Below are 57,671 nucleotides of genomic sequence, written 5' to 3' on the forward strand. Positions count from 1 at the left end.
ATCGATACTTGTAGCTGCATCTGTTGCGTTTGTAATTATTGGTTCTAAATTATTTGCGATTACAACATTCCCTTCATTTAAAGTTGCTTTCGGTGGATTACCTGTAAAGATTACCGGTTACTTATTCGGTCCAATCATCGGTGCGATTACTGGTGTTATTGCTGACTTATTATCATTTGCAATGTTGCCTACTTATTATCATCCTGCATACACCTTAATTATGGCGATGTCAGGTTTTGTTCCTGGAGTGGTGTATTTCTTCATGGTTCGAAAAGAAAGATCAATTAATACTCATTACTTTGCAACTTTAATAGTTTTAATAGTGTTGACAACAAGTGTTTTCATGGGAATTCAATTTATACCTGAAGCTACATTAGAAGCTTCTAAGTCTCCAATTAAAACAAGATGAATACTTCAATTGTTAGCTTGTGGAGGAATGGTTGTTCTTATGATTGTTCATACAGTATTAAGATTTATAAAAAAACCTAAATTATTTAAAATGGTTGCTCCAATTATTATGTTTGCAGCAATCCTTGAAGTTCACAACTCATTAATGACACCATTAGCAGATAGCCAATCATTAGGAGTTTCATATGGAGTTTCATATGTAGGTCACTTAATGACTTCACCAATCAAGATACTTTCAAACGTTGCAATTATTACTTTAACTTATAAAATTGTTGGACCGTTAATTGAAAAGAAAATGCAAAACAGTTATGGAAACGAAGGAGAAGATATGAAAAAAACAATTTATGTATGTGGTCCTACTGTATACAATAATCCACACATTGGAAACATGCGTCCAATAATTACATTTGATGTATATATTCGTTCTTTAAAAGCACAAGGTGCAAAAGTTAATTTTATTCACAACATTACAGATATTGATGACAAGATCATTAAAAAAGCTCTGGAGGAAGGTGTAACTGAGAAAGAAATTTCGAAACGTTATACAAAGGTTTATCAAACCCTACTAGAAAAAGCAAATGTACAAAAACCAACTGTGATGCCTAATGTCACTGACAATATAAAAGGAATGATTAGCTTCATTGAAGAAATGGTTGCTAATGGTTCAGCATATGAAGTTAATGGAAATGTTTACTTTGATGTAACAAGTCAAGAAAGTTATGGAGGAATTGCTAACAGAAAACTTGACGAAATGAGATTCGAAGAAGGGGAAGGTAAAAAACACCCTGGAGATTTCGCTTTATGAAAGAAAACAACTGAAGGTGTTCTATTTAATTCACCATGAGGTAAAGGACGTCCTGGTTGACATACTGAATGTGCTTACTTCGTTAGAAAATTTGGTAATGGAACTCTAAATATTCACGGAGGAGGAATAGATTTAATATTCCCACACCATGAAAATGAAAATGCTCAATTTGAATCACTTGTAGGTGCACCAATTGCTACTGAATGAAAACATACTGGACACATCAATGTTGATGGTTCAAAAATGTCTAAATCACTTGGTAATGTGAAAGATGCACTTGAATTCTTCGAAGAAACTAATCCAGCTGTTTTAAGATTATTATTCTTAACAACTTCACCAACTGCACCAATCAATTTAACAAAAGATTTAATGGATAATGTTGAGAAGAAATACAATCAATTAATTAAAGGGTTTAAACAGGCTCAAATCAAAGGTAAACTAGAAATTAAAGAAGAAACTATTTCAGAATATATTTCAGAATGAGATTTTGCAAAAGGTATGGAGAAGCTATTCGCAAACCTAAAAGGGTTCAATAGTGGAGATCAAAAAGCAGGTCAAGAATTAATGGCTAACATGCAATTACTTGGTTTAACTACAAAAGAGGATATAATCTCTAAGAAAACAAAAGTAACTTACGAAAAATGAGAAGCCGCACGTAACGCGAAAGAATATGAAGAGGCTGATAAATACAGAGAAGTATTAATTGAAGAAGGAATTATTTAAGTGTAATAAACACTAGTCAATGTGTGTATTCAACACTTGCGAAAGGAACAATATGGGAAAATTAATTTGCGGTAAAAACTCAGTGCTTGATGCACTAGAAAATAAACTACCGCTAAGTAAGGTTTATCTTCTTAAACCTACTGAAAAGAAGATTGATAATGGGATTAAAGTTCAAATCACTTCAAAAAGAGAAATGGATAAATTAACTAAAGAGAATCACCAAGGATTTATAGCGGAACTAAAAGAGTTTAATTACTACACTTTAGACGATCTATTAAGAGATAATCCTGAAAAATTCTTAATTTTAGATAGAATTCAAGATCCACATAATTTTGGAGCAATTTTAAGATCTGCAAACGCATTTGGAATCAAACACATCGTTATTGCTAAGGATAGACAAGTAGAAGTAACACCAACTGTACTGAAAGTATCATCTGGAGGATATGTGGGTGTGAAAATAATTCGTGTTGATTCAATGCAAACTGCAATCAAAAGAATTAAGGATGCGAACATTTGAATTTACGCAACAGCGCTGGAAAAAGGAACTCCTGTTAATAAAGTTACATTTAACACACCTATGGCATTAGTTGTAGGTAACGAAGGTAAAGGTGTTTCAAAACCAATTCTGAAACAATCAGATCAAAACGTTTATATACCAATGAGTGGTACAGTTCAATCCTTAAACGTTTCAGTTGCTACAGGTATCTTATTATCTAACTTATAAAGTTGGAGGCGATATGCTAACACAAAGTATTTCGGATATCAAAAAACTAAATAATACTAAAATTATAAAAACAATGCTTTTCGAATATGAAGAAGCGTTTGATTTAGTAATAGCTAATAATAGCTGATGTTTTTCATCAACCCCTTTGGAAAAAGAGGATGTGAAAAACATTTTTTTATCCAGACTTCCTGGATTTGTAAATGAATTTAAAAGTGAATATAAATTAAAACTAAAAACATTTCTTTGCATAAGGTTGAAACACACGATTTTCAATGAGTCTAGAAAATACAATACACATAAGTATAAAATCCTTAATCAAAGTACACAGTTGGAGGATAGAAAGTACAACATCCAATGTTTTACAATGCCCGATACTAGTCTTGATCTTGATTTTAGTGTTTTGACTCCTTTTGAATTTTCTGTATACCTTTCATTGTTTGAAGCAAGAAAATGTATTAGCTTTGTAGCTAGGGAATATAAGGTTTCTAGATACACTATTGAAAGAACATTAATGGAAATCAAAAGAAAAATGAAAATACAACTACAATAAAATAAAACAAATAAAACAACTTAAATTACTAATTATTGGTATAATTACCCCATGAATAGAAAAAAAGTTATACTAGCATGTGAAGTTTGTCGTTCACGTAATTATTCGACACCGAAGTCAATTACTGAAAGATTAACAAAAAATAAATTTTGCAAAAATTGTAATGCAAAAACTCTACATAAAGAGGAAAAATAAATGAGCAAGAAAAAGCCTGTAAAAGAGCCTAAGCAAAAAAAGATTAAGAAACCAAGAGAGGTTTCAAGATCAGTTGCCGCTAAAGACAACGTTAAAGGTTTTTTTAAGGAATTAAAAAGAGTTAGGTGACCTAGTGGTAGTGTTGCTTGAAAAACCTTTTGAGTTACGCTTATATTTATTGCAATCGCATCAATAGTATTATTTTTAATTACACTAGGGTTCACAACACTGTGAGACAAATGAGGAGTTGGTTTATAAATGCAAAACGAAATGAAATGATATATGGTTACAACAATTAGAGGAAAAGAAGAAAAAGTTGTTGAATCATTAAAAAATAGGGTAGTTTCTGAATCACTTGAAGAAGTAATTTCAGAATTTAAAGTGGCAATGGTTCCACACATCACACCATCAGGTAAATTCAAAGAAAGAAACATGTTCCCAGGATACATTTTTGTAAAAATGGTTATGACTAATGAAGCATGATTCATCGTACGTAATACTCAGTATGTTACAGGACTTGTTGGATCATCAGGTCAAAGAACAAAACCTACACCAGTTTCTAACTTAGAAATTAGACGTATTGATAAAGCTGTTAAACAAGCTTTCGAAGATTACAAAGCTGGAAAACTTACAGCTCCAAAATTTGAAAACGGAACAATCGTTGAAGTTATCGAAGGTGCAACAAAAGGACTTAAAGGACCTATTGTTAGCTATGATGAAGAAAGAGCTGTTGTGGTTGTTGAATTAAATCTATTTGATAGAGCAACACCTACTGAACTTTCTATTGAACACATTAAAATGCTTGATGCTGAATAATTTAAAAAATGAGTTTAACTCATTTTTTTCTATGCTATTTTAGTATTACACAATCATTCAAATCATATTTATGTCCATATAATATTTAAGAGAATATTAAAGGGAGAAAATATGAAAAATAAAAAAGTGTTATTAAGTATTTCGACAGCACTATTAACTGCAACAGCGCCAATAGTTGCAGTTGTATCATGTGGTGATAAAACTACAAGTAAAAAGCCTATTAAAAAGGATTCGAATAAAGGTATTAAAGGTGCTGTTAAACCGAAAGGAAAACAAGTATCTGAAGAAGATAAGTTGATCAAAAAATATATAGAGACACAAAATGCTGAAGTGCAACATTATAAAAAAGGAGAATTCCTTAAAGGTTCAGGGACATTTTCTACAAGTAGTAAATTAGATAAGAAAAGTATTAAAGGAAAAGGAAAGAAAAAAGATAGGACCTTTTTTGTTGTTGTTGGGATGATGTTCCAAGAAAACCAAAAGCAGTTCAAAAACTTGGATAACAAAAGTTTAATTGAAAACATTGAAGAGATTGCGAGAATTAAAGTTGGCAATGCTAAACGTAAGGATGTTGTTTTTGAATTTGTTAAAGTTCAAGGAAAATGACATTTTGCGCCTAGTTATATAAAGAAAATGGCTCCAAAATTAACTTTCCAAAATGATGCATATTGAGCTTTTGATTTATCTAAAATTGATAAAAAGTATTCTGATTTATTAAATTATACAAAAACAATTTTAGGGAAAGCACAACCTGCACCAGCAACTAAAACACATAAAATATATTAAAAATATTGTTTTTTAAAACTAACTTTTTTATTTATAGAATAGAAAAAGTTTTTAGTAAAGGTATCGACCTTTATTTTTTTTGCATAAATTACATTTTTTTAGATATAATAATTAAGCAACCTATACACTAAGCAATATGGAGGGGTAGCAAAGTGGCCAAATGCATCCGGCTGTAACCCGGCTCCGAAAGGTTCGGGGGTTCGAATCCCTCCCCCTCCACCATATTGCCCCTTGGCCAAGCGGTAAGGCATCGGTTTTTGGTATCGACATGCGCAGGTTCGAATCCTGCAGGGGCAACCATATCATCCTATTAAGGATGTTTTTTTTATGCCTTTTTTAACATTCAATAAGCAATAGTTATATTTTTTTAATATTCATATATTTTTAATATAAAAGGGTGTGTGTTATAAATAAATATATAAAAAAGATATTTTTTAATAATATCTATGTAATTGTATATTTTCAAAATCTTTAATTAATTGTTTGTGTTTTCATAAAGTTGAGATTATTTAAAAAGAATAAGGAGGTGAATATGTCAATTAAAAAAGCAAGAAAAATGGGCTTTTGAGCAGCTATATCTATGCTGATAGGTTCTGTTGTTGGGATTGGAATCTTTTTTAAGAATGGTTCAATATCAAGAATCACAGATCAAAATGGAGCCACATGATTAGCGGCGTGGATAGTTGGTGGTATTTTAGCATTGGGATTAGCCATTTCTTTTTCTGAAATAGGTACTACTAAAATGGAATCCAAAACTGAAGGAATTGCTAAATGAGCTACATTTGTTGGTGGTAAAAAAATGGGTTATTTCTCACAATTTACATATTCATTTTTCTACACGGGATTCTTTACATTTGTTTTAGGTTTCTTCGCTTCCGAAGCTACATTCCAAGGAATGGTTATAGCTGGTTGAATGAAAAGTGATGCTATACCCATTTGAGGTCATGCTTTATTTGGTTTATTCATAACTGCTTTCCTGATCTTTGTAAATGTTACATCTGTTAAAGCATCTGGTATTTTTCAACAAATAACAGTTGTTCTAAAATTCATACCATTAATTGCAGCAATTATTATTGGAGTTGGTATGGCGACATCTCATCATTATTCTGATGTAAGAAATCCTTTACATGGTTCGAATGGATTTACACATGGACAATTCAACCCTGTATTAATAATTGCGGCTCTACCTGCTGTGTTATTTGCATATGATGGATTTTTAAATGTTGCAACTATGCAAAAGAAAGTCAAGAACGGAGAGAAACAAATTCCTAAAATTCTTTTTATAGGTATGTTGATTGTTATTATTGTTAACTCATTAATATCTCTCGCTTCTATATTGCATACTGCACCTTCGGTTGATATTATTTTAAAAGATGTTTTTGGCAATCCAGTTGCGCAAAAAACTTTAGGGATAATTGTTTATATGTTTATTGCTATATCTGCTTGAGGAGTTGTTAATGGATACTCTGCAGGATACTGAGCTGCTATTGAACAGGGGATTGAAACTAATTTATTCTTCGGGATGAGATGAATGAAAGAAAAACTGGGTATATTTAAAACTACTCTTATATATGCAGCGGGAATAATAACTTTCTGAGCATCGATATTATTAATTCCTTCAATAATATTAAATACTGATTCTCTTATTGATAGTTTATCTAACTGACCTACATTCTTTATATTTGGATTATTAGCAACGATTATTCTTATTTATACAATTAAGCGTAAACATTTGAATACAACTAAAATGCATCCAATCGTTTTCTGAACCGCTTCAGTGATAGCGGTTGCGGGGATATTTGGTTCATTGATATTCTCATTAATATATTCAACAATATATATAGACTTAATTAAAAACCCTAACCAGACTTCTTCATATGGATTATTTGAACCAGGAGAAGGGGTTAAAAATTACATAGGTTCAATTATGTTCTTTGTTCAATTGGCAATATTTATAACTTTCCCAATTTTCAATAAATTACTTAAGAAAAGATTTGAAAAAACAAAAACAATAGAAACAACACCCAAAACAAACCTAAAAAAATAGAGCATTTGAGCTCTTTTTTATTTTTATTTGGTATAATAAATAAGCACTTAGTATAGTGCGATCCAATAGTGAGCGGAAGACATGCGAAATGCACTAGTCGTTATACCGCGCAGAGGACTAAAAATTTATAAAAATGAAAAGAGGTAGCTCGTGGCTAAAGAAATCACACGTATCGCTAAGCTAGAATTTAACGCAGGTCAAGCAAAACCTGGACCAGAACTAGCTGGGCTTGGAATTGTAATGCCTGAATTTACAAGAGCATTTAACGATGAAACTAAAGATAGAAATGGTGAACCTGTTCCTGTAGTAATTACAGTTTACTCAGACAGATCATTCAGATTCGAAACAAAAACAGCTCCTGCATCTTACAAAATTAAGCAAGCAGCAGGAATTAAATCTGGAGCAGCAAACGCTAAAACAGATATCGTTGGAACAATCACAATGGACCAATTAAAAGAAATCGCAGAATACAAACTTGTTGACTTAAACACAAACAAAATTGAATCTGCTATGAAACAAATTGCAGGAACAGCTAAAAACATGGGTGTTGTTGTTGAAGGACTTGTTGATCTTAAAGAAGCTCAAGCAGCAGCTAAAGAAGCAGCAAAAGATATCGCAACTGCAAACGCTAAAGAAGCAGCTCTAGAAGAAGCAGCAGCAACAGCTGTTGAAACTAAAGGACAAGCTATTGAAGTTAACGCAATCGCTCAATCAGCTGAAGAAGAAGGAGATAAATAATGGCTAAAATCTCAAAAAACGTAAAAGCGTCAAACGCTAAAGTAGATTCAACACAAATGTTAGATCTAGCATCAGCAATTAAACTTGCTAAAGAAGCATCATACGCAAAATTTGATGAATCAGTAGAACTTGTTTTCAACTTAAACCTTGACACAAGAAAAGCTGACCAACAACTTAGAGGAGCAGTTTCTCTTCCAAACGGAACAGGGAAATCAATCAGAGTTCTTGCAGCATCAGATGATGTTAAACAATTAGAAGCAGCTAAAGAAGCTGGAGCAGATATCGCAGTTGATCCACAAGAATTAACAGATATCCTTAAAAAAGGTGAATTTAACTTCGACGTTATCGTTGCAACACCAAAAATGATGATGACACTAGGTAAATTCGGTAAAGTTCTTGGACCAAAAGGTCTTATGCCTAACCCAAAAACTGGAACAGTTACTCCTAACTTAGGAAAAGCAGTTGCAGATTTAAAAGCTGGTAAAGCTAACTATAGAACAGACAAACAAGGAAATGTTCACACAATGATTGGTAAAAAATCATTCGAAGACGCAAAACTTGTTGAAAATGCTGAAACAGTTCTTGAATTAATCAAGAAACTAAAACCATCAGTAGTTAAAGGTGCATACATTCAAAACATTGTTGTTAAAACTTCAATGGGTGCATCAGTTAAAGTTAAAATCGACTAATTGATAAAAATTTTAAAGAATAAAATGCTTGCGGGCATTTTTTTCTTTATAATCTATTAGTTATGGAATTAAAAAAATATATAAGAGAAATTCAAAACTTCCCAAAAGAAGGAATTGGATTTAAAGATATCTCACCTCTTTTAGCAAATGGTGAAGTATTCAATGAAGTAATTAAAATGATGGCAGAAGAAGCAAAGGACGTTGATGTTATCGTTGGAGCAGATGCAAGAGGATTTTTATTTGGAGCACCAGTTGCTGCATTATTGAAAAAACCATTCATTATGGTTCGTAAACCAGGTAAATTACCTAGTGAAGTAATCAAGAGAAAATACGATCTTGAATACGGAACAAACGAACTACAAATGCACAAAGACGCAATTAAACCAGGTCAAACTGTTGCCATTGTAGATGACTTATTAGCTACAGGTGGTACAACTAAAGCTATTATTGAATTAGTTGAAGAACTAGGTGGAGAAGTTAAAAAACTTGTTTTCTTAATTAACTTATTATTTGTAAAACATGAACCTTCACTTTCAGAATACGAAACAGTATCATTAATAAAATACGATTAATTTCGTATTTTTTTATTGTTTTTAATGGTTAGATTTTCCTTTCAAACCCCCTTTATACTTGATTTTTTCGATAAATAATATATAATTTATATAATTGATTACAAAAAAGTAAAAGGATAAAAAACATTTAAAGATTAGAGGCGCTTGAAGCATTAGTAAATTACAGAGGGATACCAATGAAGTAATTGAAAGGGCCAAAGCAGAACGATAAGAAAAGTTATGCCTTCTTATTGTGCAATGTAGGGGAATACTTTACATTGTCTCGCTAACGCGATGGTGCTATGACAATAACTATTGATGAAGAATAAGGATAGTTGTTTAATAAACACGAAGCCTTATTCTTTTATTTGTGCCTAGGCCTTTTTAAGAAATTGAAATCATAAAGAAAGAGGAGAAGATGTCACAAGCAAAAGAATACAAGAACCACAAAAGTGTAGAAAAAAAATACACATGAGATTTAGAAGCGATTTTAGAAGGAAAAACATATGAGTTTTGATTTAAAAAAGCTATCACTGAATACAAGGCGGCTATCAAGATAAAAGATTCTAAATACGATAGCGAAAGAAAGTATTTAAACTCACTTAAAAAAGATGATGAAATGACATTAACTTTAAACAAGGTTTCAAACTATATTTCAAATAATTCAAACCAAGATATTGCAGATCCAAAATTCAAGCAAATGCAAGAAGAGTTACAATTTGAATTCTTTAAACTTCAAAAAGAATTTGGTTCTGAAATAAATAGGATGTTTAAACACGAAGCAAAATTACGTGAATGAGCAGAAAAGAAATCTTTTGCAAATTACAAAAAAGCAATCATCGGAACACTCGACCAACTTAAACACAAATTATCAGATGAAATTGAAAACTTCTTAACACAATCTTCAAGAGCAAACATTGATGCTTCTTCAACATTCGAAATCATTACTGATTCAGAATTAGATTATGGTTATGCAACAACATCAAAAGGAAGAAAGATAAAGATAACTTCTGCTAATAGATCTAAGTTAATGAAACACTCAGATGAAGCTGTTCGTAAATCAACAATGATTAATTATCGTAATGGTTACTTAAAACACAAGCAATCATTATCAAACTTACTTTTCCAACACTTTAAAGAAACAGCTGTTATGGCAAAAGTTAGAAATTATGATTCAGCTGTTCAAGCGGAGATTGCTAGCGATAAAGCTGATGAAGAATTATTAAACACTCTTTACTCTTCAGTTCAAGAAAATAAAGTTGTATTTAAAAAATATGCAACTGCTAAGAAAAGATTCTTTAAATCAAAATTCAACAAAACATTTAAAGTATGAGATGCATCAGTTCCATTGGTTAAAGTTAAATCAGAATACACAGTAGAAGAAGGTCAAGCACTGATTTTAGAAGCTTTAAAACCTATGGGTAAAGAATATACAGATGTTCTTAGGAAAGCGTTTAACGATAGATGAATTGATTATATGACTATTAAGAATAAACGTTCAGGAGCTTATTCAATTGGTGGTTCTCATGGACTAGAAGCTAAATACATTTTAATGAACTGAGATGGAGAATTAAGATCAGTAGAAACTCTAGCTCACGAATTAGGACATTCAATGCATTCTTACTATTCAGATAAGACACAACCTATTTCATTATCAGGTTATCCAATATTCTTAGCTGAAATAGCATCAATCTTCAATGAACTAATGCTTACAGACCACTTATTAAAAACAACAAATGATGATAAGTTAAAATTTGATTTATTAGAATCTGCAATTTCAGGTTTTGATGGAACAATCATGAGACAAACAATGTGATCTAACTATGAATATGATTTATTAAAAGCAATTGAAGAAGGTAAACCAGTTTCTTCATATGAAGCACTTTCAAATATTTATTTTGAAAACTCAAAGAAATACACTAATAAGAAAAATCCTAAATATAAAGAGGATGAACAATGAGGAGCAATCATGGTTCCACATTATTACTATGGATTCTACGTATATAAATATGCAATAGGATACACAGTAGCAACCGTATTCTTCCAAAGATACAAAAAAGATGGTGCAGAAGCACTACAAAACTATATTGATAAATTCCTTTCAGCAGGTGGAAGAGATTGACCAATTGAAATATTAAAAGATGCTGGTATCGATTTATACGATAAAAACATCTATAAAGAAGCGTTTAATTCACTTGAAACATTCATTGATGAATACGTAAAAATAGGTAATAAACTTTTCAAGAAATAATTACTTAATTAAAAGGAGATAAAATGACAAGAAAAACAAAACAAATTTCATTAGGAGTAATGGCAGCAGCATTAACAATCGCTATTCCGGTTGTTACTGCAGTTTCATGTGGGAAAAATAATCGTGATTTTGCAACATATTACAGATTCAAAAGAACTGAAATAAATAAATATGGTACACTTGCTCCACTTCCTCAAAGAACATTTGACTCTCAATTTATCTCTGGTAACGCCGTTACAGATGATGGGAGTTCATCAGGTAGAACATTACCCCTTTTAAGAACAAAAGCGACAGGTTTAAATAAGGCTAAAGTTAATTCAGATTTAAAGAATGTAGACCCTAAAAAACAAATCACATGAGAAACTTCTCAAAAAGAAGAAGTTGAATTCCAAGGTGCTGAATCTATCAAAGGTTCTATTGATGGTACAAATTGAACTGAAATTAAACCAACAGACATCGTTAATGGTGCAACAAAAGTAGAATACAAATTTTACAAATTCAAAATTAGAGATACTAAATGAACAACATACAAAAACAAAGCGTCACAATATACATTAAACGCAAAGGATTACTTCTATGGAATGATGCGTTCTTTGGCGGCTTCTAAACCAGTTAGAGAAAATGGTACTTTGAATGGTAAGAAAATTCCTGGACTTCCTCAATTTAGTTCTCTTTCTGGACTAGATGCAAATGACAAGAGTTTAAATAACACCAATGGATATCTATTAGATCTTTTTGGTGTTGATGTAGAAAAAACAATTGCAGATGGAGAAAAACTTACAAAAGATGATCGTGAGTTTACAGTTTCTCTTACAAAACCGTCTGGTATGATTCTTGATTCATTATTCGCAAACAACTCTTACTTTTCTCCAGTTCCTTCAACTAAAATTGATGAAATGGCTAAAGGTAGTTCAAAACCAGAAGTTAAATATGGGATTACAACATATGGAAAAGATGGTTCACAACTTTCAGGTGTTAAAGATATACTAAGTGTTTCACCATACTTCTATACAAGTTATAGTTTCTTGAATGGTTATACAATTGTTAAAAATAATCATTATTGAGATAAAAACTTCGTTAATGATAAAACAAGAATTACAAAATATACTTACCATGTTACACCAGAAGGAGCTGACCCACAAGCGGAAGCTCTAGCTAGAAAAACTGGTTACGAAAATGGTTTAGAATCAATTTTCGATGCTAAAGCTTGAAAGAACCCGGATATTCAATTACAAATTAGAGCTAATGCTGATAAATACGGTGCTACTTTATCGAAAGTGTTTAAAGTTGGATTACAAAACAAACTACTATGAAACCCAACATTGCCTAAAAGTCTTGCTGGTGCATATAATGCCAAAGGTATGGAAGCTATGTACGGTAAAGGAATGACTACTAGAGATAAGGTTCTTAAAAACCCTTCTGCATTAAATGAATTCTATAACGGTAATGGTATGAAATTAAGAAAAGCAATGGACGCTGCTTATAACTGATATGCAGGTTCAGTTGCTGCTTCAGGTACAACACAAAAATTAGCGTTATTATCTCCATTAGCCCCAGAACAAAAAACTACTGAGGGTGGAAAAACTGTTTGAGAATTACTAGAAAAAAATAATGCCAACCCAAGACCAGCTACAGATAAAGTTGATGATTCAATTTGAGCAAAACCAACAATTGCTCCTTCATATATTGAAATGAAAAATCAATACAACAGTCATGGTGATTCAGAATTTGAATCAGCTAAGTCACCAGCGTTTGACATAGCTAAAAAAATCTTAAATGAAGTTGCAAGTAATATTGGAGCAACATCAAGTGACCCAGCTTACATTCCTCTACAAACATGAGGTGCTGCGGATAAGGGTAAAGATTCATCTGAAATGGTTAAACAATGATCAACAATGATTAAAGTGTTTAATGAAGCATCTGGCGGAGCGATTAAGTTTAAGAGGGTTGTTCCTCCTACATGATCAACACACTTGAATGCATTCCAACACAATGAAGCTGAATTCCAATATGCTGCATGATCTCCGGATTACCCAGCTGCTTCTTCTTCATTACAAGGGATAGTTGGTATAGAGAGAACTGGTATTATAGTGGGTCAAATGCTTGATGCTGCTAAACAACCGGAACTTAAACAACTGATGGGAAAATACAAAATTGATGAAAACGTTGTAAAAACAATTACAACAGAAGACATTTATAAGATGTCTCAAAACCAAACTTCAGACTTTAGTGCTGATAAAAAGGAATTGATGAATGCTGCTCAAGCTATGACCTCAAAAGGATATTTAGAGAAAGCAACAGATAATAAGTTTATGACTGAAGTAGTTGCTTACTTACAGGATCATGCGGTATATTACCGTCCAATCATTAGTAAGTACACATCACTAATTCCAAACAGGGAAACTGGTGGAGCTACAATTGTTGTGGTTAAAAAATGACTACACAAAAGAACATTAAAAAACGGTACTGAATTCTTACAAGACTACAGTGTCGATTTAGATTAAGGAGGAGTAAATAAATGATTAAATATATTTTTAAAAGACTAGCGTTGCTACTGCTTTCGCTATTTATAGTTATCACGATAACATTCTTCCTTATGGATTTAATGCCTGGTTATCCAAAAGCTCTTGAAGATGCTTCTATGAAAGATGGTGCGCCGGATATTAAAGTGCTTGCTGATGGATACGGATTGAACGATCCTATTATGGTTAGATATGGAAGGTACATGTCAGGTATTTTCCACTTACAATTTGGTGATGTTTATAATCAAGCGTATAAAGGGTCAACAATTCCTAACATATTCTTCAAACCGCTTAAATATTCAATGTTAGTTACAGTTCCTGCATTCGTAATTTCAACAATTGTCGGAGTTACACTAGGATTTATAGCAGGTTATAAACGTGGTAAATGACAAGATACACTAATAAATGTTTTTGTTATGTTATTTGTTGCTGTTCCTTCATTCATCTGAGCCATTTTCTTAATGTTGATTGGTACAAGAGTTGGATTACCTGTCGCTTTTGAAGAAGCGCTAGGTTCATCATTTGAAGCACTTTCATTAGTTCTTCCAATCATCACTCTAACATTGGGTGGTATGGCAACTTTAACTTACTACACACGTAACGAAGTTGTTGAAATACTTAAGTCAGACTTTATTGCAATCGCAAGAGCAAAAGGTCTTTCAGAAAAACAAATAATTAGAAGACACGTTTTCCGTAATGTTTCAATTCCATTGGTATCAATAATCTTACCTATGTTCGTTACATTGCTAACAGGTTCATTAATTATTGAGCGTTTCTTTGCGGTTCCAGGTACATCAAGTATTATTGTTCTGGCCGTTCAAAACAAAGAAACATACATTATCTTATTCTCAATATTATTCTATTCATCACTAACAATGCTCGTTCAGTTATTGGTTGATGTTCTATATGTATTTATTGATCCAAGAATCAAGATTGCTCAATCACAAAAAATGTCAATCTTTAAACGTATTAAACTTGCAAAAGGTAGAAAACAAGCTTTCAACAAAGCAAATGCCAAAGCAGAAGCTAATGTAGAAGGAGGTAAATAATGACTTCAACAGAATTCAATAAAGAATACAACCTCCAAGATATTAATGCAAAATGATTTGTAATCGAAGAAGTAAAAGAAAAGGATGATGTTCAAGTTGTTGGTAAAGCCAGCACAATGACAAAAGATATTTTCAAAAGATTCTTCTCTAATAAATGAAACTGATTATTCTTAGCAATAATTCTAGTAATTCTATTGCTGACAATAATTGTTCCTCTAACTTCAAGGTATACGGAATTAGATCCTATTTCAGGAACTAGGGGTAATGATATTCGTTTATTAAAACCAACGTGAGCAGGTGAGCAAACAAAAGACTTCATGATTTCAATCCCAGAATGAAATAACCCAGATTGAGTTCCTAAGTCAGGAAATGTCGCTGGACATTGAAATTGACCTCACGGAACACCTAACTTACCATTTGACCCAGCTAATGTTGGACATGATGGTGTACATGTTGTTAAATCAACAGGTCAAGTTAGAATTACTGTTTTAAATACTATGGTTAACTCACACAACTTAATCTTAGGTACAGATGAAGTTGGTAGAGATGTATGAACTAGATTATGAATTGGTACTGCATGATCATTAAAACTAGCGCTATTAGTTGCCGTTACTGAAACAATTATCGGTGTTGGTGTTGGTGTTTGAATTGGTTTCCACGTAGGGAAAGCAACAGATACAATTGTTATGCGTATTATTGAAATATTTAAATCTACACCAGTATTGTTATGAATGATTTTATTCGCAACAATACTTGGAACTGGGTTCTGATCAATTGCATTGGTATTAATACTGGTCGGTTGAACAGGTCCAATTTGAGCTGCTAGACTATTTACACTTAAAGTTAAAGATAGAGACTTTATTCTTGCAGCTGAAGTAACAGGTGTTTCAAAATTCGGAAGAATTTACAGACACATACTACCTAACATTATGGGTAGACTTATGGTTTCATTTGTTCTTAGGGTTCCAGCAGTTATATTCTTCGAAGCAACATTGATTTTCTTAGGAATGTCAGTTGGTGCAGAAGGTGCTGCTACACTAGGTAACTTAATTCAAACAGGACGTTCACATATTCTTGAACAAGTATATTACGTATTAGGTCCTGTAATGGTTATATTATTACTAACAATCTCACTACAAAACTTAGCAAATGGTTTAAGAGATGCATTTGATCCAAAAATTTCAGGATAGAAAGGAAACAACATGGAAAATATTATTTCGGTAAGAAACTTAGAAGTTTCATTTAAACACCCTACAAATAAAAAAGAATTAATGCGTATTATTCGTGGTGTTGATTTCGATATCCCGAGAGGTTCAATTGTTGGATTTATTGGTGAATCTGGATCAGGTAAATCTGTTACAGCTAAAACACTGCTAAAAATGAATTCAAACTCAACAACAGTTGCTTCTTCAATTAATATTGATGGAGTTAATGTTCTTGAAGGAGAAAACCCAAAATCAACAGTTATCGATGAACAAATACGTACTGCAGAAACAGATCTTAAAAAAGCAAAAAAAGATGAAAAGAAAAAAGAACTTAAAAAATCATTAAGAAAACTAAAAAATGAGAAGATTTCTCAAACAACAAATGCTGATAGTTTTAAAATGACTGATAATAAGAAGATATGAAGAGATATTCGTGGTAAAAAAGTCGCTTATATACCTCAAGATTCAATGACTTCATTAAATCCAACAAAAACAATTGGAAAACAAATTATGGAATCACTTGAACTTCATAGTGATTTAAAATCAACAAAAGAACGTAAAGATAGAGCTATTGAACTATTAGAACGTTTTGGTGTTAAAGGTGCTAGAGAAAGAATTGATTCATACCCTCATGAATTTTCAGGAGGTATGAGACAAAGGGTAATTATTGCGATGACTGTTGCATGTATGCCTGATGTTATCATTGCTGATGAACCAACAACTGCTTTAGACCCAACTGTTCAAGCATCAGTTCTAGAATTATTTGAAGAAGTAAGACGTGAATTTAACATTTCAATTATCTTTATTTCTCATGATATCGCTGTAATTGCAACTCTTTGTGATTACATCTATGTATTCTATGCTGGTAGAGTTGTTGAAAAGGGTAAAACAGAGGAATTATTCTCTGATCCTAGACATCCATATACTTGATCGTTAATGGCTGCTATGCCAGATCCTGATCATGATAGTGATAGATTATTCACAATTCCAGGAACACCTCCAAACTTTACAAACTTACCTGAAGGGGACCCATTCTCAGTAAGGAATCCTTACGCCCTTAAGATCGATTTCTTAAAGGAACCACCTTTATTTAGAGTTAAGGATGATCATTTTGCTGCAACTTGATTATTACACCCTTCTTCACCAAGTGTTAACCCACCAGAAGAGGTTACAATAATCATGGAAAGAGCAAGAACAACATTGAAAGAATTGAAAGGTCAAAAACATGTCAAATAGAGAAGTAGTAAGAGTATCACAACTAAATAAAGCATTCATGTCTAAAAATGGTGTTGTTAAAGCTATTGACAACGTTTCTTTCACAATCAAAAAAGGGGAAATTGTTGGTTTAATTGGTGAATCTGGATCAGGTAAAACAACAATTGGTAGATCTTTATTAAGACTTCACATTCCTGACTCAGGTTCAATTGAAATCTCTGGAAAAGAATATGCTACTAAAAAAATAAGTAAAAAAGATGAAAGATCATTGAGAAATAATGCTCAAATGATTTTCCAAGATCCTTATTCTTCATTGAATGGACAAAAAAATATCCTTCATATCATTTCAGAACCATTAAAAGTTAATGGGACTGATAAAAAAATGGTTAACGAATATTTAGAAGACCGTTCAGAAATGTTGGTATTCTTTAGTTCAACATTAAATTCATACTTTTATGAAACAAAATGAGCTCACAAAGAGCTTAAATACACAGTTCAAATCGAAGCTTACAAAAAAATCATTAAAGAATTAGAAGAAATGCAATGTAACAAGAATGATGTTAAACTTTCATTGTTTAATATTGCAATTGGTATTTACTACAAAACTTTATCTGCGGCACATACCGAAATTATAAATTCTTCAGCTGAGAACCTACACGGCTTCTTTAGAAAATGAAGAGAATTAAGAGATGTAATTAAAAATGAAGCTGTTAGTCCTTGAGATGAGATAGCGCTTCTTAAAGCTAAGAAAGAATACAAGTTAGCTAAAGAAAATATTAAAGCATCAAAAGCAACTAGAGAACTTGAATTAAAAATTCAAGAATTAAAAGAAGAACTTCAAGAACTGGAAAATGAAGAAGCATTAGAAGCAAATGTTTCTTCAGTTGCATTTTCTGAATTAATTGAGCAACACAAATTAGAAATGAAAGAAGCAAAAATTAATATGCCTCTTGCAAGTACTTATGGAACTCAAAACTTCTTAAATGCATCTATTGCAAAAGATAAGAAAATCATCGAACAACTTTCTAAAACTTTAAATAATGATAAGAAATTTATATTAATGGATTCTGATGGATTGAATAGATCAATTCTTCATACTGTGACAGCTCTTTATAAAGATATTTTTGATAAATATAAAGAAGAAGCTAAGGACCCATCTATCGCAAAGAAAAAATACTCTGATATTCAAGAAGAGATTTTTGCGGTAGAGTGAGATGAAAAAACACCATACTTTAAATTCCTGAAAGAAGCAACAATCAACAATGATAAAAAAATCATCGAGATTGAAAATGATAGAAAAGCAATTTCAGATCGTATTGAAAGATATGAAGAAGAATTAAAAGAATTAATCAATAAAGATAAATTGAGAAATAAAGAAGAGTTAACTCAAAAATTAAAAGAAGCTGAGAAAAAACTTGCAACAGCAACAGCAGATAACAAAAAAGAACGTATTGAATTCCAAGAAAACTATGTTAAGGAATTTGCTGAGTTAAAAGCTGAAAAAGATTCTAAATTAGCGATTCTTGAAGCTGAATTAGAAGATGTTAAAGAAAAAGCAACAAAAGCTTATGCTGAAAGATTTGATTTCATTGAAGAATTTGAAACTGATTTCTTAATTTCAGAAGATGAGACTATGAAAAATGAGTCAGAGCTTAAGAAACTTGTTGATAACTCTACAAAAGACAAGAAGGATAAAAATTCTTCGTTAGTTCAAGAACATAAGAGACTTGATAAATACCAAGGAATCGTTCAAGAACTATTTGGTATGAAGAAATCATTTAATTTAAAAAGAAGACTTAAAAAATTATTAGTAAGACTGGAAGTTTTCGCTACTTTACAACATGCAGGTTTACAACCGGCACATGCATTTAGATATCCTCATGAATTTTCAGGAGGTATGAGACAAAGGGTTGGTATTGCTAGGGCAATCATCAATAAACCTGATTTCATCATTGCTGATGAACCTATTGCAGCTCTTGACTTATCAATTCAAGCGCAGGTTGTTAATATGTTGTTAGAACAAAAAGAAAGATTAGGGCTTGCAATGTTATTCATCGCCCATGACCTTTCAATGGTTAGATTTAATTCAGATCGTATATTAATTATGCACCTTGGTAAATTGGTTGAATATGGAGAAACAGAAGAAATCTTCAATAATCCAAAACATCCATACACTATAAACTTAATTAAAACAATGCCTTCATTAAACAACCTTGCTCAAGGATTCAAGGATTCAACATTCATACCTGAATACTTAGAAGAGTATTCAATGTCAAATAGACCATTCTATGTTCAAGTTGATGATAAAGATCACTTTGTTTTAGCTGATAAAAAACAAGCTAAAAAATGAGTTGGTTCAATCATAGAGAAGACATGTATTGATGAACCTACACTGGAAGAAGTTGAAAAAGAGGAAAAGGAAGCAGCCAAAAAAGCAGCAGCAAAAAAAGCAGCGGCCAAAAAAGCAGCAGCAAAAAAAGCAACAGCAAAAAAAGCAGCAACTAAAAAGGAAACTGAAAAAATTAAAGTGGTCGTTCCTCCAAAAAGACGTCAAAAATACCAGCAAAAAGAAACAAGAAGATCTAGAAAAGTTTCGAAACTAAGAAAACTGCATAAGTAGGAAATATGGAACAAAATAATAAAAAACAAAACTTGTTTCAAAAGATATTTAATAATAAAAAAATTCGTAAACAAATAACTATTGGTTTAATATTATCGTTATTAATTTCTTCGATAATAATTATTGGATATGCAATTCATTCTAAACCAGAATCAATTTGAGCTGCATTGTGTGCTGTTCAAATCGGTGTTGCGTTATTATGGTTAGTTGGAAGATTGGGTGGGTTCTCTACTTCGCGTTATGCAAGTAGAAACACTGCAAGGCAATCTCTAAATAGGAAAGCCATAAAACAAGAAACCAAAGATAAATATTTACTTAAAAGAGTTGATTCCCCACTAGCATTAGAAGAGGAAGAAACTAAAAAAAGTAAAGCTGGAATATGATTAATGTTAATCATAGGGGCGATATATCTAATTGTTGCATTGATAGTTAGTTTTGCATAAAAATGAGCAGTAGCTCATTTTTTTAATATTGTTTTTATTGTCAATTTCTTTGTTATTTACAACTTTTTAGTATAATTTAAAAGTATTATATTATTTTAATACTCACAATTTATAAATAAAAGGAGAAAATTATGTGAAATTCAGCAGTTTTTGTTGCCGAATTACTTGGAACATTATTCCTAGTACTTGGCGCACTAAGCGTTGTGATAACATCAAAATCTTCAGCTATCAAAGACCTTAAAGGTAAATCAATTTTTGTAGCTGCTGGTATTGGTATTGCACTAATGCTTGCAATCTACGTAACTCTTGGTTACGAAGCTAACGCTCATGTAGCAGCTACAGGTTGAGTAAACCCAGCAGCCACACTTGCAGTTTGTTTAGCTACAAACTCATGAGACCTAGCATTATCAGGACTTGTAGGACAATTAACAGGAGCACTTATCGGAGGATTTGTATTTGTAATTATTGCATTTATGGTTAAAGACCTTAAAACAGTTATTACTGAAACACTTGCATTCCCAGAAGGTGAAAATGATATTCTTTCAATGGCTACAATGGAATTCGTAGGTTCATCACTATTCGTTGGTGGTATTGCTACTGTAGCATCATTCGGTGTTGCAGCTAACCTTACTCCAGCTATCGTTGGACTATTCATTACATTAGTATTATTAACAATCGGTTCAAAATACGCTTTAGTATTAAACCCAGCAGCATTCTTAATGCCTATGATTGCAGGACTTGTTCTTTCAAGACCTTCAAACGGTAAAGCAGTAGCAATTAATGTTACAGTTGGAATCGCTTCATGTCTAGCAGCCGCAGCTATGGTTGGTGGAATCGCTTACACATCAAAATTATTCCAATAATGGTTAAATAAAAAATATCCTTAACGGGTATTTTTTTTATTTCGATTTTTAGTAAAATAAAAAATCAGAACTAACTGATTTTTAAAGATTAATTATTTAAATAAATCTGCTCCAGCTTGTGCTACTGCATGATCGTTTTCAACAGTTGAACCTGAAACTCCAATTGCTCCAATAACATTTCCGTTTTTAACGATTGGAATACCACCTGGGAATGTTATTAAACCATTGTTAGAGTGTTCAATGTTGTATAGTGAACCACCTGGTTGTGATAATTTTCCAATTTCTCCTGTATTCATATCGAAGAATTTAGCTGTTTTAGCTTTTTTCATTGAAATATCTTTTGACCCTAATCAAGCTCCGTCCATTCTTGCGAATGCTACTAAGTTTGCTCCGAAATCAACAACTGAGATATTCATTTTAACGTTTAGTTCTTCTGCTTTTTTAAGAGATGCATTAACTGCTTCTCTTGCTTCTTTTAATGTAATGTTCATTTTGTCTCCTAATTTTTTAAGCCCTCTATATTTTAGTTTTTTTAGAAGGTAATAAAATTATATAACTTTTGTTAACTAATTTTCACAATGATACTTTTTTATAACAATTAACCTTTATTAACTAATTTATGTTATATACAATGCGCGTGTCTAATTATTTATATAAGAGCAATTTTAATTTCAAAAGTAATTTATTGATATATAATATTTATGAATAAGACAAGATGTCGTTATGTATTATTGAAAAAGCGAGTCCCTGATAGTGAGAGTGGGAACAATATTGTAATAGTCATTACTACTTATTTATTAAATATAATAGCAAAACAAAAGAGTCTTTCAAGGGTGGTACGTTAGCCCCTTGAATAGACTTTTTTTGTTTTAAAAGGAGATAACATGAAAGTTAACAAAAATCTAAACCATACAGCATCACACTTACTTGCTGCAGCAGTTCTTAAACTATACCCAAATACAAAACTTGGATTCGGTCCAGCAATCGAAGAAGGGTTCTACTATGACTTTGAATTTGAAAAACCATTACAAGACTCAGATTTAGCAAAAATTGAAAAACAAATGAAAAAAATGCTTGCTGGTGGATACAAAGTTATGCAAACAGAAGCAGTTGATTTATCTGATCAACCATATAAACAAGAATTAATCGATGAATTCACTTCACAAGGTAAAGACATCACTTATTATGGAATGATAAACCCTACAAACCAACAATCACTATTCACTGACCTATGTGCTGGTGGACACGTTGAAAAAGTATCGGAAGTTAAACATTTCAAACTTCTTTCATTAGCTGGTGCTTACTGAAGAGGTAATTCAGATAACATTCAATTAACAAGAATTTACGGAACAGCTTGAGAGTCAAAAGAAGAACTTGCTGAATACCTAAAAATAAGAGCTGAAAGAGCTGAAAGAGATCACCGTAAAATAGGTAAAGAAATGAATATATTCATGTTTAGTGAATTAGCAGGTAAGGGTTTCCCTATTTATTTACCAGATGGTCAAATTCTTAAAAATACAATCCAAGAATACGTAAGAAAAACCGAAAAAAGATATGGTTTCACAGAAGTTCAAACTCCAGCATTTGGTTCAAAAGAACTGTATATTCAATCTGGACACTGAGCTCACTATAAAGATGATATGTACGAACCAGTTTCAGTTGATGGTGAAGAATTAGTTATGAGACCTATGACTTGTCCTCATCACTTCATTATCCTTAATTCACAAAGACGTTCATACAGAGATTTCCCAATGCGTATTTCTGAACAATCACGTCTTTATAGATATGAAAAATCAGGTGCTTTAACAGGACTTGAAAGAGTTAGATCAATGGAATTAACAGAGGGTCACATTTTCTGTAGAGAAGATCAAATAATTGATGAATTTAAAAATGCTTACAACTTAATTCAAGAAGGACTTCAAAAATTCAATATTGAAATAGATTATGTTTCACTTTCACTAAGAGATAAAGAAGATAAAGAGAAATATCATGGTGATGAAGATATGTGAAACAAAGCTGAAGATGGTTTAAGAACTGTTCTTGAAGATCTTGGAATTGAATATAAAGAAATGACAGGTGAAGCAGCATTCTACGGACCTAAGATTGATATTCAAATTAGAACAGCACTTGGGCATGAAGTTACACTTTCAACATTACAATTAGACTTCTTACTTCCAGAAAAATTTGATGCTCATTATTGAGATGAAAATGAACAAAAAGTTAGACCAGTTCTTATTCACCGTGGATTCCTTTCAACATATGAAAGATTCATTGCTACATTATTAGAACAAACAAAAGGTGTATTGCCATTCTGACTTGCTCCAAAACAAGTAACAATACTTCCTGTTTCAATGGAACACCACCTAGATTATGCATTCGAAGTTAAAAAACAACTAGAAGCAGAAGGTGTTAGAGTTCATATTGATGATTCAAAAGAAAGACTTGGTAAGAAAATGCGTAATGCGCAAACTTCAAAAGTTAAATTCCAATTTGTTATTGGTGATGATGAAGTTGCTAACAAAAATATTAATGTTAGAGCATATGGTTCAAAAGAACAAACTACAATGACAATTGAAGAATTCTTAGCATTAGAAAAATAAAACACCATACGGTGTTTTTTTTAATTGCTATATTAATGCAAAGTTTACAGCTCCAATCAAACCACTCATGTTGGTATGTTTTGCTGGTTTTATTTTTATTGGTTCTTGTGCCCCACGAGTATCAACTAACTCTTGGGTAACTCTTTTGATTTCACTTATGAAGAATTTTGAACGTGAAATACCTCCCGAGATAATGAAAATATCAATATCTAATGTGTAATAAAGATTGAAAATATTTATTGCGTTTTGTTTAACAGCTAAATCAATAACTTCCTTGCACCTTTTATCCGCATTGTATAATTCTAAAATATCCTTTGCTGTTCTTGATTCATTAAATTTATTTTTGAATGCAGTTTCAATGCTTCTAGAACTTGAAGCTAAAGAAACGTTTCTCTTGTCATCCACTATTTGATATCCAAATTCTCCTGCCATCCCTTTATTGCCGGTTCTAATCTTTCCTGCGAGCGATATTGCACCTCCAATTCCAGTTCCGATTGAAATCAAGGCCATATCCAAATGTGAATTAGTTTCATCTATTTCACTCATTAAAGCTGCATTTGCATCATTCAGTAACTTAATAGTAATATCCTTGTTTGCAACCAATGATCTCAACTCATTTGCAAAATTAAAATTCGAATAATCTTTAATGCCAGTTAAACCTGAAACATATTCATTGTTTATGATTGCCCCTGGAGAAGATGCTGAAATTATATTAGGTTTTAATTTATCAGCAATCTTAGCTATTTTAATCATTAACTCATCCTTATTGATATTTCGTGTGCTTATACTTTGAATTTCTCCAAATTCTTTTGTATTTGCATCATATAGACAGTATTGAACTCCTGTTCCACCTATATCTAAACTCAAAATTTTCATATTACCTCTTTCTACTTGTATATACATATGATATCATTTGTAAATGTAAATTAAGGAGATTTTTACTTAATTTGTGTAAAATTTTTATATTGGGTATTACTTGTTAAGACAAGTTGTATATATACTTGCTATAATTAAAAATATAAATTACGATATTAGGAGAAAAAATGAAGATACTTGCAATAGATTTAGGTGGAACAACAGCAAAGGTTGCTCTTGTGGAAAATGATGAAATATCAAGAAGATGAACAATACCAACAGATGTAGAAAACATATTTCAAAATATTAAAGATAACTTAGGGGATCTTAATATTGAAGAAGTAGATAGAATAGGATTATCTATGCCGGGATTTATCAATCACGAAACAGGTGTTGTTAAGATTTCAGGTAATTTAAAACTAAAAGATTTCGATACTAAAAAAGAATTTCAAAAAATATTTGGTAAAGAAGTGTATGTATTGAATGATGCGAATGCTGCAGCTATGGGTGAATACTGAAAAGGCGCAGGGTCAGAGTTTGCTTCGATTGTTTTCTATACAATTGGAACAGGTATTGGTGGAGGTTTAATCATTAATAACAAATTGGTATATGGTAATGGTGGTTATGCTGGTGAATTTGGTCATGCGGGAATAATGCAAACAAAATTTAAGTGTAGTTGTGGTTTGAAAAATTGCGTTGAACCAGTGTCATCTGCAACAGGCATTGAAAAAATACTTTCTAAACATTTTGGTAAAAAAACAACTATTAAAGAAATAGCTCATAAAATTGAAACGAAAGATCCTGAAATAACGAATCTTTTAAAAGAAGCGTTGATGCCACTTGCAAGTCATATGGCGGTTATGCAAACTGCAATAAATCCTGATGCAATTATTATTGGTGGTGGACCTTCAGCTCTAGGTCAACCTTTAATTGATATTATTTCAGGTAATTTAAAAGATATGCAATTGCCATTTATCCAAGAAGCTACAAAATTATTGGTTGCTACAACAAAAAACGACGCAGGTATATATGGGGCAACTATTTGAGCTAAAAACGAAGGGCGTTAAAGAACTCTTTATTTCATTTGTATTACCAACTGATTATTTAAATTAGTGTATAGACAAGTATTTTGTTAAAATATATGTATGACTATAAGACAATACATTCAAAAATACATATTACTTAAGATCGTTTCAGGAGAATGAGCACCAGATGCAATCCTTCCTTCTGAAAATCAATTAGCTAAAAAGTTCTCTTGTTCTAGAATTATCGCTAGACAAGCTTTAACTACTTTTGTTGCTGCTGGTATATTACAACCTCAAAAAGGTAGGGGTTACGTTGTTCTTGCTTCAGGTATTCAAAACTTTCTAGAATCAAATTCAAAAAGATTCAATTCAATAAAAGAAGATGTTAGATGACTAACAGAACAAGAAAGTAACGATCACTATGATTTCATCCAAAAAACATATATCCAAAAAACAAACTTCCTAGAAGATTTTAAACTTGAAGATATGGGTGTAAAAATAAAAGAATACTATGACGAAAAAGGTTTAGTTTGTGTTCAAATTACTTATCTTAAAAAAGACCTTATCAATAAAATTGGTAAAGAGAAAATTAATGAATCACTTACAAAGGCTATGATTGAACACGCAATTATACCAACTGAAAAAAGAAAAGAATACTTTGCAGCTGACGATTGTTTACTAGATAAATATAAAGAAGCATTAGGATGACATTCTGCAACAATAACTTCAATCTGTCAATTATTCATGGAAAAAGAATTGATTGAAGTGAGTGCTAAATTAGTTAGAAGAGATTCTTTCTACATTAGAACCAAAAAAGAAATTATTTTATAATTACGAAAGGCTTAACATGTTACACATAGTTTTATACCAACCGGAAATTTCACCTAACACAGGAAACATAATTAGAACTTGTTCTGCAACGGGAGCTAAATTACATATAATTAGACCTATCGCTTTTGAGTTAAAACCTAAGTTTTTAAAAAGACCTGCCGCAGGTAGATTATTATCAGATATCGAACATGAGGTTCATGAATCTTATGAAGAGTTTGCTAAGAAATACGGAGAAGAAACAATTTACTACGTAACAAGATATGGACAACAATATCATTCAACACCAGACTATGCTAAACATGAAGGAGATATATTCTTAATGTTTGGTAGAGAATCTACCGGAATCCCAAAAGAAATAATGAGGGATAAATTAGATATGTGTGTTCGTATTCCAATGACACCACATGAAAGGTCATTAAACTTAGCTAATACAGTTATGTTGATGTCTTATGAAGTGTTGAGACAAAGAGGTTTCGAAGGTCTTTCAAAATTCGAAGTTCAAAAAGGTAAAGATTGAATTCTTAAATAGGAGAAATAATGAATAAAATACCATTACAATTAGAAATGCATTCAGGCATGATAGAACAGAATCATTTCTTTAGAAGTGGAACATCAGACTATGTTTTCGGTGCCTTATTTATAGTTCTTGCACTTGCAATCCTTGCATTTTATCCAAGAGCAAAAGCTAATGCTAAAAAGTACAAAAAAAGACAAATGGAAGAGTATAAGAAGATGAACCCAAAAGCACCTTCTGATTACGAACATAGTGGAATGTTTTTACCTCCATGAGAAAGAACAAAATTATTTGCTCCGCTATTCTTTTGTGCAGTTTTCATAATTATTGGATTTGCCTTTTTAGTAGGTCAACCACTTAAACTTTGAGTAGATTAGTACCTTTGGGTGCTTTTTTTATTGATTTTTTTAAAATATGTGAAATTACTTGTATATACATACAAAACAATATGTATAATATTATAGTCAATGATTCGAATCATGACATTTTAATATAAAAATCGAAAGGAAAAAAATGACTTTTTCACTTACTAAAAAATCTTCTCCAAAAGAGAAGAAAGCAAAAGTAAATAATGGTAAAGGCGGAATGAAGAAGTTTCTATCTAAGATATCAGGTGCATTTATGCTACCTATATCAGTGATGGCTATCGCAGGACTATTCTTAGGTGTTGGTGCTGCTATTGCTTCTCATGCTGGAACTAATCATGGTCTAGAAGTATTTGGGCAATTTGTTCAAAAACTTGGAGACCCTGTATTCTCAGCAATGCCTATTCTATTCGCAGCCGCAATCGCAGTTGCATTTACAGAAGAAGCGGGTGTGGCTGTTTTCGCTGCAATCGTAGGTTACATGACATTCTCAATGTTACAAACTCCATTTATCACAGAAGTTGCTCATGAAAGTGGTGCTACTTACCCTAAAGGGCATGCTGATGCTGGTAAAGCAATTATGATTCACGATGGATGAAAAGTATTATTCGGTGGAGCTGGTAGATCAGCTTCTGCAATGGATAAACTTGTTGGATCAAACCTTGGAGTTTCATCACTACAAACTTCAGTATTCGGAGGAATTCTTGTTGGTGCTCTAACAGCTTGAGCTTACAATAAATTCCACACAATTAAACTTCCAAACATTATCTCATTCTTTGGAGGTAAAAGATTTGTACCACTAGTAGTAATTCTATTAATGATTCCTCTAGTGTTCACATTCTTACTATTCTGACCATGAGTTGGATATGGACTAGCCAAATTTGGTGAAGTTTCAGGTAAAGCTCCTGTTGGTCTAGATTCATTTGTATTTGGTTTCATAGAACGTTCTCTAATCCCATTTGGATTACACCACGTATTCTATGCACCACTATGATGATCAAAAGCTGGTGGAGATTTCACTCAGTCTCTTGCTGATTGAAACGCTGCTGGTAATCACATGGATGCAACTCAACTAGCTGATTTAACAAAAGCTGTTGGGACAAAAGCTGGTGACTCATCACTATGAATCGCTATGTCAGGTCTAAAATTCAATTCAATTGATTTCGTTGATGCAAAAGGTACAGCACATAACTTACCAGTATTTGTATTTATGAAAGATGAACTAGGGTTAAACCTAGGTAGATTCATGCAAGGGAAATTCCCATTCATGATTCTAGCTCTTCCTGCTGCAGCAGCCGCAATGGTTATGGCCGCTCCTAAAGAAAATAGAAAAATGGCTCTTGGAACAATCCTTCCAGCAGCCCTTACATCATTCACAACAGGTGTTACAGAACCTCTAGAATTTACATTCTTATTCTTAGCTCCTGCACTATTCTGAGGATTCCACGCACTTATGGCTGGATTTGCATTTATGTTCATGAACATTCTTGGTGCACACATCGGTATGACATTCTCAGGTGGAATGATAGATATGGTAATTTACGGTATGTTACCAATGGCGAAAGGAACTCACTTCTGATGAGCATTCCTTATTGGTGCAATTTACATTCCTATCTACTTCCTAGTATTCTACTTCTCAATCAAGAAATTTAACCTTGATACACCAGGTAGAGGTAACAATACAAAATTATTCTCAAAAGCTGATTTCAAAAACAAAGGTAACGATGACACACAATCAGATCCTATTGCTGAAGGAATCGTGGCCGCTTACGGTGGTTGAGAAAACATTACAGGTACAGCAAACTGTGCAACACGTCTAAGATTTGATGTTAAAGATGCATCAAAAGTTGACGAAGCTGCATTAAAAGCTGTTGGTGCTGTTGGAATTATGAAAACTTCTGCAACACACGTTCAAGCAATCTTTGGACCACAAGCAGAACAACTTCATAACGCTGTTAAGAAACTTCCAAAAACTACAACTACAGTTAAAGCTGAAGAAGTAAAAGAAACTAAAGAAGCTCCAAAGGCTGAAGAAGTTAAAAAAGTTGAAGAAGTTAAAAAACCAGCTGTTAAAAAAGCTCCAGCTAAAAAAGCAACTGCAACTAAAAAACCAGCTGCTAAAAAAGCTCCAGCTAAAAAAGCAACTGCAACTAAAAAACCAGCTGCCAAAAAACCAGTAACTAAAAAATAATTAAAAAGTACGAGGATAAGATTGAGTGAAAACTCAGTCTTTTTCTTATATAATATTATTAGCAATCAAATGCTATAAAATATAATATATAAATAAGGAGAATTACATGGGACTATTTTCAAGATTCGCTAAGTCAAAAGATTCTGGCGCAATTAACTCACCAGTAAAAGGTAAAGCAAAAACACTTAAATCACTAAAAGATGGTGTATTTTCAGAAAAAATGATGGGAGACGGTGTTGTAGTATCACCAGCAGAAGGTAAATTCTACGCTCCAATTTCAGGAACACTTACAACAGTTTTCCCAACAGGACACGCTTACGGAATTACAGATAAAAATGGAGTTTCAGTTCTTGTTCACATCGGACTTGATACTGTTAACTTAAAAGGTGAAGGATTCACACCAGCTGTTAAACAAGGACAAAAAGTTAAACAAGGGGATCTATTAGTAGAAGTTGATTTAGACTTCGTTGCTAAAAATGCTCCAACAACAGATACAGTTATCGTTGTTACACCAGAAACAAAAGGTGAAACTTCAATCCTTCTAAACAAAGGTGCTGTTACAACAGAATCAAAATTAATTGAAGTTAAGTAATTAATACGAAAAATAGAACATAGGGTCTATTTTTTATTACCATTTTTTTAAACTTTGGAGTATAATTTTAGTGCATATATTTATGCATAGTACTATATATAAACAAACAAAATATATTTAAATAAGGAGACTTTATGTCAGCAATTTCAAACATTCACGCAAGAGAAGTTCTTGATTCACGTGGAAACCCAACAGTTCAAGTTGAAGTTACAACAGAACTAGGAGGATACGGATCAGCAATGGTTCCTTCAGGAGCATCAACAGGTGTTCTAGAAGCTCTAGAACTAAGAGATGGTGCAGCCAAAGGTGCATCAGCAGCTCTTAAAAAAGCATGATTCGGTGGAAAAGGTGTTATGACTGCCGTTAACAACGTTAACAAAACAATCGCACCAAAATTATTAGGTATCGAAGTTACAGAACAAAGACTAATCGATATGACAATGATCAAATTAGATGGAACAAAAAACAAATCAAAATTAGGAGCTAACGCTATCCTAGGAGTATCACTTGCAGTTCTTAAAGCAGCAGCAGATGAACTTGATTTACCTCTATACAAATACATCGGTGGAACAAACGCTAGAAAACTTCCAGTACCAATGTTAAACGTTATCAATGGTGGAGAGCACGCTACAAACACAATTGATTTCCAAGAATTTATGATTATGCCAGTTGGAGCTAAAACTTTCAAAGAAGCTCTACAAATGGCTAACCATACATTCCACACACTAGCTAAACTATTACACGAAGCTGGACACGGAACACAAGTTGGTGACGAAGGTGGATTCGCTCCAAACCTTAAATCACACGAAGAAGCTCTTGACTTCCTAGTTAAAGCTATCGAAACAGCTGGATTTAAAGCAGCTACAAAAGGTAAAGGTGCTATTGCTATCGCTATGGACCCTGCTTCATCAGAACTATACGATGAAAAAACAGGTATCTACACATTCGGTAAACTTAAAGCAGCTATCGAAGCTGGTAAAGAAGGATTTACTTCTGCAGCAGTTAAGAAAACAAAAGTTACATTTACAACAGATGAAATGGTTACTTACCTAGGTAAACTAGTTAAAAAATACCCAATCATCTCAATTGAAGATGGTCTAGCAGAAACTGACTGAGATGGATTCCAAAAATTCACTTCAAAACTAGGTTCAAAAATCCAATCAATGGGTGACGATCTATACGTTACAAATGCCTCAATTCTTAAAAAAGGTATCAAAAACGAATCATCAAACTCAATTCTTATTAAACTAAACCAAATTGGTTCAGTATCAGAAACAATGGATACAATTGAAATGGCTCATAAAGCTGGATTTACATGTGTAGTTTCACACCGTTCAGGTGAAACAGAAGACACAACAATTGCTGACTTAGCAGTTGGTCTAAACACAGGTCAAATCAAAACAGGTTCAATGTCACGTTCAGATAGAATTTCTAAATACAACAGACTACTTGCTATCGAAGAGCAATTAGGTGTTACAGCTGAATTTGATGGAGAAAAAACTTTCCACAACCTAAAAAGAAACGTTTAATTCTTTAATTATTAAACAATAATGCAATAAACAATGAAACCACCTTTTTCCGGGTGGTTTTTTCTATATAATTTAAGTACTATGTTTAAAAGAAAATACAACATTGCTTTAGCTCCTTTAGTGTGAGCAAAATATCGTTCGATGATTAATGCTGAAAACATCGAAGAATTATCATACTTTAAAATAAAAAAGATTTTTAAAAATGAAGACTTAGAAGCAAAGGAATGATATATCCACAGAATTGTTTCACAATGATTTGAAAACCAACAAAATAATTTATCTAGAGAAACAATGGATAAATTAAAAAAGATAATAAAGAAAACTAAAATGAGTTTGAATGAATTGGAAAAACACGAAATTCTTAAAATTGAAGAAAGAATATTTTCTACAGAAAGAACTTTGAAAATTCTAGATACTTATCATGAATTGGATTCTAATGAGGATGTAGTTGCAAGATTTAATGTCTCATACCTCTACACTTTAGAAAAGGAAGAGATTACTTTAAGACTTTCTAAGAAAAAACAATTTTGAACAGAAGAAGAAGTTGTTAGAGAAAGATATTCAGGTTCTCTCCTAATTTCCAATAAAAGATTTATAATTGAATTAAATAAAAAAACAAAAGAAATAAGATTTGAAGATATTGAAGAATATTGACACAAGGATTATGGGTTCCAATTCAAAAAAGAAGACGAAATTTTTGTACTAAGAACACATGATCAAGTTACGCTCAACAATACAATTGATCTTATATTCAGAAAGAAGGCAAAAGATGTTATTAAAAAACGTAAAAATAGTTAATCATAATTCTACAATTGAAAATGCAGATATTGAAATTGAAAATGGATTAATAAAAAATATTGTAGAAAAAGAAGGGAAAGCAGAACAAATTGTTGTTCCAGGTTTCATTAATACTCACGTTCATGGATGTATGGGTGATGATGCAATGGATTCACAAGAAGCTGTAGAAAGAATTTCTGCTAACTTAGTTAAGTTTGGTACAACAACATATCTTTCAACACTTATGACTGCAGAAGTTGAAACAATCATTGAATCATTCAAATTTAACGCTGCTGCAAAAAGTAAGGGTGCAAAAATCGCTGGTTTCCATATTGAAGGTCCATGAATCTCTATGGAGAAAAAAGGAGCTCACAGGCCAGAATGTTTACATGCTCCAACTGTTGAAGAATTAAAAGCATACCAAGATGCTGCACAAGGTGGAATTAAGAAGATTACTTATGCTCCAGAAGTATGTCCTGAAGGATTTACGGAAGAAATGATTAAATTAGGTATCATGCCTACTATTGGTCATACAAATGCTACATTTGAACAAACAATGAAAGCTATTGAAGCTGGTGGACATACATGTACACACTTATGAAATGCAATGTCAGGTGTTGCCAACAGAAATCCTGGTGCTGTAGAAGCAATTATTTACAATGATAAAAATATGCCTGAATTAATTGCTGATCTAGTTCACGTTGATGAAGCAACCGTAAGATTCACTATTAAATCAGTTGGTGTAGATAGAGTTGTTCTTGTTACTGATGCTATTAGACCCGCAGGTCTTCCAGATGGTGAATCAATGTCTGGTGGTATTCCAATCGTCAAAGAGGGTGCCGTTATTAAACTAAAAGGAACAGATACAATTGCTGGTTCTGCATCTACAATGCACTACCAATTCATGAATCTTGTTAACATGGGTTATGAATTAGAGGATATTGTTAAGATGTCATCATATAATGCTGCAGTTAATTTAGGTTGAGAAAAAGAAATAGGACAAATTAAACCAGGACATAAAGCTGATATCGTTGTAATGAATATTGATTCATTTGATATTGAGTCAGTATATGTTGATGGTGAAAATAAATTATAAAAACGCATGGCGTTTTTTTATTTTTCTTTTCTTGTAATTTCTTTAATAAAAATAACTTATAATATAAAAGATTATTGTATATATAAGGAGAAAAAATGAAAATAGAAATAGTAAAAGACCATGCTGCAATGTCAGCAAGGGCTGCTGAAATCATTGCAAACAAAGTAAATGAAAATAAAAATGCAGTTTTAGGTTTAGCAACAGGTGGAACACCTGAAGTAACATATAAATTATTAGTTGAAAAAAACTTAGATTGATCTTCAATCTCAACATTCAACTTAGATGAATATTCAAACATTGAAGGAACACATGAAATGTCTTACAGATTTTACATGAACAAAAATTTATTTGATCACGTAAACATCAATAAAGAAAATACACACGTACCTTCAGGTATGGCAGATGCTTCAATCGAAGGTCCAAGATATGATGAAGCAATTAAAAATGCTGGTGGAATTGACTTACAATTATTAGGACTAGGACAAAACGCTCACATCGGTTTCAATGAACCAGGTTCATTAGAAAATGGTGGAACAGCTGAAGTTGCTCTTACAGAATCAACAATTAATGCAAATGCAAGATACTTCAACTCAGCAGCTGACGTTCCTCAAACAGCGATCTCAATGGGTATCGGTTCAATTATGAAAGCGAAAGAAATTCTTCTTATTGCTTCAGGTGAATCAAAAGCTCAAGCTGTTAAAGACTTAATCGAAGGTAAAGTAACAACTGAAGTTCCTGCTTCATTCTTACAAAAACATGCTAATGCAACTATCTTAATCGATGAAGCTGCAGCTAAGTTATTAAGTAAATAATTACACAAAATGAAAATAAAAAGAAAACACCAAAAAAAGTGGTGTTTTCTTTTTATGTGAAAAATACAATATGTCCCTAAAGAGTGGTGTTTAAAGAGAAATAGCAAAAAAATAAAATAAATTAATGTTGTATATACAAGAAGAAATTGTGTATAATTAATTTGTCTATTTTAAAAAAAGACATATTCGGAGGAAAAATGAAAAAGATGAAATCAATCATTTCTAACATGACTGTTAATGATTGAATACAAGTGGCACTTTGATTTCTTACACTAATCATGTTATTTGTATTCGTTATTGTTGCGGCCGTTGGGAAAGAACACCCTGGTTCTCTAAGTAAAGACTCTAATGCCATTACTGGATTATTATTTGTTATTTCTTTATGCTCAGCATTATTAACAACAGTTTTTGTTAAATTTTTTGAAAAAAGAAAGAAGGGTGATAAATAATGGCAAGTATCGCACTTAATAAAAAGAAAAAGGCTACAAAAACAAAGCCTCAAAAAAGAAAAGGAAAAGTATTACCATATCTACAAAGGATAGGTAAATCACTATTATTCCCAATTGCCATGCTACCATTCGCAGCTATTATGCTACGTGTTGGTGTAGAAGTTAACCCAGCAGCTTCAGAATTCTCAAGAATTGTGAACATGATTATGACTTCAATTGGTAACGCAGTATTCAATAACCTACACATTATATTTGCTGTAGGTATTGCATTCGGATTATCAAAAGACTCTCGTGGTGAAGCAGCCATGGTCGGTCTTGTAATAATGATTCTTTTGATGTCATTAATGGCTTCAAATGGAACATTTGGTAAACATGACTTAGTAAACCTAATTTATGGTAAAGTTGACTTCGGTCAAGATGCACTTAAAGATGCACAAGGTAATGTTACATATGCAAAAGGGTTCCATACTCTATTTGCTACAACAGATGCTAACGGAAAAATTATTAAAGATGCATATGATGCAATTCTTGCAAATAACGTTCTAAATGGTATTTTTGTTGGTATTATCGTTTCTGTTGTTTACAACAAATTTAACGGTATTGAATTACCATCAGTTCTTGGATTCTTCTCAGGTAGAAGATTAATCCCAGTTCTAGGATTTATCTTTGGTATTCTTGCAATCATGGTTTGAGCAATTATCTTCCCATGAGTTGGATTTGTAATTTTCAAATTCTCAGATGTATTAATGGATGGAGCAAAAAATAGATGATCAAATGCCGCTATTATGGGTGTTTACGGATTTATTAACCGTCTATTAATTCCATTTGGACTACACCACATTCCAAATACACTATTCTGATTTACAATGGGATCACACGCAAATGCAGTTGCAGGAGCACCAGCAGTTCACGGAGATATCTTTATCTTCCTAAACGGTGCTGCTAAAGGAAATACAGCCGGAACATTCCAATCAGGATTCTTCCCAATTATGATGTTCGGTCTTCCAGCATTAGCTATTGCCTTCTGATTTAATGCAGATGGTGATGTACAGAAAAAACGTGTTGCTTCACTATTATTCGGTTCAGCAATCGTTTCATTCTTTACAGGAATCACAGAACCAATTGAATTCTCATTCATGTTTATGGCTCCAATGCTATACGGAATGCACGCAGTTCTAACAGGTGTATTCGGATTCATCACAGGACTATTCGGTATCCAATTAGGATTCGGATTCTCAGCTGGTCTAATCGATTACGCATTATCAATTCCTAAATCAATGGAAATAATCAAAGAAAACAAAACAGGTATTGATGCCGTTATGGCCAACCCTGCATGATTATTCCTTATTGGTGGAGTTGCAGCAGCTACTTACTTCTTTGGAGCAACATTACTTATTAAGAAATTTAATGTTTCAGCACCAGGTAGAGGTGAAAATAAAATTGCTGCAGACGATGCAGAAGACATGGGACCTATTGCAGAAGGTGATACAAAATACACTAAAGATGCAAAAGCAATCCTTGAAGGTGTTGGTGGATCAGAAAACATTGAACAACTTGAATGATGTGCAACTCGTTTAAGATTCACACTTAAAGATGCTTCTCTAATCAACGATGCTCAAGTCAAAAAAACTATGGCTATGGGTACAATCAAAATTGGGGGTAATGGTTACCAAGTAATCATCGGTCCTAAAGTTGAAATGATGGGTGAAGAAATTAAAAAACACATGTAATAAATAATATTACTTAAAAAATCACTCTTAGGGGTGGTTTTTTATTTCGAATAATGACAATATATTAAAAAAATAGAAAAATCGCTTAAACAACCTAAAAAGTTGTTATACTAATAAAGACAAATAAATACATTGAGAGTCACTTAGCTTAGCAGCGTAGGTGAGCCAACCCTACAAAGTTTGTAGAAGGTGGATAGCAAGGTCGAAAGACAACATGTAAATTATATTCTTTATAATAACTCCCTCTCTTTGTAATAAGAAAAGGAGTTTTATTATGTTAAAAAAATTATTTACATCAGAATCAGTAGGAGCGGGACACCCAGATAAAATTTGTGACCAAATTTCAGACGCTGTTCTTGATGAATGCTTAAGACAAGATCCAGAATCTAGAGTTGCTTGTGAAGTTATGGCTTCAAACAGACTTATTATTATTGGTGGAGAGATTACAACAAAGGCATATGTTGATATTATTCAAGCTGCATGAGGTGTTCTTTCAAAATTAGGTTATAGCGAGAATGACTTTACAGTTATTTCTAATGTTAATTCACAATCACCTGACATCAATCAAGGTGTTGATAGAGAAGAGGGAGCAATCGGTGCTGGAGATCAAGGGATTATGTTTGGTTATGCCACAAATGAAACACCAGAATTAATGCCACTTCCTATAACTCTTGCTCACGCATTAGTTAGAAAAGCTGAAACAATGCGTTTAAACGATGAATTTAAATGAGCTGGTTCAGACATGAAAGCGCAAGTAACTATTGATTACACTAACCAAAAACCTATAATAGACACTATATTAATGTCTGTACAACACTCTGAAGATTATGATCAAGAGATGTTCCATACATTTATTATTGAAAACATTATGAAAGAAGTTGCAAGACAATATAAATTAAATGAAGACTTTAAAACACTAGTTAATCCAACAGGTAAATTCGTTATTGGTGGTCCAATTGGAGATACTGGATTAACAGGAAGAAAAATAATTGTTGATACATATGGCGGAATGGGTCGTCATGGTGGTGGAGCATTCTCAGGTAAGGATTACACAAAAGTTGACCGTTCTGCTGCTTATGCTGCTAGATGAGTTGCTAAAAACATTGTTGCAGCTAAATTAGCTGATAAAGCTGAAATTCAACTTTCATACGCAATAGGTGTTGAACAACCAGTTTCATTATCATTAGATACATTTGGAACAGAAAAAGTTGATAAAGATAAAATCTTAGAAGCGGTTCAAAAAGTATTTGATTTATCACCAAGAGGAATCATCGAAAGCTTAAAATTAAAAACTCCAATTTATAGCAAAACTTCTGCATTTGGACACTTCGGAAGAACTGATTACGAATTCGAATGAGAAAAAACTAACAAAATTAATGAATTGACAAAGTATTTTAATGGTATAAATATTTAAGTATGAATAAAACTTTAAAATTAACAACATTCTATTTTTGAAACTAATTACAGGGCAACCTGTAACGTTTCATTATAGGTTGTTGTAATTATTAAACTAATCACAAACACAACCTATGAAGGGTTGTGTTTTTATTAAAGATAAAAGAAAGGAGAAATTATGTCTATAAAACAAGGGAAAAAACTTGGCTTTTTCACATCTTTAACAATGCTGATTGGTACCGTAGTTGGTATTGGTATATTCTTCAAGAATCATTCCGTGAAAGCCGCTACTCATGGAGATGGTGTTTCTTGATTGTTAGCTTGAATCATTGGTGGTATCATAGCTGCTGCAACAGCTATTTCGTTTTCAGAAATAGGAACAATGAAATTAAAAACAAAAACAACCGGATTACCTGGTTGATCAGAAAAACTTTTTGGGAAGAAATTTGGGAAGTTTACAGAATTTAATTTCTCATTTTTCTACTGAGGTTCATTAATTTCAGTTTTAGGATTTTTCGGCTCTGAAATGTTAATTGCAATGTTTGGGCAAATGGGAGTTGTAAATTCAATACCAATTTACGGACATGTTTTAATTGGGTTAAGTTTTACAATAACATTCCTTTCTATTAATTTTATTAGTATTAAAGCATCTGGTATTTTCCAACAAATAGCAACTATACTAAAATTCATTCCATTAGTTTTTGCGTTTATCGTGGGTATTGTACTACCAATGACAAACAATATCGGTGGAGAGAATATGTTCCATGCAAATAGATTTACTTTCCAAGGATTGATCGTTGCATTACCGTCTGTATTATTTGCATATGATGCATTTATGAGTGTTACAACTTTAACAAATAAAGTAGAAGATGGAGAAAGAAAAGTTCCTACTATTGTATTGGTTGGAATGATCTTGGTGATAATTTTATATACATTAATTTCAATCTCTTCAATAATTCATAATTCAGGAAGTATACAAGAATTAATTCAAAACGTTTTACCGAAAAGTTCAATCAAACCAATAGGGGTAATAATCTTTGGTTTCATTGTTATTTCAACATGAGGTGTTGTTAATGGTGTTTCAGCTGCTATGGTTTCTGTTTTTGAAGAAAACACTGTTAATGATACTTTCTTCGGTATGAGTAAACTTAAAGAATCTAGGGTTCCAAATAAATTCATTCCAGTTATATTTATTGCTTTAACCATCTCATTCTGAACAATGGTTATTGGGATACCTTCAATTGTAATAAATAAAGATTATTTATTTAATGGATTCTCAAACTTCCCAACATTATTCTTCTTCATAATATACGGAATGATAATTTTAAAATATACTATTAAAAGAAAAGAATTCAATACCAAGAAAATCAATAAATATGTTTACTTTATAGCTGCATGAATTGCAATTATAGGTATTTCAATTGTTGTGGGATATTTATTGGTGGAGCATTTCATTATAAATACAATAATGCATCCAAAAGAATTCTCTTCATGAGCGATTCAAATAACAGAATTCATTATATTCCTTGTAGAGTTATTTATATTCATAACTTTCCCTATGTTTAATTCATTACTTAAAAAGTATGAAAACAGAAAAAAAGTTTCAAAAACAGTGGAACAAGAATAATACAAAAAGGACCTAACGGTCTTTTTTCTTTTATAATATTAGCATATGCAAATAAACTCAACTTACACACCAAATATTTCCTTCAAAGAAACACTAAAAGCCATCTCATTTATTAACGAATCAATTATTGATTACTTTAAAAATAAATACTCAATAACCAAAATAGAATTACCAGCATTTTTCCGTAAAGATTCTGATTTACTTCTACCTATTGATAACATTACTAGAAAAATAAAATTTGATTTTGGTGATTCATATGATATCGCCACTTTCCCACTTCACTATGCAAACTGAAGAAGGCTTATGTTGAAAAAAATAGAAGCTGAAGAAGGTGAAGTAATTCAAACTGAAGGGTTTACAGTTTGACGTGATGAAGAAGTTAATAATGTTAACTCTTTAGTTCGTGATGAATTAACATTTTCAATAGTTTTAAAGGATGAAGTTGATAAGAAAAAAGTTCTTGCTGAAATCACCAAAGAAATTACAGTTCTTTTTGAAAATATAAGTTTAAAATTGGAAGAGTTATTCAAGGTTAAATCAAAAACTCCAAAATATTGACCAACAATAGAAACTCAATTATTGGAAAATGAAATGCCAAGATTAAACGCAGGTCAAAAAGAAAAAGAAATACTTTCAGAATACTCAGGTTTTATATTGAATCAACCAGGTATAAAAACATTGCAAGGTAAAGTACATAGACAAAAACCTCCACAGGTTTATGACCTATATTATCAGAATACAATAATAATGAATGATAGAGTTAACTTTTTACCAATTCACGTTGCTGACGTATCTATTTATGCAAATGGAGTAACATTGAGCGATCAATTAAATATGTTTGCTTTAGAAGAACATTTAGAAAGTAGTTTTTACAAAAGCATTATAGATGGGGAACATAAAGAAGCGATTGAAATCAAATTCCACAAATCACAACTTTACATGGCCTTATTAGGTAAGGGACACATTGGGGAAGTACAAGCAAACGTTGAAACTCTTAAGGTTCGTAAATCAGCATTAAAAGATAAGATACATTTCATGTAAATTGAGTATAATATATTAAATAATAGCAAGACGATAATTTTGGGGGTTATGAGCCAAATAGTCAAAAGGGTTTCTCACCATACGAGTTAAGAGTTCTTTTAGGAGTGGTACGTTGACCTTCTAATGGGACTTTTTTATTTTATAAGGAGGTAAATATGGAGAAAGTAGTTAAAAATTCATTGGGTTACGATTCTGATCTATATGTCTATCAAAACAAAAGTATGTTTAACTATTCAGTTGATACGATTCTATTAGGTAATTTTGTTTCTATGACGGCACAAGTTAAAAGAATTCTAGAAATTGGAACGAATAATGGTGCATTATCAATTTTCATGTCAGCACGTTCAGAAAAAATTAAAATCGATGCTTTGGAAATACAAGAAAAAGCATTGAAGTTAGCTGATAAGAATGTTAAGTTGAATAAGAAAGAAGAACAAATAAATTTAATTCATGGTGATTTCAATGATTTCTATTTAGATCATGCTAAAAACCAAAGAAAAAAATATGATGCGATTGTATGTAATCCACCTTTCTATAAAGTTGACGCTTCTTTAAAAAATAAAGGATCAAAAGAAAAAATGATTGCTACTCACGAACTGAAATTAACGTTGGAAGATGTTATTAAAGGGTCGGCTAAAATCATTAATCAAAAAGGATACTTGGCTATAGTTGAACCAACAGAAAGATTGGTTGATATTGTGACCTTGATGAGAAAATACGGATTCGAACCAAAGAGGATACAAATGATACATCCTAGGGAAGATCAGAAATCAAACCTTGTACTTGTTGAGGGAAGATTTAGAGTAGGGTGAGGAACACACCACTTACCAAACATTTACCTACATACATTAAACAAAGATGAACATGCATATAGGGATGAAGTTAAAAAACTTTATAAACCAATTAAATCAGGAGGCAGAAATGCAAAATAAAAAAACATTTTATATTACAACACCAATATATTACCCATCAGGAAAATTACACATTGGTCACGCTTATACAACTACACTTGCTTGAACAATAAGAAATTACAAAACATTACGTGGTTATGATGCCAAGTTATTAACTGGTGCTGATGAGCATGGACAAAAAATTCAACAAAAAGCACAAGAAGCAAATATCTCTGAATTAGAATACGTAAATGGAATGACTGAGTTATTCAAAAATCTATGAAATGAATTAGGAATTGACTATGATTATTATTCAAGAACAACAAGACCTTCACACGAAGCTTCAGTTCAAAAGATATTCTCTGAATTATTAAGTAATGATGTTATTTATAAAGGTTCATACAAAGGTTTATATTCAGTTCAAGATGAAGAATTCTTTACTGTAACACAAGCAGAAGAAAAAGATGGTGAATATTACCACCCAACATCTGGACATAAACTTGAAGAAGTGGAAGAAGAATCATATTTCTTAAGAATGTCAAAATTTGCGGATTGATTAGATGAAGAATTCAATAAAGTTAATTTCGTTAGACCAGATAAAATCATAAAAGAACTTAGAGAAAACTTCTTGAAAAAAGGTTTAGAAGATTTATCAATAACAAGAACTTCATTTACGTGAGGTGTTCCTGTAACGGAAGATCCAAAACACGTGGTATATGTATGACTAGATGCTCTTACTAACTACATCAATACTTTAGGTTATAAAACAGAAGATGATGCAGATTATCAAAAGTATTGAGTTAATGGTGATGAGAAAGTTCATTTAGTTGGTAAAGAGATTACTCGTTTCCACTGTATTTATTGACCAATTATACTTAAAGCTTTAAATCTACCTCAACCAACAACCATTCTTTCTCATGGATGAATCATTACACCAGAAGGAAAAATGTCTAAATCAAAAGGAAATGTAATTGATCCTATTGAATTAATTGAAGAATTTGGTGCTGAAACATTAAAATATTTCTTTGCATCACAAATATCAATGGGTCAAGATGGTGTATTTGATAAAGAGATGTTGAAAAATACATACAACTCAGCATTAGCAAATAATTATGGTAACTTACTTTCAAGAACAATCGCAATGACACTTCAATCATTTGATAAACCAATTCAATTTACAGAAACAGAAAATGAATTTGATAAAGAAATAATGGAAGAAATTATTTCTTCAAAAGAGAAATATACAAAACATTTTGATGACTTCTCAATTAATAAAGCTTTTGAAGTGGCGACAAAACTTTCAAAAGCCTTAAATGGTTACATCGATAAAACACAACCTTGAACTTTAAAAGAAGATAAAGAAAGATTAGCACAAGTATTGAATATATTATTAAATGGTATTTATGCTGTTACAACTTATCTTTCAGTAGTTATCCCAAATAAAACAGCGTTAGCTATGGAGCAATTACAAGTTAAAAACTTATCATTAGATGAAATAACTAACTTCAAAAAATTCGATAAAATAATGGTTAAAAAAGGTGAAGTTCTATTCCAAAGAATAAAATAATAACAAAATAGCAACAAATGCTATTTTTTTTGATAAAATAATAAAGCAACAAAGTAAACACCTGCCCAGGTGGCGAAATTGGTAGACGCAGGGGACTTAAAATCCCCCGGTAGCAATACTGTGCTGGTTCAAGTCCAGTCCCGGGCACCATACGCGCCCTTAGCTCAGTTGGTAGAGCAAATGGCTTTTAACCATTGGGTCAGAAGTTCGAATCTTCTAGGGCGTACCATATCATCCTTACGGATGTTTTTTTTACCAAAATAAAAGATAAAAGAAATAAGCACCAGAATAATGTGGTGTTTATTTCTTTTAATAAACAACGAAAGGGGTTGTTTGTTTGTAGCGGCTAATACCCATATATAAGCTAAACAATATATAATTTTAATATGACAAACTGAAACATTGAAGATATACCAAAGAAACCAGGAGTTTACCTTTATAAAGATAAACTAGATAAAGTAATTTACGTAGGTAAAGCAAAGAATCTTAAAGTAAGAATTAATCAATACAAAAAAGGTTCTATCAATTCATTTAAAACACACAAAATGATTCAAGAAGCTGAATCATATGATTTGATAATAACTGAAAATGAAAAAGAAGCATTAATCTTAGAAAGAAATTTAATTAAAGAACATGCACCTTATTTCAATATTCAATTTATTGATGACAAAAGATATCCATATATAAAAGTTAAACTTGGAAAAAATCTTAAAATTACTATGGTTAGAAGAATTTTGAAAGATAACGCTTTCTATTTTGGTCCGTTGCCAGTTGGATCTAAGTCAAGACAATTGCTAAAAACATTACAAAGAGAAGCATTGTATGAAAGTGGATTGCCAATTACAGATACATCTAAAGAATTTTGAGAAGAAAAATATAGCAAAGTAAGAAAAATTCTTTCTGCAGATAACAATTTTTATAAAAGAGAATTATCAAATAAGATGTTTGCTGCTGCGGAAAAAGAAATGTTTGAAATTGCTCAAGAATATAAAGAATCTTTAGAAGCTTTAAATATCTTTGATCAAAAACAAGTTGTTCAATTAGATAATGACAAAGATATAGATGTTGTTGGTGTTTCCCAACAAGATGATTTCTTATTTGTTTCAATAATGTTTTATAGAAATGGTTCATTACTTTCTATGACAAACGAAGTTCTCGAAATAATTAATGATCCAGCGGAAACAATACGTCAATTTATTACAAGTTATTACAACAACAACTTAATACCTAAAGAACTTATATTGGATGAAGCTTACAACAATGATTTTTACCATTCATTTAAGCCTATTTACCCTGAAAAAGGTAAATATAAAGAAATGTTAAAAATTGCCGTTATGAATGCCGATAACAACAAAGAACAAAAACTTAGAAAACACAAAAGGCAAGTGGAATTAACTTCTGGAGCAATTGAAAAACTTGGTTATTTATTAAATATCGAAAAACCATGACATATATTAATGATTGACAACTCAAATACAGCTAATCAAAATCCTGTTTCTGCAATTGTTTCTTATAAAAATGGTGTAAAACAAAAGTCAGAATACAAAAGGTACAATTTAGAGACTTTATCAAGAAAAGCTGATGTTGAATATATGAGACAAACAACAACAAGATACTTTTCTAAAAAAGAAAACCCAATTCCAAATCTATTTATCGTTGATGGTGGTAAAGCACAAGTTAATGAAGTAAAAGAAGTGGTTGAAAAACTAGGTGTTGACTTAAAAATTATCGGTCTTGTTAAAAATGATAAACACATCACAAGAAGTTTAATAAACTTACAAGGAGAAGAAGTTCAAATAAATGACTCAACCTTATTAAACTTTTTAAGATCTATGCAAGCAGAAGTGGATAGATTTGCAAAAGTGCAACATAGGAGTAGAGGACTAAAAGGAACACTAGAAGGTTCGTTGGAAACTATACCTGGTGTAGGACCAAAAACACTACAAAGATTATTGAAAGTTTTTGAGACATATGCAAATATTTACAACGCATCTCAAGAAGAGTTGGAAAAAGTTGTTTCATCAACAATAGCTCAAAATATCAAGAAAAAGATGAAATAACTATTTTTTTATACTGAAAGTGCTAATAATGGAGTAGAATTACATAATAGTTAACATAATTTAACTAATTTAAAAAAAGGGGGTCATAATGGCTTTAAAATTAGAATCAGAATATTCACCAGCAGGTGATCAAGGAAAAGCAATTAAACGTTTAGTGGCCGGCCTTAATAATGGTGATGATTCACAAGTTTTACTTGGGGTTACTGGATCTGGTAAAACATTTACAATTGCAAATGTTTTAGCACAAGTTAATAGACCAGCAATAATTCTTTCGCATAACAAAACATTAGCAGCTCAACTTTATTCAGAAGTAAAGACATTCTTCCCTGAAAACAAGGTAGAATATTTTGTTTCACACTTCGATTACTATCGTCCAGAAGCGTATAAACCTGGAACAGATACATATATCGATAAAACATCTAAATCAAACTGAGACTTAGACATGATGAGAATGGCAACTCTTAATTCATTATTAAGTGATAGAGGAACAATCGTTGTTGCTTCTGTCGCTTCTATTTATGGTGCTTTAAATCCTCAAGAATATAAAGAAATGTTTTACGTAATCACAACAGGTGACGTTGTCCCTAGAAAAGATTTACTTAGAAATCTTGTTGCAAGGAATTACAAAAGAAATAATGTTGAATTAAGACCTGGTAACTTTAGAGCAAAGGGTGATGTTATAGAAATTGCTCCAGGATGAACAGATGAATACATTATAAGATTAGATATATTTGGTGATGAAATTGAAGAAATAGCATATGTTGATTCACTTTCAGGAAAAGTTAATAAAGTTGTAAATAGAGTTCTTTTATTTCCAGCTGATTCATATACAACAAGGCAAGAAACTGTTAAAGAGGCTACTGTAAAAATTAGAGCTGAATTAAAAGTTAGACTTAAAGAGTTAGAAGAAGAAAATAAACTATTAGAAGCACAAAGATTATCTGAAAGAGTTCTTCAAGATTTAGAACATTTAGAAGAATTTGGGGTTTGTCCAGGGATTGAAAACTATTCATTATATATGGATGGTCGTGAGTATGGTCAAACACCATATACAATTTTTGATTACATACCAAAAGATACAATTATAGTTATTGATGAATCGCATATGATGATACCTCAAGTTAAAGGTATGTTTAAAGCTGACCGTTCAAGAAAAGCAACATTAATCGATTATGGATTTAGATTGCCATCAGCAATGGAAAACAGACCGTTAAACTTTGAAGAGTTTGAAAGTCTACCTCATCAAAAGATTTATGTTTCAGCAACACCTAATGAATATGAAATAGACAAAGCTGAAGGTGTTGTTGTTGAACAAATCATTAGACCTACAGGATTATTGGATCCAATTATTGAAGTTGTTCCTAAAGAAGGTCAAATTGAAGATATGTATGACAGAATAAAAGGTCAAATTAAAAATAATGAAAGAACATTTGTTCTTACTACAACAATTAGAATGGCTGAAGAATTAACACGTTATTTCCAAGAAAAAGGAATTAAAACAGCATACATCCACAACGAACTGAAAACATTTGAAAGAGCTGAAGTTCTTCGTAAACTTCGTAAAGGTATTTATGAAGTTGTTGTTGGTATTAACTTGCTAAGAGAGGGTATTGATATCCCTGAGGTTTCATTAATACTTGTTATTGATGCTGATATTGAATCATTTATGCGTACTTCAAAATCATTGATTCAAATTGCAGGGCGTGCAGCCAGAAACTCTAATGGTAAAGTAATATTCTATGCTAATAAAATATCGAATTCAATGGAAATTGCAATTGATGAAACAAGAAGACGTCGTCAAATCCAAGATGAATATAATAAAGAACATGGAATCACCCCAACAACTATTATCAAAGAGATTGCAGATCCTCTAAATGATAATGAGATTACAGGAGCTGTTGATCTTTACAACAAAAAAGGAAATAACGAAAAAGCTAAAAAAGAAATCATTAACGATCTTCGTGATCAAATGTTGAAAGCTTCAAAATCATTAGAATTTGAAAAAGCGGCAAGATTAAGAGATTTAATAATAGAAATGCAGGAGGAGTAATATGGATATAAAAACAATAAAAATTAAAGGCGCAAAAGAAAATAACCTAAATAATGTAGATATTGAATTACCAAAAAACAAATTAATCGTTTTTACTGGTGTATCCGGTTCAGGAAAATCATCTCTTGCTTTTAATACAATTTATGAAGAAGGAAGAAGAAGATATGTTGATTCACTATCATCATACGCTAGACAATTCTTGGGTGGTACAAAGAAACCTGATGTTGAATCAATTGAAGGGCTTTCACCAGCCATTTCAATAGAACAAAAAACAACACACAATAATCCAAGATCAACTGTTGGTACTGTAACCGAAATTTATGATTATCTTCGTCTTTTATATGCAAGAATTGGAACACCTTACTGTCCTAGACATAAGAAACCAATTTCAGCACAAAGAACTCAAGACATAATCAATACAATCTTTAAATATAAAGAAGGTTCAAAACTTGTTATTCTTTCTCCGGTTGTTCAAAAAGAAAAAGGAACACATATGAATCTATTAGAATCACTTAGATCTGATGGTTTCATTCGTGTTGAAGTTGATGGGAAAATCATGAGGTTAGATGACGATATTGAATTATCAAAAACTAAACAACACTCAATTTCTATCGTTGTTGACCGTATTACTTTAGATGAAGAAAATCGTTCTAGAGTTTCTGATGCGGTTGAAGTTGCATTAGAACATGCAAAAGGATTAATTGAAATTACAGTTGATGGTGGAGAAAAAATTTCATTTTCAAGAAACTTCTCATGTCCAGAAGGTGATTTCGATATGCCATTGATTGAACCAAGATTATTTTCTTTTAACTCACCAGCAGGTATGTGTGAATCTTGTAAAGGTATTGGTATCAAATTAAAAGTCGATAAAAGATTATTGATTCCAGATAAGAAAAGAGCTATTTCTGAAGGTGGGATTGCTTACTTTGCAAACTTAGTTGGTTCAGAGAACTTAGAATGACAAAAATTCAATATCTTATTAGAGCATTACAATATTAATGCTGATATTCCTATTGAAAACCTTGAAAAAGAAGAAATGAAAATACTTCTTGAAGGTTCTACAGAACCTATTGAATATACAATAACTTCAAAGAATGGTAATGAATACAAAAAGAATGAATACATTGAAGGTGTTGCAACATTAATTGAAAGAAGATATATTGAAACGAAATCAGAACAAATTAGAAAATGATACAAATCATATATGACTGATGTTAAATGTGAAGCATGTAAGGGTTCGCGTTTAAACAAATTTGCTTTATCTATGAAAATAGATGACATGACAATTTATGATTTTACAAAACTACCAATTGATCAATCATTTGATAAGATTACAAATCTTTCATTAAATGAAGAACAACAACAAGTTTCTGAAATGATTGTAAATGAACTTTATGAAAGACTTTCATTCCTATTAAATGTAGGTCTAACATATATTTCTCTTGATAGGAAAGCTGAAACTCTTTCTGGTGGTGAATCTCAACGTATTAGATTAGCAACACAAATTGGTTCTAATTTAACAGGTGTTTTATATGTTCTTGATGAGCCTTCTATTGGTTTACATCAAGTGGATAATGATAAATTAATTAAAACACTAAGAAAAATGGTTGAAATAGGAAACACTTTAATTGTTGTAGAACATGATGAAGAAACAATTAAAGCAGCAGATTATTTAGTGGACATTGGGCCACTTGCAGGCGATCAAGGTGGTAATGTAGTCGCCGTTGGTACTCCTGAAGAAGTTGCTAAAGTTAAAGAATCAATTACTGGACAATTCTTATCTGGTGAACAAAAGATAGAAGTACCTTCTTTTAGGCGTTCAGGTAATGGTCAAGTTATTGAATTAAAAGGTGTTAAAGAAAACAACTTGAAAAATATTGATGTTAAATTCCCACTAGGAAAACTTATTGCAGTAACTGGTGTATCTGGTTCAGGTAAATCAACATTAGTTAATGAAGTTCTTGCGAAAGCAATTGAACAAAAAATTAAAGATCCTTTAATTGTTCCTGGTAAATATAAAAGTATGACTGGAAATGGTAATATTGATAAAGTTATTAAGATTTCTCAATCACCTATCGGTAGAACTCCACGTTCTAACCCAGCAACATATACTTCATTATTTGACGACATTAGAGAATTATATTCAATGGCGCCAGAATCAAAAGCTAGAGGATATACAAAAAGTAGATTCTCATTCAACGTAGATGGTGGGCGTTGTGATAAATGTAAGGGTGATGGTTCTATTAAAATAGAAATGCACTTCTTACCAGATGTTTACATCGAGTGTAATCACTGTGCTGGTCAAAGATTCAACAGAGAAACACTTGAAGTTAAATTCAAAGGTAAAAACATTTCTGATGTTCTTAATATGCGTGTATCTGAAGCTTATAGATTTTTCGAATCATTCGTTAAAATCAGAACTAAACTGGGTGCTTTAATGGATGTTGGACTTAATTACATAACTCTTGGTCAAAACGCAACAACACTTTCTGGTGGAGAAGCGCAAAGAATTAAACTTGCAACATTCTTACAAAAAAGATCAACAGGTAAAACATTATTTATTCTTGATGAACCAACAACAGGTCTACATGCATATGATGTTAGACACTTATTAAAGGTCTTGAATAGAATAACTGATAACGGAGATACTGTATTGATGATTGAACATAACTTAGATGTTATTAAAACAGCTGACTATGTTATCGACCTAGGACCTGGTGGTGGAGTTAATGGTGGTACTATAATCGCCAAAGGAACTCCAGAACAAGTCGCTAGAAACGAAAGATCTGAAACAGGTAAATACCTTAAAAAATTATTAGAAAAAGAAGCTAAGTAGGCTTCTTTTGTTATTATTATTACATGAGTAAAAAACCATTAACAAAAAGAGAATCAAAAAACCCAGTTAAAAATCCTGAAATTATGGAAAAAAGAACAGGTTCTTGAACACAAGCATTAGTGACATTAGTTTTTATATTAATACCAGCTATTGTTATGTGAATATTCCTTTCTAAAGATTTTAATGCAAAACAAGTTTTAACTACTGGAGAATTATGAGCGGTAGCAATTGGATTTGTTAGTTACGCATTATTAATAACGCTATTTTTAATGTGAATACAATTGATATGAATTGATACAATGAACTTCACATTGCCTGTTGCAATGGTGTTGATGTCAATACTACTTTCACAGGATGTCGTGATATGAGGTAGAGCATTGATTGTTATTTCATTAATATTTACAGCTCTGCCAGTAAATATGTTTACGATAAGATACATTGAACGTAGGGTTGATAAAAATAGAAAAGCTAAAAAATAAGTTCAATTTCTTATTTTTTTTATAGTAAAATATATTTATTAGAAATAACAGTGAGGCGCTTGAAGCATCAGTAATTCATGGAGAAGGAATTCAACGAAATGAATGAAAGGGTTAAAGCCGAATGTGTGTATAGTCATATACATATCATGCAATCTTAAGAAATACTTATTTTTGTCCGTAGAATTACGAGGAGCACTTTACTTAATCCGCTATAAAAGCGGGTTAGGTTAAAGTCCTCTTAATAGTGGACTTTTATTTTACTAAATTAAACAAGGAGAGAAAATGGCTACAAAAACAAAAAATAACGCTAAAAAAATAGGTTTCTTATCAGTTATTATCACAGTAATCGGTTCAGCAATTGGTGCGGGTATATTTTTTAAGAATAACTCTATTTTAAATAATACACACGGTAATATGGGGCTTGCTATTTCTTCGTGAGCCGTTGCAGCTATAGGGATACTCGCAATTGGTTTAGCTTTAATCGAAGTGGCATCAACACAAGAAAAAGATAAAGGTATTTTAGGTTGAGCGCAAAAGTTCACAAAAATATCCGTATTCAAATGATCTAAAGGATACATGTTATTGTTATTTTTCCCAATTACATTTGTAACCATTCCTTTATATGCAGTGATGGCATTGCAAGATGCAACCGGATGAACTATGGATTGATGAGCTGTTACATTAATAGCATTTGCTATATTCTTATGAATTTCATTAATTTCATTTTGAAATTTAAAGGCAAGTACAAAACTTCAATGAGTATTTACAATTTTAAAATTCCTTCCTATTATTTTAATACCAATATTGGGATTTGTAAATGTGGAACACAATCACCCCACTGCTGATGCACCAGTGAGAGGTTTAACTGGATTATCTCCTTATTTAGGTGTTGTAGCATCTGTTCCAGCAATCTTCTTTGCATACGATGGATTTTACACCGTATCTTCTATTAAAGAAGAAATGGCAAAACCAAAACTATTACCATTGGCATTGGCAATTGGTGTTGGTGCTATCACTTCGATGTATTTATTAATTACATCAGGTGTATTGGTTGGTTCTCAACATGGTGGAGCAAATGTTTTTGATAATAAAACATTTAAAGTAATAATGAACTCTTGTATATTTATGGCCGTGCTTGGAATTGTTAATGGTTTTGCAATGGGTTCTTACAATGTATATGATGACTACATTGAAGAAGATGATTTTATATTTTCGAATTATTTCAAAAAATGAAAAACCAAAGATATAAAAGTAACTAAAAAATTAACATTAAGAGGATTCACTCCTGGTTTCATAATCTTAGTTCTTTTAACAATTGTGTTCTTTGTAATTTCTGCGGTAGTTGGTTCTTATGCATACAAAACAACTCCTAACTATGAAAGTTATGGTTCTAAAGAGATAGCTTCTTTATATAACTTTGTTGATTTACTAACAAACTGATCTTCACTATTGGTGTTTGGTGTAATTGTGCTTTCAATAGTTGGAGCACTTATAAATAGGAAAACAAATAAGATTAAGGTTGAAAAATCAAAACTATTCATCCCTTCAGCAATCATTGCAATCATCTTCACTGCAATACCGGTTATTTATATGTTGGTTGCATCTATTGTTGATATGACGGGATTCAATGATGCTGACAAAGTATCATCCATAACTACATTTTGTGTACTAATAGGTACATTAACATTGTCATTTATTCCTTGAATAATCGAGGTAATATGTTCCAAAGTTAAAACTAAAAAAGAGTTATCCAAAGCACAAGTTGAATAATCAATAAACCATTTTTACAAAAAATACTCACAATAGAGTATTTTTTGCTGTTTTTTTGATAAAATATTATTGCATTCACTTAACAAGTAAGTGATAATTTAAAAGAAACAAAGCAAAACTAAGGAGACATTATGTCAGTAAAATACGTTACAAGAAGAGCGGAAGATAAAAAATGATGTGTTAAAAACGCTAAAGCTTCAAAAGCAACAAGAGTTTTCTCTACACAAAAAGAAGCAATCCAATATGCAGCTTCATTAAAATCAACAACTTCAATTATGGTTCAATCAAAAGAAGGTAAATTCAGAAAAGTATCTACTTGAGATGGAGTAAAAAAACATAAAGAAGAAGAGAAAAAACCAGCAACTAAAAAACCAGTAGCTAAAAAAGCAACACCAGCTAAAAAAGCAACACCAACTAAAAAAACAGCGACTAAAAAAGCAACACCAGCTAAAAAAGTTGCACCAGTTAAAACAAGACCAGTTAAACCAGTTAATGAAGAAGAGCAAGAAGCACAAATCGCAACAAAAGAAAGAGTTATTCAAGAACTAAAAGCACAAAATGATGCTTTAGATAAACAACTTAAAAAAGATGCTGAAGCAAAAGAAAACGCAAAAGCAGAACAAGCCGCTAAAAAAGAAACTGCTAAAGAAGAAAAAGCAGTTGCTAAAGAAGAAAAAGCAGTTGCCAAAGAAGAAAAAGCTGCTGCTAAAGAAGAAAAAGCAGTTGCTAAAAAAGAAGGAAAAAAATCAAACAAAGTTATGTTAGCTTTAGGTATTTTATTCTTTATCGCAGTTATAGCTGTTGCAGTATTATTCGTAGCTGACTGAAAAGAATGATCATGAGCACTCTTTGATGTTATTAAGAAAAATAATTAAATAATAATATGTCTTGTGGCATATTTTTTATTTTCTAATATAATTTACTTGAGTCTTTTTGGGAACAGTGAAATTCTGTACCGGCGGTAAAGTCCGCGAGCGAAAGCTGAGTTGGTTAAATTCCAACACCGATGGTAAAGTCCAGATGGGAAAAAAGAAATTTTTAACAAAAGACTCACTTTATATAAAAGGAGTTTTTTATGAAACCAACCAATTTTTTTCATTGCTCTAAGGGCAGGGGAATTGTTCATAAGGTTGCATTTACTGGTGTGTTCCTTGGTTTGGTATTGCTTTTGCAGTTCCTTTCTAGGTTTATGCCTTTTGCAGACACTTATATCAAATTAAATCTTTCATTATTATTTATTTTGCCGATTTTTTATTACGCAGGACCATTGTGAGGTATTTTAGTTTTAATTTTAAGATTAACATTAGGGCCAGCAATTTCTGGTTTGGGATACACAATACAAGAATTTACAGGTCATTTCATATTATTCATGTGTTCGATGATTACTATTGGATTGATGTATATATTTTCTGGTTTATTCAGCAAAATGAAGTTGCACAACGTTAAAGTTATTTTGATAGTTACTTCCACATTGTTAACTACATCATTAATCCTTACATTCTTAAATCAAGTACTCTTCACACCTTTATTTTGAAGTGCATTTAAGTTTACTGATGGATTTTCACTAAAACAATCTATAAAACTTTATGATAATCCGATTGTAAAAGCCAAATTCTTTATGATTCCTAATTACTGAGCTGGGACATTTGCTACATATCTAGCTGGTAATTTAGTTAAATATGGAATTATATTTATGTGTTATATCCCAATGTCAAAAGTATTGAGATCACACATTACACGCAATAATAAAACTTGAAATTAGATATAAAAGAAAAATAAGAAAAAAACAAACTAAATAAAATTAGCACTCCAAATAAAGAGTGCTAATTTTTCATATAAAAGTGTATAATTAATAAAATAGAAAAAGAGGTTTAAATGAAATATCCAGTTTTAGCCACTAGAGGGATTGCAAACTTCCCTGGGCACAAAAATACTATAGAAATAGGAAGACCAGAATCATTAATCGCCATTAATGAATCAATGATCAAATATGAAAGTCAAATTATCATAGTTTCTCAAAAGTCAGCTATGTTAGATAAGGTATCAACAATCGATGATATATTCACAATGGGTACACTTGCTACTGTTGAAGTTCAAGAAGCGTACGATGGTGGAGGTAAAAGAATTGAAGTTACCGGACTAAGTAGAGTTAAAATATCAGAAATCACAATTGATGATGCAATTTATGCAGAAGTTAAAATGGTTAAAAGTATTTCTGGTGATGAATTAAGAGAACAAGCATTAGTGAGAAAAGTTTCTTCAGAAATAGAAAAGTCACTTGGTAAATTAATCAATATGCCTAAACATGTTCTTCAAGAATTAGCTTCAGGAATATCAGCTGGTGAATTAGCAGATGTTGTTGGACACTATATGCCTCTTACAATAGAAAAGAAAGCTAAAATACTTGCTACAAGAAATATTAATAAGCGTCTTGAAATTGTTATTGAGATTTTAGAAGAAGAAGCGCAAATTATCGAAATTGAAAAAGATTTAGATGTTAATGTTAGGGCTACACTTGATAAACAACAAAGAGAATATCTTTTAAGAGAAAGAATGAAGGCTATTAAAGAGGAGTTAGGAGAAATGACTTCTAAATCTTCAGAAATAGACTCATGAAGAGAAGCTGTTCAAGATAAAAAATATCCAGTTTATGTTAGAGAAAGAGTTTTAGAAGAGGTTGCTAAGTATGAAGCTATGCCACCTATCTCTGCGGAAGCTAATGTTTCAAAAGCATACATTGATTGATTGGTAAAATTACCTTGAGAAACTTATTCTAGTGATTCTTCAGATATTGAAAAAGCACAAGAAGTATTAGATGCAGGACACTATGGTCTTAAAAAAGTTAAAGAACGTATTATTGAGTATTTAGCAGTTAAAGCTAATACAAAATCAAATACAGCCCCAATTATCGCTTTAGTTGGTCCTCCTGGTGTTGGTAAAACTTCTTTAGCTCGTTCAATCGCAGAATCAATTGATCGTGAATTTATAAAAGTATCACTTGGTGGTGTTAGAGATGAAGCGGAAATTAGAGGGCACAGAAGAACTTACGTTGGTTCAATGCCTGGTAAACTAATTCAAGCAATTAATAAAGCTAAAACTTCTAACCCTGTTATTCTTTTAGATGAAATTGATAAAATGGCATCAGATTACAAAGGTGATCCTACTTCAGCAATGCTAGAAGTTCTTGATCCAGAACAAAATGCTAAATTCCAAGATCACTACTTAGAACTTGAATATGACTTATCAAAAGTTATGTTTATAGCAACAGCTAACTATTATGAAAATATTCCTGCACCTCTACTTGATCGTGTAGAAATAATTGATCTTTCATCATACACAATGAAAGAAAAAGTTATGATTGCTAAAAGTCATTTAATACCAAAAGTCATTAAAGAAAATGGTCTAACAAAATCACAATTTAAAATGAGTGATTCAATAATTGAAAAAGTTGCAAAACACTACACATTAGAAGCTGGTGTTCGTGGATTAAAGCGTGCATTCGATAAATTAGCTCGTAAAATCGTTGTTAAAAAGATTAAGGGTGAAATCAAAGGTACATATACAATAACTGAACCTAAGATGATTGAATTATTAGGACAAAAAAGTTTTGTTGATGATAAAAAAGAAAAGAAACCAATTATCGGTCAAGTTACAGGTCTGGCATATACACAATATGGTGGAACAACACTTCCAGTTGAGGTAACTACATTCCCTGGTAAAGGTGAATTAAGACTTACAGGTCAACTGAAAGATGTGATGATGGAATCAGCAGCAATTGCATTAGCATTTGTAAAATCAAATACTAAAAAATTCGGAATTGATTTTGATTTTGAAAAGAATAGTATTCACGTACACGTTCCAGAAGGTGCAGTTCCTAAAGATGGACCTTCTGCAGGTGTAACATTCACTACTGCACTAATATCTGCACTTTCAAAACGTGGTATTTCACCTGATTGAGCTATGACTGGTGAAATCACATTGAGAGGTAAAGTTCTTGCAATCGGTGGATTAAAAGAAAAATCATTAGCAGCTGTTAGAATGGGAGTTAAAGAAATATTCATTCCTAAAGCAAATGAAAAAGATATTGCTGAACTACCAAAAGAATCAAAAGACAAACTTAAGATTCATCCAGTAAGTGATTATTCACAAATTTACAAAGTGTTATTCGCTAAAAAATAAAACAAAAACGCTTTTTGCGTTTTTTATTTTGCCTAAAAGATATAAAAGATATAAAAAAACACCATCTGGTGTTTTTAAATTAATTTATCTGTAATGTCTTCACCTGTTCCGGTAAGTTCAACATCTCAGTTTTTAGCAACTATGTTACCTAGTGTTCCAAATCCTTTTGCATCATCAAGTTTCATTGGTTTCTTAAATGATTTTGAAAAGATTGTTCCTGGTACCATTTCTCTTGTGTGGTCAGAACCTGGTCAAGAAGGATCATTACCGTGGTCTGAAGTGATGATTAATAAATCATCTTCTTTCATTGCATTTTTAAGTTTTGTTAATTTGATATCGAAGTCATTAATTGCTTCAGCGTATCCATCAATATTTCTTCTGTGACCATAGTGTGAATCGAATTCAACTAAGTTAGTCATGATAAATTCATCGTTTGTATCTTTAGAAACTAGGTCGATTAATTTATCCATTCCATCATTGTTTGATTCTGAGTGAATTGCAACATCAATCCCATGTCCTGAATAAATATCGTTGATTTTTCCGATTGAAGTAACTTTAACACCTTTTGCTGCTAAGTCATCCATTACTAATCTTTCAGCTGGTTCAACTGCATAATCATGTCTGTTTGCAGTTCTTTCAAAATTTGATTTGTTTGTTCCAGTATAAGGTCTTACGATAATACGTCCAACATTTCATTCTGGTCTTGAATTACAAATTTCTCTTGCTGCTTTACCATATCTATAAAGAGTTTCAAGTCCCATAGTTTCTTCATTTCCACAAATTTGTAGAACTGGATCGGCCGAAGTATAAACAATAACCTTACCTTCATTAATTTCAGTTTCTCCTAATTCAGTTATTATTTCAGTTCCTGAAGCCGCTTTGTTTCCTATGATTTCTTTTCCATCAAATGCTTTTGATAGTTCATCTAACATCTCTTGAGGGAAGCCTGTTTCTGTAAATGTTGGGAAAGGTGTAACTGTTTTTATACCCATCATTTCTCAGTGTCCTGCTAATGTATCTTTAGCATTACCTAGCTCTATAAGTCTTACAGTGAAAGCATTTTGCTCTTTTGTAGGTGGCATTCCTTCTAAGTTAACAATATTATTAATACCCATTTTTCTTCATGTTGGGATGTTTAATAATCTTGTTTTTGAAATTGATGCAAATGTGTTTGCTCCAAAATCTCCAAACTCTTTTGCTCTTGGACAATT

General features: G+C 31.8%; 48 protein-coding genes, 4 tRNA genes and 3 riboswitches (2 of these 55 running past the window's edge). Of the genes, 49 read left to right on the forward strand and 3 right to left on the reverse strand.

Annotation, left to right across the window (positions count from 1 at the left end; translation table 4 throughout):
• The 21 genes from cysS to ACOMC1_RS01160 all read left to right on the forward strand — a co-directional run.
• Window positions 1–1,936, forward strand: the 3' portion of a protein-coding gene (gene cysS / locus ACOMC1_RS01060) for a cysteine--tRNA ligase (RefSeq protein ID WP_420330797.1). 35 nt of this gene lie to the left of the window's left edge; 1,936 of the gene's 1,971 nt are visible here — the last part of the coding sequence; its start codon lies beyond the left edge, outside the window; it ends in the stop codon at window positions 1,934–1,936.
• Between the two features lie 52 nt (window positions 1,937–1,988).
• On the forward strand, window positions 1,989–2,660 hold the full coding sequence (gene rlmB, locus ACOMC1_RS01065; protein WP_420330798.1) for a 23S rRNA (guanosine(2251)-2'-O)-methyltransferase RlmB: 672 nt from the start codon (window positions 1,989–1,991) through the stop codon (window positions 2,658–2,660).
• 13 nt (window positions 2,661–2,673) lie between these two features.
• Complete coding sequence (locus tag ACOMC1_RS01070; protein WP_420330799.1) at window positions 2,674–3,210, forward strand: hypothetical protein; 537 nt, start codon at window positions 2,674–2,676, stop codon at window positions 3,208–3,210.
• Window positions 3,211–3,261: 51 nt separating this feature from the next.
• Window positions 3,262–3,405: a 50S ribosomal protein L33 gene (gene rpmG / locus ACOMC1_RS01075; protein WP_420330800.1), complete on the forward strand. Its 144-nt coding sequence runs from the start codon at window positions 3,262–3,264 to the stop codon at window positions 3,403–3,405.
• Window positions 3,406–3,663: a preprotein translocase subunit SecE gene (gene secE, locus ACOMC1_RS01080; protein ID WP_420330801.1), complete on the forward strand. Its 258-nt coding sequence runs from the start codon at window positions 3,406–3,408 to the stop codon at window positions 3,661–3,663.
• Window positions 3,664–4,221, forward strand: a complete 558-nt coding sequence (gene nusG, locus ACOMC1_RS01085) for a transcription termination/antitermination protein NusG (protein WP_420330802.1) — start codon at window positions 3,664–3,666, stop codon at window positions 4,219–4,221.
• A 111-nt stretch (window positions 4,222–4,332) separates the two neighbouring features.
• The gene (locus tag ACOMC1_RS01090; protein ID WP_420330803.1) at window positions 4,333–5,007 is read left to right on the forward strand and encodes a hypothetical protein; all 675 of its coding nucleotides are present in this window, start codon (window positions 4,333–4,335) and stop codon (window positions 5,005–5,007) included.
• 138 nt (window positions 5,008–5,145) lie between these two features.
• A tRNA-Tyr gene (locus ACOMC1_RS01095) sits at window positions 5,146–5,229 on the forward strand.
• A 3-nt stretch (window positions 5,230–5,232) separates the two neighbouring features.
• Window positions 5,233–5,307, forward strand: a tRNA-Gln gene (locus ACOMC1_RS01100).
• Window positions 5,308–5,539: 232 nt separating this feature from the next.
• On the forward strand, window positions 5,540–7,054 hold the full coding sequence (locus tag ACOMC1_RS01105) for an APC family permease (RefSeq protein ID WP_420330804.1): 1,515 nt from the start codon (window positions 5,540–5,542) through the stop codon (window positions 7,052–7,054).
• A 150-nt stretch (window positions 7,055–7,204) separates the two neighbouring features.
• Window positions 7,205–7,792, forward strand: a complete 588-nt coding sequence (gene rplK / locus ACOMC1_RS01110; protein ID WP_420330805.1) for a 50S ribosomal protein L11 — start codon at window positions 7,205–7,207, stop codon at window positions 7,790–7,792.
• Window positions 7,792–8,481, forward strand: coding sequence for a 50S ribosomal protein L1 (gene rplA, locus ACOMC1_RS01115; RefSeq protein WP_420330806.1), 690 nt, complete (start codon window positions 7,792–7,794; stop codon window positions 8,479–8,481). Before rplK ends, rplA begins: the two co-directional genes overlap by 1 nt.
• A gap of 62 nt (window positions 8,482–8,543) precedes the next feature.
• Window positions 8,544–9,053: an adenine phosphoribosyltransferase gene (locus ACOMC1_RS01120; RefSeq protein ID WP_420330807.1), complete on the forward strand. Its 510-nt coding sequence runs from the start codon at window positions 8,544–8,546 to the stop codon at window positions 9,051–9,053.
• A gap of 127 nt (window positions 9,054–9,180) precedes the next feature.
• Window positions 9,181–9,343: riboswitch (Lysine riboswitch) on the forward strand.
• A 107-nt stretch (window positions 9,344–9,450) separates the two neighbouring features.
• A complete protein-coding gene (pepF, locus tag ACOMC1_RS01125; RefSeq protein ID WP_420330808.1) occupies window positions 9,451–11,283 on the forward strand; it encodes an oligoendopeptidase F in 1,833 nt (610 codons plus the stop codon).
• 23 nt (window positions 11,284–11,306) lie between these two features.
• On the forward strand, window positions 11,307–13,787 hold the full coding sequence (locus tag ACOMC1_RS01130) for an OppA family ABC transporter substrate-binding lipoprotein (protein ID WP_420330809.1): 2,481 nt from the start codon (window positions 11,307–11,309) through the stop codon (window positions 13,785–13,787).
• 14 nt (window positions 13,788–13,801) lie between these two features.
• A complete protein-coding gene (locus ACOMC1_RS01135) occupies window positions 13,802–14,854 on the forward strand; it encodes an ABC transporter permease (RefSeq protein ID WP_420330810.1) in 1,053 nt (350 codons plus the stop codon).
• The gene (locus ACOMC1_RS01140; protein WP_420330811.1) at window positions 14,854–16,044 is read left to right on the forward strand and encodes an ABC transporter permease; all 1,191 of its coding nucleotides are present in this window, start codon (window positions 14,854–14,856) and stop codon (window positions 16,042–16,044) included. The genes ACOMC1_RS01135 and ACOMC1_RS01140 overlap by 1 nt, the downstream gene beginning before the upstream one ends.
• Before the next feature lie 12 nt (window positions 16,045–16,056).
• Window positions 16,057–17,295: an ABC transporter ATP-binding protein gene (locus ACOMC1_RS01145; protein ID WP_420330812.1), complete on the forward strand. Its 1,239-nt coding sequence runs from the start codon at window positions 16,057–16,059 to the stop codon at window positions 17,293–17,295.
• Complete coding sequence (locus tag ACOMC1_RS01150) at window positions 17,285–19,894, forward strand: ATP-binding cassette domain-containing protein (RefSeq protein WP_420330813.1); 2,610 nt, start codon at window positions 17,285–17,287, stop codon at window positions 19,892–19,894. Before ACOMC1_RS01145 ends, ACOMC1_RS01150 begins: the two co-directional genes overlap by 11 nt.
• Before the next feature lie 5 nt (window positions 19,895–19,899).
• Window positions 19,900–20,337, forward strand: a complete 438-nt coding sequence (locus tag ACOMC1_RS01155; RefSeq protein ID WP_420330814.1) for a DUF3899 domain-containing protein — start codon at window positions 19,900–19,902, stop codon at window positions 20,335–20,337.
• Window positions 20,338–20,468: 131 nt separating this feature from the next.
• Entirely contained in the window at window positions 20,469–21,200 is a 732-nt protein-coding gene (locus ACOMC1_RS01160; RefSeq protein WP_420330815.1) for an aquaporin, read from the forward strand.
• Between the two features lie 92 nt (window positions 21,201–21,292).
• On the opposite strand, the gene ACOMC1_RS01165 is transcribed toward ACOMC1_RS01160, so the two are convergent.
• The gene (locus ACOMC1_RS01165) at window positions 21,293–21,691 is read right to left on the reverse strand and encodes a GlcG/HbpS family heme-binding protein (RefSeq protein ID WP_420330816.1); all 399 of its coding nucleotides are present in this window, start codon (window positions 21,689–21,691) and stop codon (window positions 21,293–21,295) included.
• 393 nt (window positions 21,692–22,084) lie between these two features.
• Between ACOMC1_RS01165 and thrS the strand changes: the two genes are divergently transcribed.
• On the forward strand, window positions 22,085–23,800 hold the full coding sequence (thrS, locus tag ACOMC1_RS01170) for a threonine--tRNA ligase (RefSeq protein ID WP_420330817.1): 1,716 nt from the start codon (window positions 22,085–22,087) through the stop codon (window positions 23,798–23,800).
• 27 nt (window positions 23,801–23,827) lie between these two features.
• On the opposite strand, the gene ACOMC1_RS01175 is transcribed toward thrS, so the two are convergent.
• Entirely contained in the window at window positions 23,828–24,676 is an 849-nt protein-coding gene (locus ACOMC1_RS01175; protein ID WP_420330818.1) for an ROK family protein, read from the reverse strand.
• Between the two features lie 167 nt (window positions 24,677–24,843).
• Between ACOMC1_RS01175 and ACOMC1_RS01180 the strand changes: the two genes are divergently transcribed.
• The 27 genes from ACOMC1_RS01180 to lon all read left to right on the forward strand — a co-directional run bounded on the left by ACOMC1_RS01180 (window position 24,844) and on the right by lon (window position 56,460).
• A complete protein-coding gene (locus ACOMC1_RS01180; protein ID WP_420330819.1) occupies window positions 24,844–25,722 on the forward strand; it encodes an ROK family protein in 879 nt (292 codons plus the stop codon).
• A 78-nt stretch (window positions 25,723–25,800) separates the two neighbouring features.
• Window positions 25,801–26,511, forward strand: a complete 711-nt coding sequence (locus ACOMC1_RS01185) for a GntR family transcriptional regulator (RefSeq protein WP_420330820.1) — start codon at window positions 25,801–25,803, stop codon at window positions 26,509–26,511.
• A gap of 16 nt (window positions 26,512–26,527) precedes the next feature.
• Window positions 26,528–27,040 carry a tRNA (cytidine(34)-2'-O)-methyltransferase gene (locus ACOMC1_RS01190; RefSeq protein WP_420330821.1) on the forward strand — a complete coding sequence of 171 codons (513 nt, stop codon included), beginning with the start codon at window positions 26,528–26,530 and terminating at the stop codon, window positions 27,038–27,040.
• Window positions 27,041–27,048: 8 nt separating this feature from the next.
• The gene (locus tag ACOMC1_RS01195; protein ID WP_420330822.1) at window positions 27,049–27,402 is read left to right on the forward strand and encodes a hypothetical protein; all 354 of its coding nucleotides are present in this window, start codon (window positions 27,049–27,051) and stop codon (window positions 27,400–27,402) included.
• Window positions 27,403–27,538: 136 nt separating this feature from the next.
• Entirely contained in the window at window positions 27,539–29,581 is a 2,043-nt protein-coding gene (locus ACOMC1_RS01200) for a PTS transporter subunit EIIC (protein WP_420330823.1), read from the forward strand.
• A gap of 106 nt (window positions 29,582–29,687) precedes the next feature.
• The gene (locus ACOMC1_RS01205) at window positions 29,688–30,173 is read left to right on the forward strand and encodes a PTS sugar transporter subunit IIA (RefSeq protein ID WP_420330824.1); all 486 of its coding nucleotides are present in this window, start codon (window positions 29,688–29,690) and stop codon (window positions 30,171–30,173) included.
• Window positions 30,174–30,307: 134 nt separating this feature from the next.
• Window positions 30,308–31,702 carry a phosphopyruvate hydratase gene (gene eno, locus ACOMC1_RS01210; protein ID WP_420330825.1) on the forward strand — a complete coding sequence of 465 codons (1,395 nt, stop codon included), beginning with the start codon at window positions 30,308–30,310 and terminating at the stop codon, window positions 31,700–31,702.
• A gap of 81 nt (window positions 31,703–31,783) precedes the next feature.
• Window positions 31,784–32,500 carry a hypothetical protein gene (locus ACOMC1_RS01215; protein ID WP_420330826.1) on the forward strand — a complete coding sequence of 239 codons (717 nt, stop codon included), beginning with the start codon at window positions 31,784–31,786 and terminating at the stop codon, window positions 32,498–32,500.
• The gene (nagA, locus tag ACOMC1_RS01220; protein ID WP_420330827.1) at window positions 32,472–33,575 is read left to right on the forward strand and encodes an N-acetylglucosamine-6-phosphate deacetylase; all 1,104 of its coding nucleotides are present in this window, start codon (window positions 32,472–32,474) and stop codon (window positions 33,573–33,575) included. Before ACOMC1_RS01215 ends, nagA begins: the two co-directional genes overlap by 29 nt.
• A gap of 95 nt (window positions 33,576–33,670) precedes the next feature.
• Entirely contained in the window at window positions 33,671–34,387 is a 717-nt protein-coding gene (gene nagB, locus ACOMC1_RS01225; RefSeq protein WP_420330828.1) for a glucosamine-6-phosphate deaminase, read from the forward strand.
• 197 nt (window positions 34,388–34,584) lie between these two features.
• Window positions 34,585–34,836, forward strand: a complete 252-nt coding sequence (locus ACOMC1_RS01230; RefSeq protein ID WP_420330829.1) for a hypothetical protein — start codon at window positions 34,585–34,587, stop codon at window positions 34,834–34,836.
• On the forward strand, window positions 34,836–36,566 hold the full coding sequence (locus ACOMC1_RS01235) for a PTS transporter subunit EIIC (protein ID WP_420330830.1): 1,731 nt from the start codon (window positions 34,836–34,838) through the stop codon (window positions 36,564–36,566). Before ACOMC1_RS01230 ends, ACOMC1_RS01235 begins: the two co-directional genes overlap by 1 nt.
• Window positions 36,567–36,840: 274 nt before the next feature.
• Window positions 36,841–37,980 (forward strand): methionine adenosyltransferase, encoded by a 1,140-nt coding sequence (gene metK / locus ACOMC1_RS01240; RefSeq protein ID WP_420330831.1) that lies wholly within the window; start codon window positions 36,841–36,843, stop codon window positions 37,978–37,980.
• A 159-nt stretch (window positions 37,981–38,139) separates the two neighbouring features.
• Window positions 38,140–39,588 (forward strand): APC family permease, encoded by a 1,449-nt coding sequence (locus ACOMC1_RS01245; RefSeq protein WP_420330832.1) that lies wholly within the window; start codon window positions 38,140–38,142, stop codon window positions 39,586–39,588.
• Window positions 39,589–39,633: 45 nt separating this feature from the next.
• Window positions 39,634–40,629 (forward strand): hypothetical protein, encoded by a 996-nt coding sequence (locus ACOMC1_RS01250; RefSeq protein ID WP_420330833.1) that lies wholly within the window; start codon window positions 39,634–39,636, stop codon window positions 40,627–40,629.
• Window positions 40,630–40,784: 155 nt separating this feature from the next.
• Window positions 40,785–41,561: a tRNA1(Val) (adenine(37)-N6)-methyltransferase gene (locus tag ACOMC1_RS01255; protein WP_420330834.1), complete on the forward strand. Its 777-nt coding sequence runs from the start codon at window positions 40,785–40,787 to the stop codon at window positions 41,559–41,561.
• The gene (gene metG, locus ACOMC1_RS01260; RefSeq protein ID WP_420330835.1) at window positions 41,551–43,086 is read left to right on the forward strand and encodes a methionine--tRNA ligase; all 1,536 of its coding nucleotides are present in this window, start codon (window positions 41,551–41,553) and stop codon (window positions 43,084–43,086) included. The genes ACOMC1_RS01255 and metG overlap by 11 nt, the downstream gene beginning before the upstream one ends.
• Before the next feature lie 63 nt (window positions 43,087–43,149).
• Window positions 43,150–43,236: transfer RNA gene (locus ACOMC1_RS01265), tRNA-Leu, on the forward strand.
• A 3-nt stretch (window positions 43,237–43,239) separates the two neighbouring features.
• Window positions 43,240–43,315, forward strand: a tRNA-Lys gene (locus ACOMC1_RS01270).
• 157 nt (window positions 43,316–43,472) lie between these two features.
• Complete coding sequence (locus ACOMC1_RS01275; RefSeq protein WP_420330836.1) at window positions 43,473–45,146, forward strand: excinuclease ABC subunit UvrC; 1,674 nt, start codon at window positions 43,473–43,475, stop codon at window positions 45,144–45,146.
• Between the two features lie 88 nt (window positions 45,147–45,234).
• Window positions 45,235–47,196, forward strand: a complete 1,962-nt coding sequence (gene uvrB, locus ACOMC1_RS01280) for an excinuclease ABC subunit UvrB (protein WP_420330837.1) — start codon at window positions 45,235–45,237, stop codon at window positions 47,194–47,196.
• A 1-nt stretch (window position 47,197) separates the two neighbouring features.
• Window positions 47,198–50,032, forward strand: coding sequence for an excinuclease ABC subunit UvrA (gene uvrA / locus ACOMC1_RS01285; protein WP_420330838.1), 2,835 nt, complete (start codon window positions 47,198–47,200; stop codon window positions 50,030–50,032).
• A 23-nt stretch (window positions 50,033–50,055) separates the two neighbouring features.
• Window positions 50,056–50,511, forward strand: a complete 456-nt coding sequence (locus tag ACOMC1_RS01290) for an MAG3450 family membrane protein (RefSeq protein WP_420330839.1) — start codon at window positions 50,056–50,058, stop codon at window positions 50,509–50,511.
• A 42-nt stretch (window positions 50,512–50,553) separates the two neighbouring features.
• Window positions 50,554–50,715, forward strand: a riboswitch (Lysine riboswitch).
• Window positions 50,716–50,793: 78 nt separating this feature from the next.
• A complete protein-coding gene (locus ACOMC1_RS01295) occupies window positions 50,794–52,281 on the forward strand; it encodes an APC family permease (RefSeq protein ID WP_420330840.1) in 1,488 nt (495 codons plus the stop codon).
• Window positions 52,282–52,412: 131 nt separating this feature from the next.
• On the forward strand, window positions 52,413–53,156 hold the full coding sequence (locus ACOMC1_RS01300) for a DUF2188 domain-containing protein (protein ID WP_420330841.1): 744 nt from the start codon (window positions 52,413–52,415) through the stop codon (window positions 53,154–53,156).
• 50 nt (window positions 53,157–53,206) lie between these two features.
• A riboswitch (FMN riboswitch) is annotated at window positions 53,207–53,317 on the forward strand.
• Between the two features lie 39 nt (window positions 53,318–53,356).
• Window positions 53,357–54,043 carry an MPN527 family putative ECF transporter permease subunit gene (locus ACOMC1_RS01305; protein WP_420330842.1) on the forward strand — a complete coding sequence of 229 codons (687 nt, stop codon included), beginning with the start codon at window positions 53,357–53,359 and terminating at the stop codon, window positions 54,041–54,043.
• A 113-nt stretch (window positions 54,044–54,156) separates the two neighbouring features.
• Window positions 54,157–56,460: an endopeptidase La gene (lon, locus tag ACOMC1_RS01310; protein WP_420330843.1), complete on the forward strand. Its 2,304-nt coding sequence runs from the start codon at window positions 54,157–54,159 to the stop codon at window positions 56,458–56,460.
• 74 nt (window positions 56,461–56,534) lie between these two features.
• On the opposite strand, the gene ACOMC1_RS01315 is transcribed toward lon, so the two are convergent.
• Window positions 56,535–57,671, reverse strand: partial view of a phosphopentomutase gene (locus tag ACOMC1_RS01315; protein ID WP_420330844.1) — the 3' portion only. Its footprint extends 54 nt past the window's final position; only the last 1,137 of its 1,191 coding nucleotides appear in the window; the start codon falls outside the window, past its right edge; the stop codon is at window positions 56,535–56,537.

The sequence above is a fragment of the Mycoplasma todarodis genome (assembly GCF_965212735.1).
Taxonomy (GTDB): Bacteria; Bacillota_I; Bacilli_A; order Mycoplasmatales; family Metamycoplasmataceae; genus Mycoplasma_K; species Mycoplasma_K todarodis_A.